Below are 57,671 nucleotides of genomic sequence, written 5' to 3'. Positions count from 1 at the left end.
GGCGAAGACCTCGGTGAGGGTGCCGTTCTCGGCGTCGCGGCGCCACTGCTCGGTGGAGATCCGGCCCTCCTCCGCGGTGTAACCGAGGTCGCCGGCCAGTTTGAGCAGCGTGTCGCGGGTGACGCCGGCCAGCAGGGAGCCGTTGAGTTCGGGGGTGACGATCCGGTCCCCGTACACGAAGTACAGGTTCATCCCGCCCATCTCCTCGACCCAGCGGTGCTCCACCGCGTCCAGCCAGACCACCTGGGCGCAGCCCTTCTCCGCCGCCTCGGCCTGCGCCAGCAGGGAGGCCGCGTAGTTGCCGCCGGTCTTCGCGAAGCCCATGCCGCCCGGGACCGCGCGGACGTAGTTCTCCGAGAGCCAGACGGAGACCGGCTCCACGCCGCCGGGGAAGTAGGCGCCGGCGGGCGAGGCGATGACCAGGAAGAGGTACTCGTTGGCCGGCCGGACACCGAGGCCGACCTCGGCCGCGATCATGAACGGGCGCAGATAGAGGGATTCCTCCCCGCCGTGCGCCGGCACCCACGCCTTGTCCTGCTGGATGAGCGCGTCGCACGCGGCGAGGAACGTCTCGACCGGCAGCTCGGGCATGGCGAGGCGGCGGGCGGAGCTCTGGAAGCGGGCGGCGTTGGCCTCGGGCCGGAAGGTGGCGACGGTGCCGTCGGGGCGGCGGTATGCCTTGAGCCCCTCGAAGATCTCCTGCGCGTAGTGCAGGGTCATATTGGCCGGGTCGAGCGAGAGCGGGCCGTACGGGACGAGCTGCGCGTCATGCCAGCCGCGCCCCTCCGTCCACCTGATCGTCACCATGTGGTCGGTGAAGTACCGGCCGAACCCGGGGGCGGCCAGGATCGCCTCGCGCTCCGCGTCGGACAGCGGGCTGGAGGAGGGCTTGAGTTCGATCGTGGTTGGCGTGGTCATGAATACTCGTCCTTCACCGGTTGTGTGTGACGGACCGTGCTCACACCGCTACGCCTACGAGGACGTCCGAGCATTCCTGTGTGCCGCGGCCCACCTCGATTATCACTCGGGAGGGCTGGACGGGAACGTGTGGGTGAGTGCGGTCCGAAGTTGATGGTGTCACCCGGCGGCCGCACCGCACAGCGCAGCCGCCGGGTTCCTGGGGGACCCGGCGGCTGCGTGAGGGAGTCGGCGGGTCAGCTCGCTACTCGTACGACGAGCGCGTCACCGATCTGGTCGGTCGTACGCGCGGCGGCCGCCGCGTCGTCGCGCCCGGCGAGGTCGGCGGCGACGGCCTCCTCGATCCGGACGGCCTCGGCGTCGAAGCCGAGGTGCCGCAGCAGCAGGGCGACGGAGAGGATGGTGGCCGTGGGGTCGGCCTTCCCCTGGCCCGCGATGTCCGGGGCCGATCCGTGGACCGGCTCGAACATGGACGGGAAGGTGCGGTCCGGATTGATGTTCGCGGACGCGGCCAGGCCGATGCCGCCGGTCACGGCGGCGGCCAGGTCGGTGAGGATGTCACCGAAGAGGTTGTCGGTGACGATCACGTCGAAGCGGTCGGGCTGGGTGACGAAGAAGATCGTCGCCGCGTCGACGTGCAGATAGTCGGTGGTGACCTCGGGGTACTCCTGGCCCACGCGGTCGAAGATGCTCTTCCACATGTGGCCCGCGTAGACGAGGACGTTGTTCTTGTGGACCAGCGTCAGCTTCTTGCGGGGACGGGAGTCGGCCCGCTCGTACGCGTCGCGCACGACGCGCTCCACACCGTACGCCGTATTGAGGCTGACCTCGGTGGCCACCTCGGCGGGCGTGCCGGTGCGCAGGGAGCCGCCGTTGCCCGTGTAGGGGCCCTCGGTGCCCTCGCGCACGACGACGAAGTCGATCTCGGGCCGGCCCGCCAGCGGGGTCGCCGTGTGGGGGAACAGCTTCGACGGACGCAGGTTCACGTAGTGGTCGAAGGCGAAGCGCAGCTTCAGCAGCAGTCCGCGCTCCAGGACGCCGGACGGTACGGACGGATCGCCGATCGCGCCGAGCAGGATGGCGTCGTGGCCCTTGAGCGCGTCGAGGTCCGCGTCCGGGAGGGTCTCTCCGGTGCGGTGCCAGCGACTGGCGCCGAGGTCGAACTCCGTCGTCTCCAGCTTCACGTCCTGGGGAAGGACGGCGCTGAGGACCTTGAGGCCCTGGGCCACGACCTCCCGGCCGATACCGTCACCGGGGATCACTGCGAGACTGAGGCTGCGAGACATGACGGCAGCCTAACGCCCGTCCCACCCCATGACACGGTACGTCCATTCTGTGGACACATTGCGATTCGGTCGCCCACTGGACGCCGGGGCTCCACGCCGAAGCCATCCGGCGGTGCGACGGTCGGGTCATGGAATCTCCCACTCCTCGGGTCGGCATCCCCGGCCCTCTCGCCTCCCGTATGACCATGCCGGAGCAGCACGAGTATCTGCGGAGCCGGATCGGCCGCCGCGGCCTGCTGCGCGCCGGGACACTCGCCGCCGGGACGGTGGCGGGCGCCGGGCTGCTCGGCTCCAGCGGCGCGACCGCGCAGCAGCCGGCGGCGGGGCGGGCCGCGACCGCCTCGCCCGCCTTCCTGCCGTCGTCGGCCGCCACCCGGGTGGACGGCTCCCTCGTCGCCCCCTTCGGCCGCCATCTCGCCTTCGGCTCCGACCCCAGGACCCGGATGACGGTCTCCTGGCAGGTGCCGCTCCCGGTGCGGAACCCGTATCTGCGGATCGGGACGGAGCCCTGGGACCTGAGCCACCGGACCGGGGCCGAGGTACGGCCGCTGCACACACCGTCGCTGACGGCGAAGCTGCCCGCCGTCGACCAGTACTATCTGCACGCCTCGCTGGAGCGGCTGCGCCCCGGCACGACGTACTACTACGGCGTCGGGCACGACGGCTTCGACCCGGCGGACGCGCGCCGCATCGGGACGGTGGGCAGCTTCCGCACGGCCCCGGCGCACGCCGAGCCGTTCGTCTTCACCGCCTTCGGCGACCAGGGGGTCTCCTACGACGCCCTCGCCAACGACCAGCTGATCCTGGGTCAGAACCCGGCCTTCCATCTGCACGCGGGGGACCTCTGCTACGCGGACGCCAACGGCCAGGGGCTGCCGACCGACGTGTACGACGCGCGGGTGTGGGACCAGTTCCTGGCGCAGACGGAGTCGGTCGCCGCGCGGGTGCCGTGGATGGTGACCACCGGCAACCACGACATGGAGGCGTGGTACTCCCCGCACGGCTACGGCGGTCAGAACGCGCGCTGGACGCTGCCGGAGAGCGGGCCCGACCCGGAGAAGTCGCCGGGCGTGTACTCGTTCCGGTACGGCAATGTGGGCGTGGTGGCGCTGGACGCCAACGACGTGTCGCACGAGATCCGCGCCAACACCGGCTACACGGACGGCGCCCAGACCCGCTGGCTGGACAGCCGGCTGGCCGAGCTGCGCGCGGACGGGGACATCGACTTCCTCGTGGTCTTCTTCCACCACTGCGCCTTCTCCACGACGAACGCGCACGCCTCCGACGGGGGCGTGCGGGACGCGTGGGTGCCGCTGTTCGACAAGCACGGCGTCGATCTCGTCGTCAACGGCCACAACCACGTGTACGAGCGGACGGACGCGCTGCGCGGCGGCGCCGTCGGGCGCCGGGTGCCGATCGGCGCGTCCGTCAGCTCGGTGCGGGACGGCATCGTGTACGTGACGGCGGGCGGCGCGGGCAAGGCGCTGTACGACTTCCCGGTGAAGGACAGCTACGAGGGCCACGTCGCCGACCTGGAGAGCGTGCACACCTACCACTGGGCGGCGGGCGGCGCGAAGGCCACCGAGACCGTGGAGTGGTCCCGGGTGCGCTACACCGGCTTCTCGTTCCTCGCCGTCGAGGTGACGACGGGGCACCGCCCCGAACTGCGGGTCTCCGCGCTGGCCGAGTCCGGCCGGCGCGTCGACCACTTCACGGTCACCCGCACCCGCTGACGGCGGTCGCCCACCGGGCGCGCACGAGCGGCCGGCCGGCCCTCAGTGGCCGGTCGAGCCGCCGTTGTCCCTGCGGTCGAGGGCACGCTGGAGGGCGGCGGCGGCGTTCCTGCGGTCGGATTCACTGGTGCGCGCGGTGTGACGGACGCGGCGGCGGACAGTCGTCTCGGCCATGATGGATCGACTCCTTGAGGCAGTGGGGACACGCGGCGGGGCCGCGTGATGCAGCTGCGAGGTGCCGGGGCGGGGGCGCGTGCGCGACAGGGGTTGCCTGTGTGGCGCCGGCCCGGAGCGCCCTTCGCCGGATGGGCGGGACGTTCGGCTCATTCCACGCTAAGCGAGGGACGGCTCTCTGTCTGCCTGGTTACTCGGACTTCCTACTATCTGAGACGGCGCGCCCCTCCGGCGGGCCGCGCCGTCGTTTCCGCCGGGCGGGCCGGGGCATCCGGGCTGGGGAGGCCAAACCATGGACGTAACGACGAAGACACGTGACGGGCGCCGCAAGGCGCGGCGCGCGGCGAACAGCTCGGCGATGGACGCGGCGGCCCGCTGGGGCTTCGTCTCGCGGGGCGTGATCTACCTGCTGATCGGGGCGCTGGCGCTGCGGGTCGCGTTCGGCAGTGGTCAGCAGGCCGACAAGGGGGGCGCGCTCGCCGAACTCGCCGAGCAGCCGATGGGATCCGTCCTGCTGTGGGCGGTGGGCGTGGGACTGGCCGGGATGGCGCTGTGGCGGCTCTCCGAGGCCGCGTTCGGCGCGGCGGGCCCGGACGGCTCCAAGGCGGGCAAGCGGCTGCTGTCGGCGGGCCGCGCCGTCTTCTACGGATTCTCCGCGTACTCGGTGCTGGCGTTCGCGGTGGGCGAGGAGGGCAGCGGCAAGGGGTCCAGCGACCAGGAGTCGCGCGATGTCACGGCGAAGGCGCTGGAGCTGCCGGGCGGCCAGTGGATCGTCGGGGCCGCCGGGGTGGGGGTGGCGCTCGCGGGGCTGTGGATCGGGGCCCGCGCGGTCATGCGGAAGTACCACAAGCATCTGAAGCTGGGTCAGATGTCGCGGACCGAGCGGCGGTTCGTCGATGTTGCGGGTGTGGGCGGCGGGTCCGCGCGGGGCGTTCTGTTCGCGGCGGCCGGGGTGTTCGTGGTGCTGGCGGCCGTCGCGTACGAGCCGGACCGGGCGAAGGGCTTCGACAACACCCTGCGCTCGTTCACCGACACCCCGGCGGGTCCCTGGCTGCTGGCCGTGGTCGCGATCGGGCTGGCGCTGTTCGGGGTCTTCTCGTGCGCGATGGCCCGCTGGCGCGACGTCTGAGCGGTGCCCGTGCCCCGGCGGCGGGACCCGGGCATGGGACCGCCCCCGTACCGGAAGGGGGGCAACCGGTACGGGGGCGGGATCGGGGGGACGGAGCCGTCAGCCCATGTGCGGGTAGCGGTAGTCCGTCGGCGGGACCAGCGTCTCCTTGATGGCGCGGGTCAGCGTCCAGCGCATCAGGTTCTGCGGGGCGCCCGCCTTGTCGTTGGTGCCGGACGCGCGACCGCCGCCGAAGGGCTGCTGGCCGACGACAGCGCCGGTCGACTTGTCGTTGATGTAGAAGTTGCCGGCCGCGTAGCGCAGCTTCTCCATCGCGTGGGCGGCGGCGGCGCGGTCGCCCGCGATGACCGAGCCGGTCAGGGCGTACGCCGAGACGGACTCCATCTGGTCGAGCACGCTCTCGTACGCGGCGTCGTCGTAGACGTGCACCGCGAGGATCGGGCCGAAGTACTCGGTGGTGAAGACCTCGTTCTCGGGGTCCGTGCAGACGATGACGGTCGGGCGTACGAAGTAGCCGACGGAGTCGTCGTACGTGCCGCCCGCCACGATCGTGCAGGTGGGGTCGGCGGCGGCACGGTCGATCGCGGCCTTGTTCTTGGCGAAGGCGCGCTCGTCGATGACGGCGCCGATGAAGTTCGACAGATCGGTGACGTCGCCCATGGCGATCCCGTCGACCTCGGCCGCGAACTCCTCCTGGAAGCCGTCGTTCCAGATCGACGCGGGAATGTAGGCGCGCGAGGAGGCCGAGCATTTCTGGCCCTGGTACTCGAAGGAGCCCCTGGTCAGCGCGGTCTTCAGGATGGCGCGGTCGGCGCTCGGGTGGGCGACGACGAAGTCCTTGCCGCCCGTCTCGCCGACGATCCGCGGGTAGGAGCGGTACTTCTCGATGTTGTTGCCGACCGTCTTCCACAGGTGCTGGAAGGTCTTGGTCGAGCCGGTGAAGTGGATGCCCGCCAGCTCGGGGTGGTGCAGGGCCACCTCGGAGACGGCGATGCCGTCGCCGGTCACCAGGTTGATGACGCCCTTGGGCAGCCCGGCCTCCTCCAGCACGCGCATCAGCAGGACGGCGGCGAGGGTCTGCGTCGGGGACGGCTTCCACACCACGACGTTGCCCATGAGGGCGGGCGCGGTGGGCAGATTGCCCGCGATGGCCGTGAAGTTGAAGGGCGTGATCGCGTAGACAAAGCCTTCGAGCGGCCGGTGGTCGAGCCGGTTCCAGACGCCGGGCGAGTTGGCCGGCGGCTGCTCGGCGAGCAGGTCACGGGCGTACTTGACGTTGAAGCGCCAGAAGTCGACCAGCTCGCACGGGGTGTCGATCTCGGCCTGCTGGACGGTCTTCGACTGGCCGAGCATGGTCGCGGCGGCCAGCGTCTCGCGCCACGGCCCGGAGAGCAGCTCGGCGGCGCGCAGGATGATCGCGGCGCGGTCGTCGAAGGCCATCGCGCGCCACCCGGGGGCGGCGGCGAGCGCGGCGTCGATCGCGTCCTGCGCGTCCTTCTCGGTGGCACCGGCGAAGGTGCCCAGCACGGCCCGGTGGTTGTGGGGCTGTACGACGTCGACGCGCGCACCGCCGCCCATCCGCTTCTCGCCGCCGATGGTCATCGGCAGGTCGACGGGGTTCTCGGCCAGCTCCTTCAGCCTGGCCTCCAGACGGGCCAGCTCGGCGGAGCCGGGAGCGTACCCGTGCACCGGCTCGTTGACCGGGACGGGAACCTGGGTCACAGCGTCCATGGTGGCGAATCTCCTCAATCTGCTGGATCTGTACGTCGGTCGTGCTCGGTCGCGTGAGGGGCCGGTCAGCCGCGGGTGACCAGCGAGCGCAGGAAGAACGCGAGGTTGGCGGGGCGCTCGGCCAGGCGGCGCATGAAATAGCCGTACCAGTCGGTGCCGTAGGCGATGTAGACACGCATCCGGTGTCCCTCGGCGGCGAGCCGGAGCTGCTCGGCCTCGCGGATGCCGTACAGCATCTGGAACTCGTACTCGTCGAGTTTACGTCCGGCACGCCGGGCGATGTCCTGGGCTATCGCGACGATACGCGGGTCGTGGGTGCCGACCATCGGGTGGCCGCCGCCCTCCATCAGGATCCGCAGCGAGCGGATGTACGCCTTGTCGACCTCGCTCTTGTCCTGGTACGCGACGGAGGCGGGCTCCTTGTAGGCGCCCTTGACCAGGCGGACGCGCGAGCCGGCGGCGGCGAGGGCCCGGCAGTCCTCCTCGGTGCGGAAGAGGTACGACTGCACGACCGCGCCGGTCTGCGGGAAGCGGGTGCGCAGCTCGGCGTGGATGGCGAGCATCGAGTCGATGGTGGTGTGGTCCTCGGCGTCGAGGGTGACCGTGGTGCCGATCGCGGCGGCGGCCTCGACGACGGCGGTGACGTTCTCCAGCGCGAGGTCGTGCCCGCCGGGCAGCGCCTGGCCGAAGGAGGACAGCTTCACCGACATCTCGGCGCGCTCCCCCAGCTCCAGCGGCGCGAGGGCCTCGATCAGGCGGAGGTAGGCGTCCCGGGCGGTCAGCGCCTCGGCCCGGTCGGTGATGTCCTCGCCGAGCACGTCGAGAGTGATCTCCAGGCCGTTGTCGGCCATGGACCGGACGACGGGGATCGTCTCATCGACGGACTCGCCGGCGATGAAACGGTTCACGACGGGCTTGGTGACCGGGGCGGCCGAGACGGCACGCCGCATGGCGTCGCTGCGCGACGCGGCAAGGATCACGGGACCCAGCACGGGCCACCTCCACGATGGAATTGAACGGGGAACCACTGCGAAACCTAGAGATCGCTCCGATCCTCTGCCATCGACAGCTGTCACGCATCCGTGCCACCGCCTTCAGACATATGTCTGAAGGCGGTGGGAGAATGTCCGGGTGAGCGATGGTTATCAGGAACTGGTCGACGAGATCTCGGCGCTGCTCGGCGTCCCGGCGACGCTGGAGAACCGCGACTTCGGGCTGATCGCCTTCGGCGCGCACGACAGCGAGGACGACACGGCGATGGACCCGGTCAGGACGCGTTCGATCCTGACCCGGAAGTCGACGCCCGCGGTCCGCGCGTGGTTCGAGGCGTTCGGCATCACGCGGGCCACGGAACCGGTCCGTATCCCGGCCGCCCCGGACGCGGGGGTCTTCCGGGGCCGGATCTGTCTGCCGGTGCGCCACCGGGGCCATGTCCTCGGCTACGTGTGGCTGCTGGACGACTCGGACCCCGGACCGGCCGCCTCCCGGCTGGCGGCGGCCATGGAGGTGACCGGCCGGATCGGCGACCTGCTCGCCGACGAGCTGCGGACGGGCGTGGACCTGGCCCGCGAGCTGGGGGCGGTCCTCACCACCGGGCCCGGCTGGCGGCGGGAGATGGCGCTGACCACGCTGCGCACCGCCCTCGGCCCGAGCGCGGACGGCCTGCACGTGGTGGTGTGCGTGGCGCCCTGGCCGGGCGGGGAGCCGGCGGCGCGGGCGGTGCCGGGGACGGCGGCGCTGTGCACCCTGCCGTACGGCCCCGGCCACGGGACCGGTGCCGACGAGGGGAACGGCGGCGGGGGCGCGCACGGCTTCACCGACGGCTCCGCTCGCGCCGGCGTCGGTGACACCGGGGCCGGGGGGCACACCGGCGCGCGGGCGCTGGCCCTGCTCGTACGGCTGCGCTCCCCCGACGCCCTCGCCCCCGTGCTCGCGGCCGTGGACCGGCTGCGCGCGAGCGCGGGCCCCGGCGCCGCCGCGGGCGCGGGCACCCCGCGCCGGGGCCCCGCCGAGCTGCCGGAAGCCTGGGACGAGGCGGTCGCGGCGGCCCGCGCGTGCGAGGCCCAGCCCCGCTTCGGCCCGGTGGCCCGGTGGTCCGCCATCGGCGCGTACCGCCTGCTCACCGCGCTGCCCACCGGCCCCGACCCCGCGGTCCTCCCCCTGCTGGCCCCGGCCCACGGCGAACTGGCGCACACCGCCGAGGCGTTCCTCGACCACGCAGGTCAGGCGGGCCGCACCGCCTCGGCGCTGGGCATCCACCGGCAGACGCTCTACTACCGGCTCTCCCGGATCGAGCAGCTCACCGGGCTCGACCTGGACGACGGCGAGGACCGGCTGCTGCTCCACATGGCGCTGAAGGCCGCCGCGATCCGCCCCGGCCGACGACGACCGGGCGCCGCCGAGCGCCGTCCGCGCACCGGCTGAGTACGGGCTGAGTACGGGCTGGGCGTCGGCTGACGCGTCGGAGCGCGGACACCGCTCCGTCCGGGAACGCCGCGAGGGGCCCGGCGTCGTCGCCGGGCCCCTCGCTCACGTACCGACGGACGGCGTCAGTCGGTCAGGTTCACCGAGCGGGCGGAGGCCGCGCCGATCTCCTCGGAGATCTCGGCGAGCACCGCGGGCGGCACGGTGTCGTCCACGGTGAGCACGACCAGCGCCTCGCCGCCCTCCTCCGCGCGGGACACCTGCATGCCCGCGATGTTCAGCCCGGCCTCGCCGAGAATCCGGCCGACCGTGCCGACGACACCGGGGCGGTCCTCGTACCGCAGCACGACCATGTGGTCGGCCAGCGCCAGCTCCACGTCGTACTCACCGATCGCGACGATCTTCAGCAGGTGCTTGGGACCGGCCAGGGTGCCGGAGACCGAGACCTCCTCGCCGCCGGCGAGGGTGCCGCGCACGGTGACGACGTTGCGGTGGTTAGGGGACTCGCTGGAGGTGGTGAGCCGGACCTCGACACCACGCTCCTGCGCGAACAGCGGGGCGTTGACGTACGACACGGTCTCGGCGACGACATCCTCGAACACGCCCTTGAGCGCGGAGAGTTCGAGCACCTTCACATCGTGCTGGGTGATCTCGCCGTACACCTCGACGTCGAGCCGGGCCGCGACCTCGCCCGCGAGGGCGGTGAAGATCCGGCCGAGCTTCTCGGCGAGCGGCAGTCCGGGGCGTACGTCCTCGGCGATGACCCCGCCCTGGACGTTGACCGCGTCCGGTACGAGCTCACCGGCGAGCGCGAGCCGCACGGACCTGGCGACGGCGATGCCCGCCTTCTCCTGTGCCTCGTCGGTGGAGGCGCCGAGGTGCGGGGTGCAGACGACCTGGTCGAACTGGAACAGCGGGGAGTCCGTGCAGGGCTCCTTCGTGTACACGTCGAGCCCGGCACCGGCGACGCGGCCCTCCTTGAGGGCGGAGGCGAGCGCCTCCTCGTCGACGATCCCGCCGCGCGCGGCGTTGACGATCCGCACGGACGGCTTGACCTTGTGGAGCGCCTCGTCGCCGATCAGGCCCAGCGTCTCGGGGGTCTTGGGCAGGTGCACCGTGATGAAGTCCGAGACTTCGAGCAGCTCGTCCAGCGAGAGCAGCTTGACGCCCATCTGGGCGGCGCGGGCCGGCTGCACATAGGGGTCGTACGCCACGATCTTCATGCCGAAGGCGGACATGCGCTGCGCGACCAGCACGCCGATGCGGCCGAGGCCGACGACGCCGAGGGTCTTCTCGCTCAGCTCGACGCCCGTGTACTTGGAGCGCTTCCACTCGCCGTTCTTGAGGGCGGTGTTCGCCTGCGGGATGTGGCGCGCGGTGGCGACGAGCAGACCGCAGGCCAGCTCGGCGGCGGTGACGATGTTGGAGGTCGGCGCGTTGACGACCATCACGCCCGCCTTGGTGGCGGCGGAGACGTCGACGTTGTCCAGACCGACCCCGGCGCGGGCGACGACCCGCAGCTTCGAGGCCGCGGCGACGGCCTCCGCGTCGACCTTGGTCGCGGAGCGGACGAGGATCGCGTCCACATCGGCGATGGCGGGCAGCAGTTGCGCACGGTCGGCGCCGTCACAGTGCCGGATCTCGAAATCCGGACCGAGCGCGTCGACGGTGGCGGGCGAAAGCTCTTCAGCGATGAGTACGACAGGTTTCGAGCTCACGTGAGTCCTCACAAGTCCCATTGCGGACGGCCGTCCCGACGGCCGCATGCGGTGGAGGGGTCCTAGGGCGGAGCGCGCCCTAACCGCGTGAAAGACGCACGACGCTGTGGGCCTGACGCGTATGTGTTGAGCAGTGTAATGCCGTCACCGGAGGGTTATTCCGCCCGTGCGGCAGGATCACTCGTACGTGCGGCCCGGCGTCGGCGCCCGGTGGCGGCGGCCCCGGACCGTGAGGCCCGGGGCCGCCGCCGACTTGCCCGTCCGGGTGACTACGCGTCGTCGTTGTCGACCCAGCTCATGAGCTTGCGCAGCTCGGCGCCGGTGGTCGCCAGCAGGCTGTCGCTGTCGGCCTTCTTGTACTCGTTGTACTTCTTCAGACCGCCGTGGTACTCGTCCATCCAGTTCTTGGCGAACGTACCGTCCTGGATCTCGGCCAGGATCTTCTTCATCTCGACCTTGGTCTGGTCGGTGATGACGCGCGGGCCGCTGACGTAGTCGCCCCACTCGGCGGTCTCGGAGACCGACCAGCGCATCTTCTCCAGGCCGCCCTCGTACATGAGGTCCACGATCAGCTTCAGCTCGTGGAGGCACTCGAAGTACGCGATCTCCGGCTGGTAACCGGCCTCGGTGAGCGTCTCGAAGCCCGCCTTCACCAGCGCGGCGGTGCCGCCGCAGAGCACGGCCTGCTCGCCGAAGAGGTCGGTCTCGGTCTCTTCCTTGAAGGTCGTCTTGATGACGCCGGCGCGGGTGCCGCCGATGCCCTTGGCGTACGAGAGGGCCAGCGCGAACGCCTTGCCCGAGAAGTCCTGTTCGACGGCCGCGATGCACGGAACGCCGCGGCCCTCCTCGTACTGGCGGCGGACCAGGTGGCCGGGGCCCTTGGGGGCGACCATCGCGACGTCGACGTTGGCCGGCGGCTTGATGAACCCGTACCGGATGTTCAGGCCGTGGCCGAAGAACAGCGCGTCGCCGTCCTTCAGGTTGTCCTTGATGGACTCCTCGTAGACCTGGCCCTGGATCGGGTCCGGCACCAGGATCATGATGACGTCGGCCTCGGCGGCGGCCTCGGCCGGCGTCACCACGCGCAGGCCCTGCTCCTCGGCCTTGGCCTTGGACTTCGAGCCCTCGTGCAGGCCGACCCGGACATCGACACCCGAGTCACGGAGCGACAGCGCGTGGGCGTGGCCCTGGCTGCCGTATCCGATGACCGCGACCTTGCGGTTCTGGATGATGGACAGGTCGGCATCGTCGTCGTAGAACAGCTCGGCCACTGGGTCTTCTCCTTGGTGTGCACGTTGAACAGCTGCTTCCCACCGTACGGCGGGGCGGCTGCGGGTGGTTTCCCGGTCCGGCATTCGAGCCGGACCGGGGCTGGGACCGGCGCTCGTCAGGCGCTGCGGTCGAGGGCCCGCAGGCTGCGGTCGGTGATGGACCGCGCGCCGCGCCCTATGGCGATCGTCCCGGACTGCACGAGCTCCTTGATGCCGAACTGCTCCAGCATCTTGAGCATCGCGTCGAGTTTGTCGCTCGATCCGGTGGCCTCGATCGTGACGGCCTCGGGTGAGACGTCGACGGTCTTGGCGCGGAACAGCTGGACGATCTCGACGATCTGGGAGCGGGTCTCGTTGTCGGCCCTGACCTTCACCAGGACCAGCTCGCGCTGGATCGCAGCGCCGGGCTCCAGTTCGACGATCTTGAGGACGTTCACCAGCTTGTTGAGCTGCTTCGTCACCTGCTCCAGGGGGAGTTCCTCGACATTGACCACGATGGTGATGCGGGAGATGTCGGGGTGTTCGGTGACACCGACCGCGAGTGAGTCGATGTTGAACCCGCGGCGGGAGAACAGCGCGGCGATCCGGGCGAGGATACCGGGGGTGTTCTCCACCAGAACGGAGAGTGTGTGCCTGGTCATGGTCGGTCTCTTCTCTCGGGCTCTCGTTCCGCGGGTCAGTCGTCGGTGCTGTCGCCGAAGTCGGGACGGACGTCCCGGGCGGCCATGACCTCGTCGTTCGAGGTGCCCGCGGCGACCATCGGCCACACCTGGGCGTCCTCGTGGACGATGAAGTCGACCACGACGGGGCGGTCGTTGACGGCGTTGGCCTTGGCGATCACCGCGTCCAGTTCGTCCGGGGACTCGCAGCGCATCGCCACGCATCCCATGGCCTCGGCCAGCTTCACGAAGTCCGGGACGCGGGTGCCGCCGCTGGGGCCGCCCTCGGTCTCCAGGCCCGCGTGCAGCACGGTGTTGGAGTAGCGCTGGTTGTAGAAGAGGGTCTGCCACTGGCGGACCATCCCCAGCGCGCCGTTGTTGATGATCGCGACCTTGATCGGGATGTTGTTCAGGGCGCAGGTGGTGAGTTCCTGGTTGGTCATCTGGAAGCAGCCGTCGCCGTCGATCGCCCAGACGGTACGGTCCGGCCGCCCGGCCTTGGCGCCCATGGCGGCGGGGACCGCGTAGCCCATCGTCCCGGCGCCGCCGGAGTTCAGCCAGGTGGCGGGCTTCTCGTAGTCGATGAAGTGGGCGGCCCACATCTGGTGCTGCCCGACGCCGGCGGCGAAGACGGTGCCCTCGGGGGCGAGCTGTCCGATGCGCTGGATGACCTGCTGCGGGGCGAGTGTGCCGTTGTCGGGCTGGTCGTAGCCGAGGGGGTAGGTCTCGCGCCAGCGGTTGAGGTCCTTCCACCAGGCCGCGTACCCCGACTTGGCGGCCGCTCCGACCTGGCCCTCGGTGTGTTCGGCCTGGACCGCCTGGACGAGGTCGGCCAGGACCTCGCGGGCGTCGCCGACGATCGGCACGTCCGCGATCCGGTTCTTGCCGATCTCGGCCGGGTCGATGTCGGCGTGGACGATCTTGGCGTGCGGGGCGAAGCTGTCCAGCTTGCCGGTGACGCGGTCGTCGAAGCGGGCGCCGAGGGCGACGATCAGGTCGGCCTTCTGGAGCGCGGTGACGGCGGTGACCGACCCGTGCATGCCCGGCATGCCCACGTGCAGCGGGTGGGTGTCGGGGAACGCGCCCAGCGCCATCAGGGTGGTGGTGACGGGGGCTCCGGTCAGCTCGGCGAGGACCTTCAGCTCGGCGGTGGCGCCGGCCTTGAGGACTCCCCCGCCGACGTACAGCACCGGGCGCGTGGCCTGGGAGATCAGCTTGGCGGCCTCGCGGATCTGCTTGGCGTGCGGCTTGGTCACCGGGCGGTAGCCGGGCAGGTCCTGGACCGGCGGCCAGCTGAAGGTGGTCCGCGCCTGGAGGGCGTCCTTGGCGATGTCGACCAGCACGGGTCCCGGGCGTCCGGTGGAGGCGATGTGGAACGCCTCCGCGATGGTCCTCGGGATGTCCTCGGCCTTGGTGACCAGGAAGTTGTGCTTCGTGATCGGCATGGTGATGCCGCAGATGTCCGCCTCCTGGAAGGCGTCCGTACCGATCGCCCCGCTCGCCACCTGACCGGTGATCGCGACCATCGGCACGGAGTCCATGTGGGCGTCGGCGATCGGCGTGACCAGGTTGGTGGCGCCGGGGCCCGAGGTGGCCATGCAGACGCCCACCTTGCCGGTGGCCTGCGCGTACCCCTCGGCCGCGTGGCCGGCGCCCTGCTCGTGGCGGACCAGGATGTGGCGGACCCGGGTGGAGTCCATCATCGGGTCGTACGCGGGGAGGATGGCGCCGCCGGGGATGCCGAATACCGTGTCGGCGCCGACTTCCTCAAGAGAGCGGATGAGCGACTGCGCGCCCGTGACGTGCTCGACGGAGGCGGAGGACGGTCCGCCGTTACGGGCCCGCGGCTGCGGATGGTGGGCCCCGGTGGCCTGGTCGGTCATCGGCATTCTCTTCTCGAAGCTGAGGGTTTTTGCGAGGGTTTGGGGTGTGCCGGTGCAACAAAAAACCCCTCGTGCCGTGAGGCAGGCGAGGGGAGCGCGTCGGTGCGGTCTGCAGAGCGGGTACGGGGCTCTGCTTCAGCCGACGCGCTTTCCAAGTACGAGGATTCGGGTGCGCATGGCACTGACCCTCCCTCCGCCGCGCCCCGGCTGTCAAGTGGGTGGGACGGGCGTCTCATTATTTGAGCGGATCGCGGGGCGCGGAATCCGGTCGGGGACCGACTGCCGGGAGCGCCGGACGGGGAGCGCGCTGCCGGAGAGGACCGGCTGCGCGGCGGCGCCCGGGACCGGGTACGAGCCCGTGACCAGGGCGCGGCGCAGCCGGTGCTCGTCCAGCGGTCCGGCGAAGGCCATGCCCTGGCCGTGGGTGCATCCCATGGCCCGCAGCGCGATCACCTGTTCGGGGACGTCCACGCCTTCGGCGACGGACTGCATACCGAGGTCGCAGGCGATCCGGAGCAGCCCCGCGGTGATCTTGTGCAGCCGGGCGGACTCCACGACGCCCTCGACCAGTCCGCGGTCCAGCTTCAGTACGTCGACGGGGAGCCTGCGCAGCGCGCTTATCGCCGCGTACCCGCTGCCGAAGCCGTCGAGCGCGATCCGCACGCCGAGGCGGCGCAGCGCGACCAGACGGCGCTCCAGCTCGTCCAGGGAGGCGCGCGGCTCGCTGTCGGACAGCTCGATCATCAGGGCGCCCGAGGGCAGCCCGTGCCGGGTCAGCAGCGCCTCGATGGAGCCCAGCGGCATGGACTTGTCGAGCAGCATGCGGGCCGGCAGCCGGACGGCCACGGGGACGGTGTGGCCGATCCCGGCGCGCTCGGCGGCCTGCTCGACGGCCTGTTCGAGGAGCCAGCGGCCCAGCTCCGCGGTGCGGTCGCTGTCGTCGGCGACGCGCAGGAACTCCGCGGGGGTGTACAGGATGCCCTGGGCGGAGCGCCATCGGGCCTGGGCGGCGACGGCGGAGACCCGGCCGGAGGTGAGGTGGACCACCGGCTGGTGGAGCAGGGCGAATTCGCCCTCGTGCAGGGCGGTGCGCAGCCGGGCGGCCAGCTCGGTCCTGCGGACCACGTCCGCCTGCATCTGGGGGGCGTACAGCTCGACGCGGTTCTTGCCCGACGCCTTGGCCCGGTACATGGCGAGGTCGGCGTTGCGCATGAGGCCGGTGGGGGTGGTGCCCGGCTCGGCGAAGGCGACGCCGATCGAGGCGGCGACCCGGACGTCGTTGCCGTCGATGCGGTACGGCTGGGAGAGCCGGAGCCGGAGCCGGTCGGCGATCTCGTGGACCTGGTACTCCCGGGTCGTCCGGTCGGTGGAGCCGTCGCCGAGGACGATGGCGGCGAACTCGTCGCCGCCGAGCCTGGCGGCGGTGTCCCCGGCCCGTACGGACTCCTGGAGGCGGTGGGCGGCCTGAACGAGCAGCTCGTCACCGGTCTGGTGGCCCAGCCGGTCGTTGACGCCCTTGAAGCCGTCGAGGTCGATGAAGAGCACCGCGGTGCCCGCGTCGGTCGCGCGGCGTCCGGCGAGGGCCTGCCGGACCCGCTCGGTGAACAGGGCGCGGTTGGGGAGGTCGGTGAGCGGGTCGTGCTCGGCGTTGTGCTGCAACTGCGCCTGGAGGCGGACGCGCTCGGTGACGTCCCGGCTGTTGAAGATCAGCCCGCCCTGGTGGCGGTTGACGGTGGACTCGACGTTGAGCCAGCCGCCGCTGCCGGAGCTGAAGCGGCACTCGATCCTGGTGGTGGGCTCCTCCGCGGGGGGCGTGGCGAGAAAGCGCCGGACCTCGTGGATCACCCGGCCCAGGTCGTCCGGATGGATGATCGAGGCCAGCTCGGCGCCGACGAGGTCCTCGGCCTCCCGCCCGTACACCCCCGCGGCCGCGGGGCTGACGTAGCGCAGGGTGCCGGAGGCCGCGGCGATCATGATCACATCGCTGGAGCCCTGCACCAGGGAGCGGAAGTGGTTCTCCTTCTGGGCCAGTTCGTGGGTGAGCGCGATGTTGTCGACGAGCATGATGCCCTGCCGTATGACCAGAGCGAGCACGACCGTGCAGCCGGTGAGGACCACGACCCGGTCCACCCGGCGGCCCTCGATGACGTTGTAGAGAATCCCCAGCGTGCAGACGGCGGCGGCCAGATACGGCGTGAGCGCGGCCAGCGAGCTGGCGATCGGCGTGGAGTGGCGGCCCTGCCGGTGCGGTGCCGGGACGGTGTCCGTCATGCGGCGCACCCCCCAGGGCGCGTAGGCGAGGAGCAGCGAGCCGGCGAACCAGCCGGCGTCCAGCAGCTGCCCGGAGCGGTAGGTGTCACGCAGCAGCGGGGAGGTGAACAGGGCATCACAGAGCACCGTCAGAGCAAGGGCGGCGATCGCGGTGTTGACCGCGGAGCGGCTGCCCGCGGCGCGCCGGAAGTGGAGCGCGAGGACCATGCTGACGAGCACGATGTCGAGCAGGGGATAGGCGAGCGAGAGCGCGGCCTGGAGCACGCTCTCGCCCTGGAAGGACGCCGTGCGCGCGAGCGCCAGGCTCCAGGACAGGGTGAGCAGGGAGCCGCCGATGAGCCAGGAGTCCAGCGCGAGACAGACCCAGCCGGCCCGGCTCACCGGGCGTTTGGCGAGGACGAGCAGTCCGACGATGGCGGGCGGCGCGAAGCAGAGGAAGCAGAGGTCCGCGAGGGAGGGGCTCGGCACGGGCTCGTCGAGCACGACCTCGTACCACCCCCAGACCGCGTTTCCGGCGGAGGCCATCGCGGACGAGAACGAGAACAGCAGCCAGGCGGGCCGGAACCGGCTGGCGTGGCCGCGTGCGTAGAAGAAGCAGGAGACGGCGGCGATCAGGGCGGCGACGCTCAGCCCGAAATCACCCATGATCAGGGCCAGCCGCTCCGAACCCCAGCCCAGCGCCGCTCCGGCGGCGTATCCCGCGCAGATCAGGGCGAGGAGGAGCTGGGCGATCAGCCCGCTGCTCCCGCCGACCGCCGGGCGCGCGCCGACGATCATGCCCTCGGCGCTCACCGGAGCGCCCCGCGAGGCTCCGGCGCTGCCCCCGGCCGCGGCAGGACCGCCGCCGGTGCGGGTGATGTCGGTGCTGGTGCCGGCGCTGCCGGTGCGGGTCCCGGAGGTGGCGCCGAGACCCTCGGCGCGCACGGTGTGCGCGCCGGGATGCCCGGAGGCCGTCGCCGCCGGCGTCCTTGACGCGTCGGATCGTTCGTCCGTCGACCGTACATCGCCCGTCGCCCCCCTCGGTTCCTGATCGCTCCGCCGCGCCGACCCGGGCGCGGCACAGCCCCCAGATCGGGACGATACACCAGACTCGTCACTCAGGGACATAGTTCTTCTACTCTCCGTGACGACCTGGGACGTTGTCGCTTCGGGGGTGCCTCGGGGCGGCCTCGGGGCGGCCTCGGCGGGCGCGCGGAGCGGTGCGAGGGCGCCCGCCGCGCGATGTCACGCGCCCGTGGTGAGTACGACGTTCAGCGGCTCCTCCCCGGCCGCGAACCGGGTCAGCTGCGCGACGAGCAGACGCTTGGCACGCGGCAGGAAGGCGGAGGTGGGTCCGCCGACATGGGGACTGATGAGAACACCCGGAGCATGCCAGAGCGGATGGCCGGAGGGCAGGGGTTCGGGGTCGGTGACATCGAGGGCGGCCCGGATCCTGCCGCTCTCCAGCTCCGCGAGGAGCGCCCCGGTGTCGACGACCGCGCCGCGCGCGACGTTCACGAGCAGCGCGCCGTCCTTCATCCCGGCCAGGAAGGCGGTCCCCGCCAGGCCCCTGGTCCCCTCGTCGAGCGGCGTCGAGAGAATCACCACGTCCGCCTCGGGCAGCAGCGCGGGCAGTTCGGTGAACGCGTGGACCGCGCCGCGCTCCGCGGTACGGGCGGAGCGCGCCACCCGTATCACCCGCGCGCACTCGAAGGGCGCGAGCCGGTCCTCGACGGCCGCGCCGATCGAGCCGTACCCGACGATCATCACGGACTTGTCCGCGAGCGCCTCGTGGAAGCCGGAGCGCCACCGCTGCCGGTCCTGGTCCCTGACGAAGCCGGGCACCCCGCGCAGGGAGGCGAGGGTCAGGGTGAGGGCCAGCTCGGCCGTACTGGCCTCGTGGACGCCCTTGGCGTTGCACAGCCGCACGCCCGGCGCCAGCACGTCCAGGCCCGGCGTCACGTTGTCCACCCCCGCCGAGAGGGTCTGCACCAGGCGCAGGGACGTCATTTCGGCCAGCGGCCGGGTGGAGACCTCCGGGCCGCGCATGTACGGGACGACGTACAGGGCGCACCGCGCCGGGTCGGCGGGGAAGGAGTCCCCGCCGTCCCAGAAGCGGTAGTCAAGGCCCTCGGGAAGCCCTTCGATCTCGTCTGCCGGATACGGGAGCCATACGTCTGAAGTCATGGTCAGGAGGCTATGCGAAGCCCGGCGGGACGATGCGGTGGTGATCTGGTGCACGATAGGGAGTGGATCAGTGAGCGCCCGCCGCGGAGCGGCCGACGCGGCTCGGGATCCACGGCGGTGGAGGGAAGCGGCGCGGGGCGTCGTCGGCCGACGGCGACGCCGGAGGCGGAGCCGCGCGGAGGGGCGTCGGGAGCCCGCTCGCTGTCGTGCGCCGGGTCGTTGGCCCGAGGACGGCACAGGACCGCCGGGGCGGTCTTACGGAGGGGTACGGCAGTTGGAGCGCAGGACAATCGGTGCGGCGGCGCTCGAAGTGGGGGCGGTCGGACTCGGCTGCATGCCCATGCACTGGGCGTACACCGGCTCGCAGCAGCGCGGCGACCGGTCGCTCCGTACGGTGCACGCGGCGCTCGACGCCGGTACGAGCCTGCTCGACACGGCCGACATGTACGGCCCCTTCACCAATGAGCTGCTGCTGGGGCGGGTGGTCGGGAAGCGGCGGGCCGATGTCTTCGTCTCGACCAAGTGCGGACTGCTCGTCGGTGACCAGCACGTCGTCGCCAACGGCCGGCCCTCCTATGTGCGGCGCGCGTGCGACGCCTCGCTGCGCCGCTTGCAGACCGATGTGATCGATCTCTACCAACTGCACCGCGCCGACCCCGAGATACCCGTCGAGGAGACCTGGGGCGCGATGGCGGAGCTGGTGAGCGCCGGGAAGGTGCGGGCACTCGGCCTGTGCGCCGTGGGGCCGCGTGCCTCCCGCCGCCGGTCGGGGGCGCGTCCGCACGAGTCGACGATCCGCCGGCTGGAGCGGATTCAGCAGGTGTTTCCGGTGAGCGCGGTGGAGGCGGAGCTGTCGGTCTGGTCGCCGGAGGCGCTGGAGCGGCTGCTGCCGTGGTGCGAGGCGCGCGGTATCGGCTTCCTCGCGGCGATGCCGCTGGGCAGCGGATTCCTGACCGGCACGCTCACCCCGGGGCAGGGTTTCGAGCCGGACGACCTGCGGGCGCGCCATCCCCGGTTCACGGCCGAGATCATGGCCGCGAACCAGCCGCTGGTGGTCGGGTTGCGGCGGATAGCGGAACGTCACGGCGCCACACCGGCGCAGGTGGCCCTGGCGTGGGTACTGACCAGGGGGCGCCATGTGGTGCCGCTGCCGGGTACGAAGCGGGAGGAGTGGGCGGTGGAGAACGCGGGGGCGGCGCGGCTGGAGCTGACCGCGCGGGATCTGGCCGAGATCGCCGCGCTGCCGCCGGTGCGGGAGTCGTGGGCCTACTGAGGAGCGGTCGCGTCGGGGCGGCCGGATCGGGGCGGCGGTGCTAAGAAACAGGGGGACGGGAGGGGCGGGGGAAACGGTCGGGCAGGTCCGTCGTGGCTCTCGGCGGCCGTCCGCCGCGCGTACGCCTTCCGTCCGGCGTCAGTCAGTCGTCCCGTTCATCTCGTGTCGTTGTCCGTCTCGTCGAAAGGGACCCGAACCGTGCAGCGTTCAGCAGTGACGGCCGTATGTGCCGCTGCGGCTCTCCTCGTGGCCACCGGATGCTCGTCCGACCGCGCCCCGGATCTCGGCCGGAGCCCGGCGTCGAGCCCGGCCGCCGCACCGTCCGAGGACGGGACGCCGAGTCCGTCGGCCGCGCCGGCGAAGGGGTCGGCGAAGGTGGTGTCCACCCTGACCCGGGGACTGCGGACGCCCTGGGGGCTGGCCGCCCTGCCCGACGGCGATCTGCTGGTCTCCTCGCGCGACGACGGGACGATCACCCGCGTCGGCGTGCGGGAGGGCAAGCGCGGCGAGAAGACGACGATCGGCTCGGTGCCCGGCGTCGCGCCCGCCGGTGAGGGGGGCCTGCTGGGGATCGCGCTCTCCCCCTCGTACGCCTCGGACCACCTGGTGTACGCGTACTTCACCACCGCTTCGGACAATCGCATCGCCCGCATGCTGTACGACGAGAAGAAGCCGGCCGGGCAGCAGTTGGGCGCCCCGGACACCGTGCTGCGCGGCATTCCGAAGGGGACCATCCACAACGGCGGCCGGATCGCCTTCGGCCCGGACAAGATGCTGTACGCGGGTACGGGCGAGGCGGGTGAGGCGGCGCTCGCCCAGGACGAGAAGTCGCTCGGCGGCAAGATCCTGCGGATGACCCCGGACGGACAGCCGGTGCACGGAAATCCGCAGGGCGACTCGGTGGTGTACTCCACCGGCCATCGCGATGTGCAGGGGCTGGCCTGGGACGCCCAGGGGCGGCTGTGGGCCTCGGAATTCGGTCAGGACAAGTGGGACGAGCTGAATCTGATCGAACCGGGGAAGAATTACGGCTGGCCGGACGTGGAGGGAAAGGGCGGCACCGCCGAGGGCTATGTGGACCCGGTGGAGGAGTGGCCGCCGGGTGAGGCGTCGCCGAGCGGGCTCGCGTTCGCGGAGGGTTCCCTGTGGATGGCGGCGCTGCGCGGCGAGCGGCTCTGGCGCGTTCCGCTGGCGGGCCGGGAATCCGCCGCGCCCCCGCAGGCGTTCCTGAAGGGGCGGTACGGCCGCCTGCGTACGGTGCTCGCGACGGGCGGCGACACGGTGTGGCTGACCACCAGCGACACGGACGGCCGGGGCACACCGCGGCCGGGGGACGACAGGATCCTCCAGCTGAAAGTGGGGTAGCGGCACGGTGAAGCGTGACCGGGAGAGGGGGAAGCGCCGTGTTCAACATGTTCGAGGAGATCTTCGCGCCGGGCCGGAAACACACCCGTGACGAACAGAAGCGGCTGGAGTTGAGCCGGGTCGACGTCGATCCCAACGACCCGGGCCGGGGCCCGATAGACCTGACCTCCGGGAAGGTCACGATATGAGTCCCGGAGGAGCCCGGCCACGAGGATTCCGACCCGGTGGATTCCGAGGCGGCCCATTCCGAAGCCGTGGATTCCGGGGCGGTCGATCCCGAAGCGGTCGATTGCGGCGGCCGGGAATCCCCGGCGACGGAATCCGGCGCCGGAAACGGACCGGAGAACGGACCGGAAGGCCCCGCTGCATCCGGCGGCGAGGCCGGGGGAAAGACGTCTCGGGGCTGAAAGAGCCGCAGCCGGTGAGCGAGGGCCGCGGCCTCCGTACGCCCGAGCCCCCCGGCTCGGCCAGGATGTCGGAGACGATGCCGCGGTGGCCGGCCCCGCCTCGCCGCCGGGCCTCGGACACGGCTCCGGCTCAAGGGGCCGGGGCGGGTCCCGGGGCCGGTGGCCGGTGGGCGCGCGGCCCGGTCAGGACGCCGTGGTCGGCAGGGCGGCGAAGAGGTCGAAGTACATGCCGAGAGACATCAGCAGGCCGAGGAGGCCGAGGACGGCGCCGGCCAGGGCGAAGGGGCGCACCCAGGCGGTACGGGGCTGCGGCAGCGCGAGCACGATCGCGCCGATGATCAGCGCCACCAGCGCGACGGCGCCGTTGACCAGGGCGGTGGCATGCCAGGCGTCGCCGTAGATCGCGGAGATCTGCTGCTCGGTGGAGGCGGTCTGCCCGGTGTTGAGCTGCCCGACGAGGCCCTGGCGCTCGCCGAGAATCCGGCTGCTCCAGGTGCCGGTGAGGGCGACGATGCCGAGGCAGACCGCGAGGACGGCCGCCGAGGCGGCGCCGAGTCCGGAGGAGCCGCCGGTGGCCGGGGCCGCCGCGTCGTCCACGGCCTCGTCGTCGCCGTCGTCGTCGTGGTCGTGGTCGCTGTCGTTGTCCGCGCCGCTCGTGGGGTCAGCTTCGGCGGCCGGGGTGGCGTCCTCGGCCGGGTTCTCGGCCGTCCCGTCGGCCGTCTCCTTGGTCAGGTCCTTGGCGGCGGGTTCGCGTCGTTCGCGTCGGCCGTTGTCCGCTCGGGGGTCTCGGTCTCGGGTGTGGGGTTCATACGTCGCACGCTAGGGGCCGCGTCTGAGAGCTTTCTGAGAACCACGGAACCCATCAGGACCCGCCCCTTGACAACGCGCCCCTCATCGGACCAGCGGGCTCTCCTCCTGCTCGCGCGCGCCGGGAATCCCGGCGGGCCCGCGCCGGGCGGGCGCCTCGATGCTGATCCGGGGCAGCCAGCGGTCCACGCGGCGCGGCAGCCACCAGTTGGCGCCGCCGAGCAGATGCATCAGGGCCGGGACCAGCAGCGTACGGAGGACGAAGGCGTCCAGCGCCACGGCCGCCGCCAGCCCGATGCCGAACATCGCGATGACCCGGTCGCCGCTGAGGACGAAGGCCAGGAAGACCGAGATCATGATGACCGCCGCCGAGTTGATCACCCGGCCGGTCTCGGCGAGTCCGACCCGTACGGCCCGCCGGTTGTCGCCGGTCTCCAGCCACACCTCGTACATCCGGCCGACCAGGAAGACCTGGTAGTCCATGGAGAGCCCGAAGAGGACCGAGACCATGATCACCGGCAGGAAGGGCTCGATGGGGCCCGCGCTGCCCAGTCCCAGCAGTTCGCTCCCCCATCCCCACTGGAAGACCGCGACCACGATCCCGAAGGACGAGGCGACGGCGGCCACGTTCATCAGCGCGGCCTTCAGCGGGATGCCCACGGACCGGAAGGCGAGCAGCAGAAGCAGACAGCCGAGGGCGATGACCACTCCCACGAAGAGCGGGAGCTTGCCCACGATGATCGCGGCGAAGTCGTCGTAGCTCGCGGTGACCCCGCCGACGTACACCTTCAGTGTGGTGCCGCTCGCGTTGCCGGGCAGCACCTCCGTACGGAGGCGGTCGACCAGTTCGCTGGTGCTCCGTGCCTGGGGCGCCGAGTCCGGTACGACGGTGAGCAGCGCCCGGTCGCCGCTGCCGTTGAACAGGATCGGGCCGACCGAGGCGACGCCCTCGGTCCGCCGCAGGGTGTCGGGCAGCTGGTCCATGGCGAGCCGGTCACCGGCGCCGTCCAGCCGGGCGACCAGGGTGAGCGGGCCGTTGACGCCGGGGCCGAAGCCGTCGGCGAGCAGGTCGTACGCCTGCCGGGTGGTGGCCGTGGACGGGTTGTTGCCCTGGTCGGACGTGCCGAGCCGGAGCGAGAACATGGGGAGGGCCAGGGCGATCATCACCACGGCGGCGAGGGCGCCGAGCAGGCGTGGGCGGCGTTCCACGAAGAGCGACCAGCGCGCCGCGAAGCCGGTCGGCTGTTCGGTGACGGGTCCGTGCGCGGCGAGCCGTGCCCGCTCGCGGCGGCTGAGCGCGCGCGTGCCGATGAAGGACAGCAGGGCGGGCAGCAGGGTCACGGAGGCGGTGACGGTGAGGACGACCGTGAGGGAGGCGGCGATCGCGACGCCGTTGAGGAAATCCAGCCGCAGGATCAGCATGCCCAGGAGGGCGATGCAGACGGTGGCGCCGGCGAAGACGACGGCCCTGCCGGTGGTCGCGACGGCGTCGGCGGCGGCCTCCGGGACGCTCAGGCCGCGGGAGAGGCCCGTGCGGTGCCGGGTCACGAGGAACAGCGCGTAGTCGATGCCGACGCCGAGCCCGATCAGCAGACCGAGCATCGGCGCGAAGTCGGCGACCGTCATCGCCTGGCCGAGCAGCACGATGCCCGCGTACGCCGTCCCGACCGAGACGAGAGCCGTCGCGATCGGCAGCAGGCTGGCAGCGAGCGAGCCGAAGGCGAGGAACAGGACGACGGCGGCGACGGCCACGCCCACGAACTCGGCGGTGTGCGTGGTGGTGGATTCGGTGAGCGCGACGGCGCTGCCGCCGAGTTCGACCCGGAGCCCCTCCGCCCCGGCGCCCTTGGCGGTGTCGACCAGGGCGCGGGCCGCCGCCTCGGGGACGGAGTCGGCCGGGCGGTCGAATGTCACCCGGGCGTAGGCCGTCTGCCCGTCGGCGCTGATCTGTTCCCCGCCCTCGGCGGAGTACGGGCTGACGACGGACGCGATGCCCGGCAGTTTCGCCACCCTGCCGAGCATCTCACCGGTCCGCAGCTCGACCTCGGTCGCGCGCACCGACCCGTACGGCCGGCTCCCCGGCGTGTCACCCGCGCCGGTGTGCCAGACGATGGTGTCGCCGTCCCCGCCCAGACCGGGGAACCCGCTGTCGAGGAGCCGGGTGGCCTCACCTGACTCGGTGCCGGGGACCTCGTAGTCGTCGGAGTAAGCGGAGCCCGTCACCAGGGCGGCCGTCGAGACGCCGCCGAGCGCGAACAGCCAGATGAGCACGGTGAGGAGCCGGTGGTGGACGCACCAGCGCGCGAGGGCTGCCAACGGACCGCTCCCTGGAGTCGTGGGTCTTCGTCGGGAACAGCCCGTCGGGAGGAGCCCGCGAAGAACGCGTGACCTACGGAGAGCTACTGTCGCAGCATATAGTGATCGTTTGTCCGCTTCGTGGGGTTACTCACAGTGGCGCTCGGGGGCGGCGGAGGGGCCGTCAACCGGATACGCTCACCCGCCCGTTCTCGATGTGTCCCATGAGCCGGCGGCGGAACGGAACGGACGCGCCGGCGGCCCCGTCCGCCGTGACCTCGATGTCGTACCAGCCGTGCGCGTCGGCGGCCGAGTGCACGACGGCACGGCGGCGGCCCGGCTTCACCGTGATCCGCCGGGTCCAGCCGTCCAGATCGGCGTCGTCCACATAGCCGAGGGGACGCACGGTGAAGGTGAGGGGCCGCTCGCCCCGGTTGCGCAGGGTGAGGTGCAGATCGCGGTCGTGGTGGTCGATCGACGAGGAGACCTCGGCGCCGTGACCGGCCACCGGCCCGGCGAACTCGCGGCGGAAGCCGTTCGGTCCGGTGACGGTGAACCGGTAGGCGTCGCGCCGCACTCCGTCCCGGCCGGTAAGGGGCACCGTCCATTGCGCGGTGCCCCTTACATCGCGGTGCTGCGGAATGGCGAACTCCGCGGCGTACGGGTAGAGCGCGAAGTGGGCGCTCGCGCGTCCCGTATTGCTGAGCACGACCTCGAAGGAACGGCCGCCGGCGCCTATCCGGCCGTACGCGTCGGTCTGGTACGGCAGCGGTCTGGCCGGCCGTACGCCGGGCTCCTGTACCGGCATCCGCTGTTCGGCCGGGGGGACGGGCGCCCAGCGGCCGGTGAACGGCGGCACCGCGGCCGGCTGTTCCACCGCGGGCTGGGAGCGGCCTCCACTGAAGTCGAACGCCGAGGTCAGGTCGCCGGTGACGGTGCGGCGCCACGGGGTGATGTTCGGCTCGGCCACCCCCGTCCACTTCTCCAGGAAGCGGATGACCGAGGTGTGGTCGAAGACCTGCGAACAGACATGGCCGCCCACGGTCCAGGGCGAGACGACGAGCAGCGGGACCCGCATGCCGAGTCCGGTCGGCCGCCCCTCCCAGCGCTCGTCGGGGTCGTCCAGGGGCGGGACGGGCGGCGGCACATGGTCGAAGAAGCCGTCGTTCTCGTCGTAGTTGACCAGTACGACGGTGTGCCGCCACACCTCGGGATGCGCGCCGAGCGCGTCGAGCACCTGGTAGACGAGCCCGGCGCTGGCGACCGGGGACGAGGAGCCGGGGTGCTCCGAGTCGGCCGCCGACGGCACCAGGTAGGACACCTCGGGCAGCGTTCCCGCCGCCACGTCGGCCCGGAACCGCTCGGCCAGAGTGCCGCTCTCGACGCGTCGCAGCCCGCGCTCGAACAGCGAGCGCTCACGGGCGTTCAGCGTGGCGACTCCCTCCTCCAGCGCGGCCAGCAGCCGTCGGCGCCGCTCCGGGTCCTGGGTGCCGCGCACGGCGGCGTAGAACGCCTCCATATAGGTGAATCCGGCGGCCCCGGGCTGGTTCGGCAGCTCACGCGCCCTGGCGAGCGCCTTGCGGGCAATGTCCTTGAAGACGGTGAAGAACTCGATGTTGTTGTCGGTGAAGTTCTCCCACTCGGTGTACGTCCGCCAGCTCCGGCCCGCCTTCTCCAGCCGCTCGGCGTAGGTCGGCCAGGGGTAGCCCGGGTGGGTGCCCTCCTCGTACGCGTCGTTGCCGACGGCCCGCCGGCCGTCGGCCTCGAAGCCGGTCCAGCCGCTCCACAGGTGGTTGCGGTTGGGGCTCGTCGAGGAGTGGACGGACGAGTGGTACGCGTCGCAGACCGTGAACGTGTCGGCCAGTTCGTAGTGCAGCGGGAGGTCACGCCGGTCGTAGTACGCCATGGTGGCGGCCGTCTTGGCGGAGATCCAGCCGTCCATCCACCCGTTGTGCCAGGCGGCGGCCCCGCCGTTCCACGAGTGGTCGAGCGCCCCGATGTACTGGAGATCCTTGCGCTGCGCCTCGGCGGCGTCCCGGACCGGGAACGGCAGCACCGGGGCGGACGGCCCCGGCTGCGCGAAGACCGGCTTGCCCGAGGGCAGTTCGACGGCGTTGCGGTCGCCGAAGCCCCGCACACCGCGCAGTGTGCCGAAGTAGTGGTCGAACGAACGGTTCTCCTGCATCAGGATCACCACATGCCTGATCGCGCCCATCCCGCCGGGCGGGGGCCCGGCGGCGAGCGCCGTCCGCAGGGACGGCGGCAGCACCGACCCCATCGCCGCCGCTCCCAGGGCGCCAGAGCCGAGGGTGAGCATTCTTCTGCGCGAAATCTCCGGTGACATGCCTCGGGACGGTAGTGACCGCGGGTGGCAACGGGAAGACCCCGGGGCGTCGGCCGGGTGAACGCCCCCGGAGGGAACCACCCCCCACCGGGCGCACACTCCCCGCTCACGGCGGGCGACGGACCGCGCCCGCCGCCGAGGGCTACTCGCCGTACGGCCACACCAGCAGCACCGGGCAGGCCGCGTGGTCCACCACGAAGCGGGTGGCCCGGCCCAGGCTGTGCGGCCCGGGGCGGCCCGGTTCGCCGTCGCGGGCGCAGATGAGCAGACCGGCGCCGGCGGCCGCCCGTACCACCTCGTGCTCCACCCGGCCGTGGTGTTCGAGGAGTTCGCAGGGCCGTCCCAGCCGGTGCGCCGCGGCCTCCAGCAGGTCGGCGGCGGCCGGGCCGGCGAGGGCTTCGAGACGCGCGCCCGGATCGCGGTCCGGGTGGTGGCCCCGGCCGAGGAGTCCGGCGTAGGCCCGGTGCGCGGCGGCGACCACCTCCTCGTCGCCGACATGGAGGAGCACCACGTCGTCGTGCGGGGCACGGGCGCGGGCCGCGTCCACACAGGCCGGCCAGGTGGATTCGGTGATCCACACGACCACGGTCGTGCGCGCGTCCCCGTCCGGGGCGGCCCCGGGCGGGGAGGGCGCGGCGGCGGGCGCGGATTCGGGCGCCCGGCCGGGTGTCCGGTCGCCCGGCGGCGGTACGGTCACGGCGTCAGCCTCCGGTCGTCATCCGATCAGTCGCAGCGTGCCCCACAGGGCCACCGTAGACATCACCAGCGTGGCGGGCACGGTCAGCAGACCGAGCCGGGTGAACGCGCCGAGTTCGGCCTCGCTGTCGTGCTCGTGCAGGATGCGCCGCCACAGCAGGGTGGCCAGCGAACCGACATAGGTCAGATTCGGACCGAGGTTGACGCCGATCAGCGCCGCCAGCACCGGCCCGGGGCCGGCGGGCGCGACCACCGGCAGCAGCGCCAGGATCGCCGGGAGGTTGTTGATCGCGTTCGACAGGACGGCGGCGATCCCGGCGATCGCCAGCAGGGAGAGCAGCGAGGAGCTGTCCGGCAGCAGCCATCCGATCCCGCTGTCCAGACCGTTGTCCACGACCGCCTTGACGACGACGCCGAGTGCCAGGACGAACAGGCAGAACAGCGGGGAGGCCGCGCGGACCAGCCCTGTGACGGTCGTACGGCGCTGCCGCAGCGCACGCGCGGCCAGGACGGCGGCCCCGGCGACGGCCGCCCACAGCGGCTCGATCCCCGCGAACGAGGTCAGCGCGAACCCCGCCAGGGTCAGCCCGAGCACGACCAGCGTGAACACCGGCAGCGGCCGGCGCTCGTCCGTCCTCGGCTCATGCGCCCCGGCGGCCAGATCGGCGGCGAAGAAGCGGCGGAAGACGACGTACTCGACGACGATCGCCACCAGCCACGGCAGTGCCATCAGCAGGGCGAACCGGGTGAAGGAGAGCCCGCTCGCGGTGAACGCCAGCAGATTGGTGAGGTTGGAGACGGGCAGCAGCAGGGACGCGGAGTTGGCGAGGTGCGTACAGGCGTAGACGTGCGGCCGGGGCCGTGCGCCGACCCGGGCGGCCGTCGCGAAGACCACCGGGGTGAGCAGCACGACCGTGGCGTCCAGGCTCAGTACGGCGGTGATGACGGCGGCGACAGCGAACACCCCGCCGAGCAGCCGGCGCGGTCGGCCGCCGCAGACCCGGGCCACCAGATCCCCGGCGGCGGCGAACAGCCCCTCCTCGGCGCAGAGCTGCGCCAGCACCAGGACGGCCGCGAGGAAGACGACGACCGGCAGCAGGGTGCGGGTCTGCGCCCAGGCGTCCGCGGTCGGGACCGCGCCCAGGACGATGACCAGCAGTGCGGCGGGTACGGCGGCGACCGCCTCGGGCATGCCGCGTGGCCGGACGACCGCGAAGGCCAGCACGCCGAGCAGCAGCCCGACGGAGACGATCTCGGCGGCGATGGTATTCACCCGACAGAAATATCAGCCTCCGCCGAGGCGGGACGGCAGGGGGGGGGGGGGGCCCCCCCGGGGGGGGCCCCCCCCCCCCCCCCCCCCCCCCCCCCCCCCCCCCCCCCCCCCCTCCGCCGTGCACGAGCGGGTGGGCGGGGGAGGAGTCGGGGCAGAGCCCGCCGGGGGCTACTTGAGCGGCGCGGCGAACAGCGGGACGACCTTCTCCAGGGCGTACGCCACCGAGAGCACCGAGTCCGTCGCGAACGCAGAGCTGAGCGTCTCGTCGTCGAACACCACCGAGTGACCCGCCTTGACGGAGGGGACGGCCTTGTACAGCGGGTCGTCCGAGATCTTCTTCGCGTCGATGCCGATGGGCGCCATGACGGTGAGATCGGCGTTCAGCAGATCCAGGTTCTCGCGGGAGATGGTGATCGAGAACGAGTCGCCCGACTTGGCCTCGACGGCCGGGTTGTTCCTGAACCCGAGACGCTCGACGAAGTCGACGCGGCCCGTGCCGTGCACATAGGCGCCCCACGCGCTGGCGGTACGCGAACCGACGGTGATCGTCTTGTCCTTGAACTCGGGGTGCGCGGCGGCCGATTCCGCGAACTTCTTCTCCGTGTCGGAGATGAGTTCCTTGCCCTTGTCGGGAATGCCGAGCGCGGCCGAGATCATCTGGGTCTGCTTGTTCCACGAGATCTTGTACTGGTCGCCGCCCTTCGGGACGCCGATCGTGGGAGCGATCTTGCTGAGGGTGTCGTAACGCTCCTGAGCGCCGCTGGACTTGGTGTCCAGGATCAGATCGGGCTTGAGCGCCGCTATCTTCTCGAATTCCGGCTCCAGGGTGCCGATCATCTGCGGGCTCTCCTTGTAGAGCCCCTTGGCCCACGGCCCGACACCGTCGCCGCCGAACGCCAGCCAGTCACTGGCCCCGACCGGCTGCACACCGAGCGCCAGCGTGGCCTCGGCGTCGCCCCAGCCCAGCGCGACCACGCGCTTGGGCTGCTCGGGGACGGTGATGTCACCGAACTTGGTCGCGACCTTCACCGGGAAGGCGCCGCTCGCGGCGGACGTGGCGTCCGACGAGGTGTCGTCCGCGTCCGATGAGGACGAGCCGCAGGCGGCGAGGAGGCCGACGACCAGGGCGCTGACCACGGCCCACGCGGCGGGCGCGGCCCGCCGGGAAGGGCGTCTTGGAGGAGTGGAGAGGGTCTGCTGTGATGACATGAACTTAGGGTAACCTAACCTGCATTATTCGGCGGTCGCGGGGTACGGCTCCGCTAGTGCCGGTGTCCGGGTGATGTGATGACGCCCCATCGGCACGATCATCGGAGTCCCGGACGCCGGGTCCTCGGCCACCGAGCAGCGCATCCCGAACACCTCGGTCACGAGGGACGCGGTCACGATCTCCGCCGGAGCCCCCTCCGCCACGATGCGCCCGTCCTTCATCGCGATCAGATGATCCGCGTACCGGCAGGCCAGATTGAGGTCGTGCAGCACCACCGCGATGGTGGAGCCGAACTCGCGGTTGAGATCCGTCAGCAGATCCAGCACATCGAGCTGGTGGCTGATGTCGAGGAAGGTCGTCGGCTCGTCCAGCAGCAGGATGTCCGTACGCTGCGAGAGCGCCATCGCGATCCACACCCGCTGCCGCTGGCCGCCGGAGAGCTCGTCCACGGGCCGCGCGGCCAGTTCCAGTACGTCGGTGGCCAGCAGCGCCCGCGCCACCGCCTCGTCGTCCTCGGCGGTCCAGCGCCGGAACCAGCCCTGGTGCGGATAGCGGCCCCGGCCCACCAGATCGCTCACCGTGATCCCGTCGGGCGCCACCGGGCTCTGCGGCAGGATGCCGAGCACCGCGGCGACCTCCTTGGTCGGCATCGCGTGCACACTCCTGCCGTCCAGGAGCACGCTCCCCGAGGAGGGGGCGAGCAGCCGGGCCATGGACCGCAGCAGCGTGGACTTCCCGCACGCGTTCGGACCCACGATCATGGTGATCCCGCCCGGCGGGATGTCGAGGCTCAGCCCCCTGACGACCTCACGCCCGTCGTAGCCGAGCCGGACATCACGCGCCTGGAGAGTGTGCTCCGCACTCATGTGCAGATCCTTCCGTTTCCGTCGTTCATCCGCCTTTGCCCACCCGGTTCGCGCCGGCCAGCAGCCACAGCAGATAGGGGGCGCCGATCACACTCGTCACGACACCCACCGGGAACTGCGTGGAGCCCAGCAGATGCTGCGCCGCGAAGTCCGCGAGCAGCACGATCAGCGCACCGGTCAGCGCGGCGGGCAGCAGGGCGGCACCCTGACGCGGCACCAGCCGCCGGGCGATCGGCGCGGCCACGAAGGCCACGAAGGTCACCGGGCCCGCCGCGCCGGTCGCCACACCCGCCAGCGCCACAGCGCAGGCGATCAGCACCAGCCGCCCGCGCTCCACCCGGCTGCCGAGCCCCATCGCGGTGTCGTCGCCCAGTTGCAGCGCCCGCAGCGACCGAGCCGCCGCGAACGTGGCCGGCACGAGCAGCACCAGCGAGCCCAGCAGCGGCCAGAACTGCTCCCGGGAACGGCCGTTGAGGCTGCCCGTCAGCCACGCCAGCGCGTTCTGCGCGACGGCCACGTCCGAACTGGTCAGCAGATGCGAGATGACACTGGACAGGGCCGCGTTGATACCGATGCCGACCAGCACCAGCCGGTATCCGGCGATCCCCTCGCGCCAGGCCAGCGCGTAGATCGCCGCGGCGGACAGCAGGGCTCCGACGACGGCCGAGGCGGACAGCGCGTAACCGGACGCCCCGAAGGTCACCCCGGCGAGCACCGCCGCGGCGCTGGCGCCCGCGCTGATGCCGATCACATCCGGACTGGCCAGCGGATTGCGCAGCAGCGTCTGGAACACCGCGCCCGACAGACCGAACGCAGCACCGACCAGCAGGCCGATCAGCGCCCGGGGCAGCCGCAGTTCGAGGACGACGAACTGCGTCCCCGCGTCCCCGCCGCCCGCGAGCGTGGCGATCACGTCCCCGACCGGGATCATCAGATCGCCGTAGGCCAGCGCCAGACACAGCGCGGCGAACACGGCGGCGGACAGCGCGAGGGAGACCGCCGTGGCCCGGGCCCGGCCGGCCCGTCGTACCCGTACGACATCCCGCACGGCGCCGGCCAGCCGCTCGTCCCGAGGAGCGTCCGCGCCCGCCGGGCGCTCCGCCGTTCCTTCCCTCACAACTCCACCTGCTTGCGACGACGGACCAGGACGAGGAACGGCACGGCGCCGATGACCGCCGTCACGATCCCGACCTGCACCTCGCCCGGCTGAAGGACGACCCGGCCCACGATGTCGGAGACCAGGATCAGGACCGGCGCGAGCAGCACGCTGTACGGCAGGATCCAGCGGTAGTCGGGACCGGTGACCAGCCGCGCCGCGTGCGCCACGATCAGCCCGACGAAGCCGATCGGCCCGGCGATCGCCGTGGCCGCGCCGCACAGCAGCACCACCGAGGCGGCCGCCCCGAGCCGGGCCGCCCCGACCCGCTGACCCAGCGCCCGCGCGATGTCGTCACCCATCGACAGGGCGTTGAGACGGGGCCCCAGCCCCAGCGCGAACACCACACCCACGACGATGAACGGCAGCGCCTGCCAGAGCAGGTCGGGGTCCCGGCCCGACAGCGAACCGACCTTCCAGTAACGGAACCGGTCGAAGAGCATGCGGTCCCTGAGCAGCAGCGCGGTCGTCAACGACCCGAGGATGGCACTCGTCGCGGCACCGGCCAGCGCGAGCTTCACCGGCGTCGCGCCCTCCCGGCCCAGCGATCCGATGCTGTAGACCAGCACGGCCGCGAGGAGCGCGCCGAGGAAACCGAACCAGATGTACTGACCCGGCTCCGTCAGACCCAGCACCCCGATACCGAACACCACGGCCACCGAGGCACCCGCGTTGACGCCGAGGATGCCGGGATCGGCCAGCGGGTTGCGCGCGACGCCCTGCATGACCGAACCGGCCAGCCCCAGCGCGGCGCCCGTCATCAGACCGGCGACCGTGCGCGGAATCCGTTCCTCCCGCACGATCAGCTGACCCTTGACGGACAGATCGGGATCGAACAGGCCGTGCAGTACATCGCCCGCTGTGACGTCCCCGGAACCGAACAGAAGACTCGCCCAGGCCACCGCCACCAGCGCCAGCAGGGCCGTCACCAGCCCCAGGGCGAGCAGCGGGCGGCCGCGCACCGGACGCCCGGCCTCGCGCGGCGGGGCGTCCACCGATGATCGTGTCGTCACGCCGGACGGGCCTTCGTGTGGAGTGTGCCACCACGGTGCATCTGAAGTGCCCTCACTGTGCATCCCCGCGTACGGTGGACCGCCCGCGGAACCCCTGATTCAGGTCATAAAGTAAGGTGAGCCTAACATTCACGGAACACCGTAGTGCCACCCCCATCCGGGAGAGACGCCGTGCCCAGCCCCGCGACCACAGACACCGCCGCCGCGGAGCGTACGGGCCACCGCGCGCTCGGGTCCGCCGCCGAGCTGCGGGAACTGCTCGGCGAACCGCATCCGATCGTCATCGACAAGGTCCGCACCCGGCTGGTCCCCGAGGATCTGGAGCTGCTCTCCCGCTCCTCGTTCTGTCTGCTGTCCACCTCCGACAGCCGGGGCAACTGCGACGCCTCACCGCGCGGCGACGTCCCCGGATTCGTCCAGGCCCTCGACGACCGGACTCTCGCCGTCCCGGACCGCCCGGGCAACCGCCGGGCCGACAGCTTCCACAACATCCTGGACAACCCGCACGTCGGCCTCCTCCATCTCGTCCCCGGCGGCAAGGAGATCCTGCGGGTCAACGGCAGGGCCCGGATCCTCACCGACGCGCCGTTCTTCGACACGATGACGCTCAAAGGCCAACGCCCCCGGCTGGCCCTGGTCATCGAGATCGACGAGATATTCCGGCACTGCCCCGCCTCGCTCACCCGGTCCGGCATCTGGCGGCCGGAGACCTGGCCGGAGCCGGGGGCCTAGGAACTCCGGCGCCGCCCTCTCCGTCCCGTACATCACCGCCATCATTGCCATCGCGGAGAGCGTCCGTCCCGAGGGCGGCGGCGGTGACCACGGGGCCGACGGCGTCGGGTTCGACCGACCGGGGTTCGGCACCCCGCTGTACGCCAGGTGACCCGCGGTGGGGGAGAGTCGCCACGCCCCCCGGCGGATTCCACGGGTCAGCACGTTCCCGGACGGGCGTAGAGCGTGATCTGAGCCCGCGTCACCCGACGGGTGCCGCACGGTTCGAAAGCCGCCCGGAGGGTCGAGCGTTTGACGCTCTCCCGGTCCGCCGAATCCAGTGGCTCACCGGCGATGTCATGCACCACGACGATCCTGCGGGCGGCCAGCATCCGGGCCCGGACGACGCCCGGCGTCAGCTCCGTACCGTGCAGGGTGCCCGAGGCGACGGGGGAGCGGTCCAGGGCGAGATCGGCGAGACCGCGGAACTCCTCCGGCCCCGCCAGTGTCCACACCCGCCGCCGCGCGGGTGTGAAGATCAGCCCGTCGCCCGGCTCCGCGCTCTCACGCACCGCGCGGGCGATGGCGGTGGCGTCGTTCTGCCGGCTCTGCGGAGTGCGCAGATACGTGCCCACCGGGACCAGCGCCAGCACCGCGAGCAGCCCGGCCCCCGCCGTCACCGCGTACCCGGCCTGACGGGCGCGGCGGTCACCGTGCCGGGTCCGCCGCCACACCCCGTCGAGCGCGACGCCGAGGAGCAGGGCCAGCGCCGCGGTGTACGAGAGGACATAGCGCTCGACGTACAGCGCCCGCAGCGGGGTCAGCGCCATCAGCAGCGAGGTCGGCAGGATCAGCAGCGGCAGCGCGACTGCCCCCGGCCGCGACACCGGTGGCACGAGCGCGGCCCGGGGCGGTGTGCGCGCACACACGAGCCCGATGAGCACCACCGCCGCGAAGCCGAGAGTGTGCCGGACGCCGGGCGCGCCGATCCAGTTGACCTGCGACGACTGTGTGCTGCTGAGGACCGCGAGCGGCAGTGTGCCCGCGACCACCACCGCCGCCGCCGCACCCCACCCACGGACCACCGGGCGCGTCGGCCCCGACCTGAAGACCGTCACCCCGTGGGCGAGCAGTGTCAGCAGCGCGAACTCGTGCAGCAGACAGGCGGTCAGTATGACGGCGGCGTACGCGGCCCACCGCCGCCCGCGCGGCCTGCCCACCGCCGCCGTCAGCAGCCAGGTCGTCCAGACGACGAGCGCGCACACCAGCGCGTACGAGCGGCCTTCCTGCGCGTACCGCTGTACGGCGGGGATCAGCGGGAAGACCAGCCCGGCCAGCAGCCCGGCACGCGTCCCGGCGAGCGTCCGCCCCAGCAGCGCCACCCCGGCGGCCCCCGCCGCCACCGCGAGCACCGACGGCAGCCGCAGCGCCACCAGACCGCCGTCCCACACCCCGAACACCCCGTGCAGGAACAGGTAGTACAGCCCGTGCACCGCGTCGACATGGCCCAGCGTGCGCCAGATCTCCGGCAGCGTCCGGTGAGCCACCTCGTAGCTGACGGCCTCGTCGCCCCACAGGGTGCCCTCGCGCCGGATGCCCCACAGTCCGAGCACGAGCGCCAGGGCGGCGGGCACCACGACGGCCAGGGCGGGGGCGAAGGCGTGCGCCCGGACGGCGGGTGAGGGCGGGGGCAGCGGCCCCGACACCAGCGTCGGGAGCGGTGCCGGGGGCGGTAAGGGGTGCGGTGCGCGGGGAATGGCGGGGCTCCGTTCACGAAATGCCGTTGCTCCCCGCACTATTGCGGATCGCGGGGCTGTGTCCGGGCACGACGCGACGCCCCGGCGCTCCCACGGGTCCCGCTCGCGGGTCACCCGGCCGGTGCGTGGCCGTATCCGTGGCCCCGTGCGCTCGTCCGACAGGGGCGGCCCGCCCGCCTGCCCGGTGTCGTCGGCGGTAAGCGCTCCCCTGTGCCGGCCGGCCTCAACTGCACGCGAGCGCACAGTGGTTCCACCCCCACGCCGCGTGGTGCGGGCGGCCCGTTTCCGTGGCCGAGGAATTGTCCCGCGGCCGGACGCGGGCGCGGCGGGCCGTACGATCGACGGGCTGTCCCACCGCACATTCATCAGGAGGCACGCGTCCGTGACGCAGCCCGCTACCGCCACCGTTCTCATGACCCTGGACGAGCAGCTCGCCCGATCGGCCCCCGGGCAGCAGGGCGCCCTGTGGAGACTCGCCGAACGGGGACGCGGCATGGACGCCAACGTCGTCAGGCTGCCGCCCGGCGGTGCGGTGGCCGAGCACAGCGACGACGTGCTCGACGTCCTCCTCGTCGTCCTCGACGGCGACGGATACCTCGGCACGCCGGGCGGCCGCCAGCGCCTCACCCCGCACTCGGTCGTCTGGCTGCCCAGAACCTCGTACCGCTCCCTGGGCGCCGGCGACAGCGGCCTGGTCTTCCTGACCGCCCACCCGCGCCGCCCGGGCCTGTCCGTCTCCCGGGCGCGCTCCTCGGAGGGCGGCGGGCCACGGCGCCGGCGGGACCGGGCGTGCGCCGACTGCGGACGGCTCGCGCCGGAGAGCGACGCGAGGTTCTGCGGCGGGTGCGGCCACCGGCTGCCGGAAGGGGAGTGAGCCGCTCAGGACCGCCGGTGCCGCAGGTTCTACGGGGCGTCCGGCACCCCGTCCAGTACGTCGATCGCGCCGCCGAGCCGGACCCGCGCCTGCCCGGTGGCGAGCGTGAACCGCCCCCGGGAGAAGTCCCGGGTGAGCGGGTTGACGCGGAACCTCTCCGCCGCCTTCGCCGCCCGGCGCACCGCCTTGGCCGCCCCCGTCAGCCGCTCGGCCGCCTCGCCCGGCTCCTCGCCCTCGGCCGTCAGCTCCGCCGCGCACCGTTCGATCGCGTCCGCGTGCGCGCCGAGGTCACCGGCCCGTTCGACGGCCTCGGGGCCGTCGACGACGCCGAGGGCGTCCTGGATCTCCCGCAGCCTGTCCCGCAAGTCGGTGCTCATCCGGCCAGCTTAGGCCGTGTCCGCGAGGTCCATCCCACCCGCGCTCCTAGGCCGAGTCGCGGACCACCAGTTCCGTCGGGAGCGTCACGGTGGAGGTCTCCTCCCCGCCGATCTGCGCGAGCAGCACGCGTACCATCTCCGCGCTGATCCGGTCCCACGGCTGACGGATCGTGGTGAGCGCCGGCCGGGTGTCCAGCGCCGCCGGCGAGTCGTCGAAGCCGCCCACCGCGACATCGTCGGGCACCCGGCGGCCCGCGTCCTGGAGCGCCGTGAGGACGCCCTGCGCCATCAGGTCGGACGCGACGAACACCGCGTCGAGGTCCGGGGCGCGGCGCAGCAGCAGCGCGGCGCAGGATTCGCCGCTCGCCCGGCTGTAGTCCCCGGAGGCGATGAGCCGCTCGTCCGCCGCCAGGCCGGACTCGGCGAGGATCTCGCGGTAGCCCGCCAGCCGTTCCGTGCCCCCGGGGGTGTCCAGCGGACCGGTCACCGTCGCGATCCGGCGGCGCCCGGTCCGTACCAGATGACGCACCATCTCCCGTGCGCCGTCCCGGTCGTCCGCCGAGACGTAACTGACCTTCGGACCCTGGCCGAGCGGCTTGCCGCAGGCCACCAACGGCACTCTCGCCGCGCGCAGTTGCTCGGCGACCGGATCGCCGGAGTGGCTGGAGACCAGCAGCACCCCGTCGACGTGGCCCGAGGTGATGTACCGGGCGATCCGGCGCCGTTCGTCCTTCGTGCCCGCGATCATCAGCAGCAGCGGGATGTCGTGGGCGGCCAGTGCCTGCGTGCAGCCGCGCAGCAGGACATTGAAGTTGGGGTCCTCGAAGAACCTCTCCTGCGGCTCGGTGAGCACGAACGCCACCGAGTCGGACCGGCCCGTGATGAGGCTGCGGGCGTGCCGGTTGACCACGTAACCGGTTCTGCGGATCGCCGCGTTGACGGCCTCCTGCGCCGCCGGACTCACATAGTGGCCGCCGTTGAGTACCCGTGAGACGGTGCCGCGGGAGACCCCGGCCTCCCGTGCCACATCGTGAATCGTCGGCGGCTTGCGCCGGCCGTTGCTGCCCGTGCGGCTCATACCTGTCGTTCTCTCATGATCGTGGCTGTCGCGTCACGCGTCAGGACTTTACGGCCCCGGACAGCAGATCCAGACTCCAGAAGCGCTGGATGACCAGGAACAGCGCGATCAGGGGGACCACCGCCAGCAGCGCGCCGGTGATCACCAGCGTGTAGAGGGCGGGGGTGTTGGAGCCTTGCTGGAGCAGTGTGTACAGCCCGAGGGTGACCGGGAACTTCTGGTCGTCGCCGAGCATGATGTAGGGCAGCAGGAAGTTGTTCCACACGGCGACGAACTGGAACAGGAACACCGTCACCAGCCCCGGCAGCATCATCGGCAGCGCCACCGACCGGAAGATCCGCCACTCGCCGCCGCCGTCCATCCGGCCCGCCTCGACCACGTCGGGCGGCACGGACGCCGTGGCGTAGATCCGGGCGAGATAGACGCCGTACGGAGAGAGGATCAGGGGCAGCAGTACGGACAGATAGCTGTCGGCCATGTCGGCCTTCGCCATCAGCAGATACTGCGGTACGGCGAGGATCACCGGTGGCATCAGCACCCCGGCGAGCAGCACGTTGAAGATCGTCTCGCGGCCCCGGAAGCGGTAGACCGCCAGCGCGTAGCCGCTGAGCGCGGAGACCGCCGTGGACAGCAGCGCGCCGAACCCCGCGTAGAACAGGGAGTTGACCATCCACCGCCAGTACACCCCGTCGCGGTACGCGGACAGGTCGGCGAGGTTGCCGGTGAGACCGGTTCCGGGCAGGAAGGTGAAGGTGGAGAACAGCTCCCGGCCGGACTTGGTGGCGGCCACCGCGATCCAGGCCACCGGCAGCAGGCAGTAAGCGGCGCCGGCCAGCAGCGCCGCGGTGGGCACCCAGGCGATCCGGCGCCCGTCCCGGGCGGCGCCGCGCGGCGGTCCCTGCGCCGTGCCGGGGGTGGTGCCGGCCGCGGGCGCGGAACGGCGGGTGGTGACAGCGGTCACGGGGTCTCTCCCTGGTTCGAACGGGAGCCGACGGTCTTGAGGAAGCCGAAGGACAGCGCGAGGGTCACGACGGCGATGACCACGGAGGTGGCCGCCGCCGCGTGGATGTCGTTCTTGACGAAAGCGTCCTGATACACCTTCATCAGCGGCGACCAGGTCGTGGACAGCGAGTTGGTCAGCGGCTTGAGAGTGGTGGGCTCGCTGAACACCTGGAGCGTCGCGATGATCGAGAAGAAGAAGGTCAGCACGAGCGAGGGCGCCACGATCGGGATCTTGATCCGCAGCGCCGTCTGGAGCTGCGAGGCGCCGTCCAGCCTGGCCGCCTCGTGGATCTCCGCGGGGATCGAGCGCAGCGACGTATAGATCACGATCATGTTGAAGCCGGTGCCGCCCCACAGCGCGATATTGGCCAGCGCCACGAACAGCGGCCCGCCGTCGAGCAGATCGGGCTGGGGGAGCCCGGCCCTGCCGAGCAGGTAGGAGAACGGGCTGACGTCCGGCAGGTACAGGAAGCCCCACATCAGCGCCGCGATCACCCCGGGCACCGCGTACGGCAGGAAGATCGCGAGCCGTGAGAAGCCGCTCAGCCGGGTGCGCTCCGCGTCCAGCATCAGCGCCAGGACGAGCGCGAGCCCGAGCATGCAGGGCACCACGATCGCCCCGTACCCCAGCACCCGCCCCGCGCTGGCGAGCAGCTCGGAATCGGACAGCGCGTCCCGGTAGTTGGCGAACCCGGCCCAGACCTCGCTGCGCGCGCCCTTGCCCAGCCCCAGCCCCTTGACCTCGACCTTGCGCAGGCTCAGATAGAGCGCGTAGCCGATGGGCAGGGCGAAGAACAGCGCGAACAGTGTGACGGCGGGCAGCAGGAAGGCGTACGGGGCGCCGCGCACCCGGCGCCCGGCGCGACCGCGCGCGGGGCGGGGCCGGGCGGCGCCGTGGCTCTCGGGAGCGACCGGCGCGCGGCGCGCCGGGCTCGTCTCGGTGGCCCTCACCCGGTGACCTCGAAACCCTGCTTCTTCAGGTCGGCGACCGTGGCCCGCTGCATGGCGGTCAGCGCGGCGGTGAAGTCCGACCTGTCCTTGGCGGCGCGGGCGAAGGAGTCACGGAACGTGGTGTACGCGACGTTCACGTTCGGTCCCCACGCGGAGGGCGCCGTGGTCTTCGCGATCCCGGCGGCGGTGGTGTAGAAGTCCGGCTGGTTCGAGAAGTACGCGGGCGCGGTGCTCAGCGCGCCGCCCGTCTGCGCGGAGGTGGCGGCCGGGTAGATCCCGCCCTCCTTCACCAGCGCGGCCAGCGCCTCGCTGTCCGTGTTCAGCCAGGCGGCGAACCGCGCTGCGGCCTTCCTGTGGGCCGAGTCGTTGGTGACGGCGGTGGAGGAGCCGCCCCAACTGCCCGTCCGCTGCTCGCCCTTGTTCCACTGCGGGAGCGGCGCCATGGCCCACTTGCCCTTGGTCTGGGGGGCGGCGGTGGTCAGGGTGCCGGGGGCCCAGACGGCGCTGACCCAGGCGATCTGCTTGCCGGTGTTGAGCGCCTTGTTCCAGGACGGCGTGTACATGGGCTGGTTGTCGATGGAGCCGTCCTTGACCAGACCGCCCCAGAACTCCGCGACCCGCTTCGTGGCCGCGTCGTCGATGCCGACCTTCCAGGAGTCGCCCTCGGTCGTCCACCACTGGGCGCCGGCCTGCTGCGCGAGTCCGGCGAAGAGCCCGGAGTCGTTGCTGGAGAACGTGGTGAGTGCCTTGGAGGGGTCCGCCTTCTTCAGGGCGCGCGCGGTCGCGGCGAACTCGTCCCAGGTGGTGGGCACGGTGAGCCCGTACTTCTCGAAGAGGTCCTGGCGGTAGTAGAACATCATCGGGCCGGAGTCCTGCGGGACGGCGTACACCGCGTCCGTACCGAGTGTGGTCTGCTGCCAGAGGCCCGGCGCGAACTCGCCCTCGGCGTCCTTGACCTCACCGGATATGTCCGCCAGGACGTCGTTGCTGACCAGGGTGGGAAGCGCCTGGTACTCGGCCTGCACCAGATCCGGCGCCTTCTTGGCCTTGGCCGCCGTGATGATCTTGGTGACCAGGTCGTCGCCGGACGCCTGCTTCTTCACCGTGACCTTGATCTGTTCCTTCTTGCCCTCGGTGGCGTTCCAGAGGTCCGCCACCTTGTCCATCCCCGGCGCCCAGGCCCAGTAGGTGAGGGAGACGGGCCCGCCGGCCTCCGGGTCGTCGTCATCCGAGCCGCAGGCCGCGAGGCCGGTCGCGCCGAGTGCGATGGTGAGGGCCGTGGCCACGAGGCGTCGTCGCGTCGTGAATTGCATGGTGTTACTCCCCTGACGAAGGTCTCCGCCATGGATGCGGCAGACCGGCCATGCTCTGTGAGCGTTCACAGTAGAGAAACTTTCCGGACACTTGTCAATGGTTGTTCCTGTGCGCTTATGTTGGATCTGTAGGCGCCGCCCCTGTGTGTGCACGTTCCCACACCGGGTGCCGGTCACCGTCGGATCGCCGCTCAACCGCCGCACGCAGCACAGGAGGCACATCCATGCCGGACACCACCCCCCAGGGTCTCGACGGACTCGCGTTCGGCGGGGACTACAACCCCGAGCAGTGGCCCGAGTCCGTCTGGCAGGAGGACGTCCGCCTCATGCGCGAGGCCGGCGTCAACCTGGTCAGCGTCGGCATCTTCTCCTGGGCCATGCTGGAACCCGAGCCGGGCCGGTACGAGTTCGGCTGGCTCGACCGGGTCCTCGACCTGCTGCACGAGCACGGCATCCGCGTCGACCTGGGCACCCCCACGGTCGCCCCGCCCGCCTGGTTCTACCGCGCCCACCCGGAGGCGCTCCCCGTCAGCCGGGAGGGCACGCGCTACGCCTTCGGCTCGCGCGGCGCGATCTGCCACAGCTCACCGGCCTACCGCGAGGCCGCCGCCACCATCACCGAGCTCCTCGCCCGCCGCTACGCGGACCATCCGGCGCTCGCCATGTGGCACGTCCACAACGAGTACGGCGTCCCCGTCAGCGCCTGCTACTGCGAGAACTGCGCCGCCCACTTCCGCCGCTGGCTGGCCACCGCACACAGAAGCGTCGACGCGCTCAACGCGGCCTGGGGAACAGCTTTCTGGGGACAGCGCTACGCCTCCTTCGAGGAGATCGAACCACCCCGCGCCACCCCCACCGTCTGCAACCCCGCCCAGCTCCTCGACTACGCGCGCTTCGCCGACGCCACCATGCGGGAGAACTTCGTCGGCGAACGCGACCTGCTGCACCGCCACGCGCCCGGCATCCCCGTCACCACCAACTTCATGACCGCCCTCAGCCAGTGCGACTCGGTCGACTACTGGGCCTGGGGCCGCGAGGTCGACCTCGTCACCAACGACCACTACCTGATCACCGACGGCCGGCGCACCCACGTCAACCTCGCCATGGCCGCCGACCTCACCCGCTCCGTCGCGGGCGGCGCCCCCTGGCTGCTGCTCGAACACTCCACCAGCGGCGTCAACTGGCAGCCACGCAACCCCGCCAAGGCGCCGGGCCAGATGGCCAGGAACAGCCTCGGCCATGTGGCGCGCGGCTCCGAGGGCGCGCTGTTCTTCCAGTGGCGCCAGTCCCGGCGCGGCGCCGAGAAGTTCCACTCGGCGATGCTCCCGCACGCCGGCACGGAGAGCCGCGTCTGGCGCGAGGTCGTCGGACTCGGCGCCGCGCTGGACAGCCTGGCCACCGTGCGCGGCACGCGGACGGTCGCCGACGCCGCCATGGTCTGGGACTGGCAGTCCTGGTGGGCGCAGCGGCTGGAATGGCGGCCCAGCGAGGACCACGACGCGCGTGAACGGGCCGACACCTTCTACGAGGCGCTCTACGACCGGCACCTGACCGTCGACTTCGCCCACCCCGAGGCCGACCTGTCGGCCTACCCCCTCGTCGTGGTACCCGCCCTCTACCTCGCGACCGAGGCCGCGGGCGAGAACCTGCGCCGGTACGTCGAGAACGGCGGCACCCTCGTCGTCTCGTACTTCTCCGGCATCGTCGACGAGCACGACGCCGTGCACCCCGGCGCCCACCCGGGCCCGCTGCGGGACGTACTCGGTCTGACCGTCGAGGAGTTCTCACCGCTCGGCGCGGGCGAGCGGGTCCGCCTCACCGGGCCCGAAGGGGCCGAGCTGACCGGCGACGTGTGGACCGAGTTCGTCGTCCCGCGAGGCGCCGAGACCGTCTGGACGTACGCCGACGGGCTCACCGCCGAGCGGCCCGCCGTCACCCGGCACCAGCTCGGCGAGGGCACCGCCTGGTACCTCTCCACCCGGCTGGACGCCGGCGCGCTCGACACCGTCCTCGCCGCCGCTTCCGAGGACGCCCGCCTCGCCCCGCGCGCCGAACTGCCGCGCGACGTCGAGGTGGTACGCCGGTCGGGGGAGAGCGGCGAGTACCTCTTCGCCGTCAACCACACCGCCACGGACGCCAAGGTGCCGCTGCCCGCCCACGGAACCGAACTCCTCACCGGTGAACGGGCCGCCGGCCGGCTCGGCGTGCCGGCCGGGGCGGTACGCGTCGTACGGTTCGACGCCTGAGAGCCGCCTTCGAAGCCGGGGAGCCGCACCGGCCGCCGACCCCGTGCGCGACACAACGCACCACATCCCCACAGCCGCACCACCGTTCGGCACCGCGCACCGCCCTCCTCTCCTCTCCCCTCCCCACCCCACCCACCCGCATCCGGCCACCCACCCGCATCCGGTCGAAGGGACATCGACGATGCATCGCGCACCACGCTCCTGGCACACCCCCCTCAGAGCCGCCGCGACCTCCGTACTGGGCGCACTCCTGCTCACCGCGCTCCCCGCGCAACAGGCACAGGCCGCCACCACCCTCACCAACCCCGGCTTCGAGGCCGACGCCACGGGCACGGCCACCCCGGCCGGCTGGGGCACCTACTCGGCGGCCGGTCAGAACGCCGCCTCCTTCAGCGAGAGCGGCGGATACAGCGGCAACCGCCGCCTCAGCCACTGGTCCGCCTCGGCGTACAAGGTCGAGACGTACCAGGCCCTCACCGGGCTCACCGACGGCATGTACACACTCACCGCCCGGGTCCGCTCCAGCGGCGGCCAGAACTCCGCCTACATCGCGCTGCGCAACTGCGGAAGCGCCGAGCAGCGCACGGACCTCCCGGTCACCCCCGACGGCCGGTGGATCCGGATCGTCACCTCGATCCGGGTGAGCGGCGGCAGCTGCACCGTCAGCCTCAACTCCGACGCGCACGCGGGGGAGTGGGCCAACTTCGACGACCTCGCCTTCGCCCCCGGCTCGACGGGCCTCGGCGTCAAGGGCGGGGACCTCTCGACGCTCCCCAAGAACGAGGCGTTCGGAGCGACGTACCGGAGCGCCACGGGCGCGAGCGGCAACGCCCTGGGCATCCTGCGCGGCGCGGGCATGAACCACGTCCGGATCAAGGTCTGGGTCGACCCCGCCGACGGCTACAACAACAAGACACGCGTCCTCGCGCTGGCCAAGAGGGCCAAGGCCGAGGGCATGAAGATCCTCGTCGACTTCCACTACTCGGACCGCTGGGCCGACCCCGCCCATCAGACCAAGCCGGCGGCCTGGGCCTCGCATACGTACAGCCGGCTGCGCACCGACGTGTACGACCACACCTACGACGTCCTGAACGCCCTCAAGACGCAGGGCACCACCGCCGACATGGTGCAGATCGGCAACGAGATCAACGGCGGCATGCTCTGGCCGGAGGGATCCACCGACAACTGGACCCAGCTCGCGGGGCTGCTCACCTCGGGCGCCCAGGCGGCCAAGGCCGTCTCCTCGTCCACCCGGGTCGCCCTCCATCTGGCCGAGGGCGGCGACAACGCGGGCACCCGCTGGTGGTTCGACCAGGCGGTGGCGCGCCAGGTGCCGTTCGACGTGATCGCGCTCTCCTACTACAGCTACTGGCACGGCCCGCTCTCCGGCCTCCAGGCCAATCTGGACGACGCGGCGGCGCGCTACGGGAAGCCCGTCCTGGTGGCCGAGACCGCGTACGCGCACACCCTGGCCAACGGTGACTTCCTGGAGAACAACATCGCCACCTCCGCCCAGCTGGCGGCGGGTTACCCGGCCACACCGGCCGGGCAGGCCGCCAATCTGCGCGACGTGATGAACGTCGTCGAGGCGGTCCCCGGCGGACGCGGACTGGGAGTCGTCTACTGGGAGCCCGCCTGGACGGCGGTGAAGGGAAGCGGCTGGGACCCGCAGGACCCGGCCTCGGGCAACGCCTGGGAGAACCAGGCCCTGTTCGGCTACGACACCGAACTGCTCCCGGCCGCGGGGTGGTTCGGGCACAGGTAGCGCTCGGCGGGGGACCGGCGCAAGACCGGTCCCCGCCCTCCCCGGGGTGCCCGCCGGCCGGGCCCCGCCGTCCCGCTCCTCCCCGGAGGAGCGGGACTGTCCGGTGTTCGCCCCTCGTGGTCCGTACCAGCCACCGGTGACAACGGTCTTTGCCGAACACACTGTTACGCTCACGCTCCCCGCGGCGGTGGGACGACCGGTGCGGGTGAGAACAGACGAAGGAGCGGCTCCGTGGACACAGTCGTCGACGACACCACCGCTGCCGAATTCCAGGCGTTCTTCGAACAGCATTACGCTGAACTCTCGCGACTGGCCTGCCTGTTGACAGGCGATGCCAGCACCGCCGACGATCTCGCCTCGGACGCCCTGCTCGCGATGTGGCGACGCTGGGACCGGGTCAGGGCAGCCGACCACCCGGTCGCCTACGCGCGCGGAGTGGTGGCCAATCTCGCCCGCTCCCAGATCCGCAGCGCGGTGCGGGAGCGCCGCCGGGTCTCCCTCTTCTGGTCACAACGCGGCGAGCGGTTCGACGGACCGGACGTGCCGGCGGTGCTGGACGTCCAAGCGGCGTTACGGCGGCTGCCGTTCCGCAAGCGGGCCTGCGTGGTGCTGCGGCACGCACTCGACCTCTCGGAGCGCGACACGGCGCTCGCGCTGGGCATATCGGTGGGCACGGTCAAGAGCCAGACCTCGCGGGGCATGACGGAGCTGGAACGGCTGCTGGGGCCGGGCGCGACGGAGGCGGCGGGACAGGCGTACGCCACGCTCGCCCCGGGCCGTACCGCTCCCTCCGGCCACGCGGTCGCCTCCGGCCGTACGGTGCCGTCGGCCGCCGCGGTGCCGTCCCGACGTACGGTGGCCTCCGACCGTACGGAGGGGACGGGCTGATGGACGACCTGCGCAGAGAGCTGCGCCAGACGGCGCACACGCACACTCCGGACCGGGAGCGGATGCTCGCCCGGATCGAGCGGGGCATGTCCGTCCCGGAGACCGCGTCCGCGCGGCCGCCCGCGCAGCGCCCCGCGCCGTGGCTGCGGGTGGCCGCCGTGACGGCGGTCGCGGTCGGCACGCTGGGCGCCGGGACGTTCGCCGTCGTCTCCGCCACCAGGGACGACCGGCCGCTCACCGTCGCCACCACCCCGGAACCGTCGCGTCCGCCGTCCGCGCCCGCCCCGCGCCCCTCCTCGCCGGCCGCGCCGGCGAGTCCCCCGGCGAGCCCGTCCGCACCCGCGCGCGGTGGCTCCGGCCGACCGGACGCCCCCTCGGGGGCGAGCGGCTCCGCGGCCCCGCCCCCGGCGGCGACGAGCCGTGCCACCGCCCCGGTGGCACGGGACGGCTATCTCCGGTCCGAGGGCTCGGTCGACCCGAACAGCAACGTCTACTGGGCGCAGAGCAACATCACCATCAGCACACGGCGGCCGCTGACCACGCTGACCGTGGAGCTGAGCGTCGCGCAGACCGGCGGGGTGAAGGACACCGGCTCCTGGCGGTCGCTGCCCGAGAAGGACTTCACCGTGTCCGTGACCACCGGCCCCGACGGCGCGCTCCTCTACCGCTGGACACTCAAGGACGGCGTCACCGTGCCGGCCGGGGAACACGTCTTCGCCGGACAGTACGATCACGCCGAGGGCGACCGGGACGCCGGTGCCGACCGCTACGCGGCGAAGGCCAACGGTTCGGACGTGACCGCCGAGGTCGAGGGCGGCTTCGCCGCGCCGTCCTGACGGAGCCGGGCGGGCGGCGCGTCGGCCGCCGCCTCCGCCGACCGGCCGTGTCACGTACCGCGCGCCGCCCGGGGGCCGTTCGGCGCGGGCGCCCCGGCGGGTGGCGCTGACACGGGCCGGGCTGGTAGCTTCGCCGCCATGTCCAGCCCCGAGGCCAGCAGAGCCTAGCCACCGGACGACCGGTGGCCGACCTCCCGTCGCGTTGACGCCGCGCCCCACGGGGCCGTGGCCGAACTTCCGCACGGCCGCCACCGGATCGCCCCAGGGGTGGGCCCCTCACCGCGCGAACGCCGTCCACCGCTTTCGGCCGAGGCGCGCTTCAGGTCCGTGACACCACCGGACCTTCCGCCGCGTCGCCGCTTCGAGCCGCGTACCCCGTACGCGTCGAGCGGGCGCGGCACCCTCTCCCACCCCATCCGCTGCAGCTCAGTCGATCCATTTTCAGCCGACATTGGGGCTTCCTCGTGCCATTCGCTGTATACGTGCTCGGTCTGGCGGTCTTCGCCCAGGGCACCTCGGAGTTCATGCTGTCCGGGCTGCTGTCGGGCATCGCCGCCGATCTGCACGTCTCCATTCCGGCCGCCGGGCTGCTGACCTCGGCGTTCGCGATCGGGATGGTGCTCGGCGCGCCCCTGATGGCGTCGCTCAGCCGCGGCTGGCCGCGCCGGCGCGCGCTGCTGGTCTTCCTCGTCCTCTTCATCGCCGTCCATGTCGTCGGCGCCCTCACCCCCGGTTACGCGGTGCTGCTCGCCACCCGGATCGTGGCCGCGCTGGCGAACGCCGGGTTCTGGGCCGTGGCCCTCGCGACCGCGGTCGCCCTGGTCCCCCCGGAGGCGCGGGCCCGCGCCACCTCGGTCGTGGTCGGCGGGGTCACCGTCGCCTGTGTGGTGGGCGTTCCGGCCGGCGCGTCGCTGGGGGAGCGGTGGGGGTGGCGGGCCGCCTTCTGGGCCGTGGCCCTCGTCTCCGTACCGGCCGTCCTCGCCATCGTCAGGACGGTTCCCGCCGAGCGGCCCGAACCGTCCGGTACGGGGGTGCGCGGGGAGCTGCGGACGCTGGCCGGGCCCCGGCTGCTGCTCACGCTGCTGCTGAGCGCGCTCGTCCAGGGCGCCACGTTCTGCGCGTTCTCCTACCTTGAGCCGCTGGCCACCCGGGTCACCGGGCTCGGCTCCGCGTGGGTGCCCGTCCTCCTCGCGCTGTTCGGGGTGGGGTCCTTCGTGGGGGTCACGGTCGCGGGCCGGATCACCGAGGCCCGCGCCGACATGTTCGTCGGCGCCGGGCTGGTGTCGCTCGCCGCCGGCTGGGCCGCGCTCGCGCTGTCCGCGGCCGACCCGGTGGCGGCGGTCGTGCTCGTGTTCGTCCAGGGGATGCTCGCGTTCGGCACCGGAACCGCCCTGATCTCACGGGTCTTCCACCGAGCCCCCGGCGCCCCGACGCTGGCCGGGGCGTTCGCCACGGCCGCGTTCAACGTGGGCGCCGCGCTCGGGCCCTGGCTCGGCGGGCTCGCGATCACTCGGGGCCACGGCTTCCGGGCGCCGCTCTGGGTCAGCGCCCTGCTGATGGCCCTCGCGCTCCTCGCGGCCGGGGCGCTCACGCTCGCCGACCGGGCGGCGCACCGCGCGGCCGCCCACGGCGCGGCGGTACGGAGCGACGACGGGACCGGTGACGGACAGGAGGAGATCCCGGTGAAGGGCTGACGGCCCACCGGCCGGCCCGCCCCGCTCCTCCCGGCGGGGTGTGCGGGCGCCGACGGCACCCGAACACCCCGCCGGGAGGGAAACCCCCCGTGGTCACCCGGTACCGGTCAACCGCAACACCCGTACGCCGTACGGATCGAGGACCACCTCGCCGGCCGGCCCGCCGTCCAGCCCGGTCAGCCGCGCCCCGGCCGTGACGGACGGCTCGACCCGTACCTCCTCCCGGCCCTGGCTCACCAGCCAGACGAACCGGTGTCCGGCCTCGTGCTCCAGCAGGTCGACCGCGACCCGGGGGTCCCGCACCGTCACCGGCCGGCGCACACCCGCGTGCGCCGCCAGCGCGTCGTACAGCGGGACCGTGTCGTCCGGGTTGGCCCGCGGCGTGACGGAGGCCATGTGCTCCAGTGGATAGACGCACAGCACCACACTGCCCGCGCCCACCTCGCGCAGCAGCAGCGCGGGCCGCCCCCGGCCGTCCGTGGCCAGGACCTCCGCGCCGTCCGCCGCCACCGGCAGGAAGGCCCGGCCGCTGTCGGTACCCGTCGCGCGGAAGCGCAGTGTGTCGCCCGCGCCGAGCGTGCCGAAAGCGCGCCCGAAGGTGAGCGTCACCTCGTCGTCCTCGATCGGGTTCACCAACCCGTACTCCAACTGGTGCCGTACCCCGAAGAATTGATCCAGATGCGCGTACCACGGCCCGCGCTGTTCGTCATGGGATCCGGGGGAGTACGACACGTAGACCGTCGCGCCGCTCCGGGCCAGCTCCTCCAGCCGGTACCAGCTGGAGGACAGCAACTGCTTGGTGGAGGGCAGCAGATAGAGCCGGTGGCCGCCCGCGATGCCGTCGCTCTCCCGCACCACCTCGGCGGGCGCGTCCGCCAGCCGGGCCGTGATCCACGCCTGCCGGCCGACGCGCTCCACATGGCCCCGGTCCTCGGCCCGGGTGAAGGGGTAGAGCGTGTCCAGATACGAGGAGATCACCAGCGCGGTATCGGTGTCCGGCCGGAAACAGCGGTCGAAGTCCACCCGTTCCAGCGTCTCGGCGAACGAACGCACCTCACGCAGCTGGGGTTTGGGGGCGCCGGTGGCGTCGGTCAGCCCGAAGTGCATCTCGAAGGCGTGGTGCGAGTACGGCGGCTGCTCGCGCAGCGCGTCGTAGTCGGTGTTGTTCCAGGCGATCCAGCCGGTGGCCCCGGCCAGCAGGCTGTTGTGCAGCGCCTGGCGGTAGTAGCGGGCGGCGTGCGGACCCGAGGCGAAGTCCGAGGTGAGCCCGAACTCCTCCAGCACCACCGGCCGGCCGAAGCTCCCGGTCAGCTCGCACACCCACGCCGCCGCGTAGTGCTGGCGGACCGGATCGTCCTCCATGCGGTAGACATGCGGCCCCAGCCAGTCGCTGAGCGCCGCGCAGTCCCGCAGCCGGAAGCCGTTGTCGTGACCGGAGTTCTCCAGCCCCCAGGCGCCGTCGCCCAGCGAGACCGGCTGCCGCGCGCCCGACGCCCGTACCGCGTCCACCACGATCTGCGCCCAGGAGGAGACCTCCTCCCGGGTCGCTCCCTGCCTGCCGTAGATCGGCATCTCGTTGGAGACCAGCCAGCCGGCGACCGCCGGATGGTCCTTGAAACGGCCGGCCATCTCCCGGGCGAACCACGCCTGCCGGGCCACCAGCCACACATCGGTGTACAGATCGCGGCCGCCGCGCCACGCCGGGTCCCAGTTCTCCCCCGACATGTGGCCGACCAGGAAGGTCGGCACCGTGGTCATGCCGAGGGCCTGATGCCGGTCCAGGAAATCGGCGAAGCGGGCGCACAGCTCGTCGTCGATCCGGTCGGGCTCGGGCATGAAGTCCGGCCAGTAGTAGAACGACCGGGTCATGGTGAGCCCGTGGTCGCGCAGCACCCGCAGCTCCCCGTCGACCACCTCGCCGTCGTACGAACGCCACATGAGAGGGCCTCCGGTACGCGACCAGAAATTGGCGCCGATCCAGGTGACGGGGTGATCGCCGACGGACATCCGGGCAGCGGGACGCGGCATCTGTGAAATCTCCCTCGGTACGGTGACACGGGGCGGAACGGCGAGGCCGAAAAGGGCAGGAGTGCGAGGCCCGGTGCGGACGGGCGTACCGTGCGCCGAACAGTCAAACGCTGTACCGGTTTAGCGTCAAGCCCGAGAACACGACGGTAAACCGGTTTAGGGATCTCCCGGACGGGTGAGCGGGCGGGAGCGTGCCGCGAGGGCGGCGCGGCTGCGGGGAGGGCGCGGCTGCGGGGAGGGCGCGGCCCTACGCGGGCGGCGCCGCGACGCTCCCGCGTACCGTCAGGCGTGGCGCCGGGTCCTCCAGATCCCCCACGGCCCGTCCGCCCGCCGCCTCCCGGAGCCGCCGCGCCGCGTGCGCCCCATGGGCCGCGATGTCCCTGCTGAGCGCGGTCAGCGGCGGATCGACCAGCTCGCACAGGGCCGAGTCGTCCCACGCCACGACGGAGACGTCGGCGGGCACCCGCAGCCCCATGGAGTGGGCGGTGGTCAGGCCGGAGACGGCCATCACGTCGTTGTCGTACACGATCGCGGTGGGCCGGTCCGCCGCGCCCAGCAGCTCCCGGGTGACGGCCGCTCCCCGCTCCCCGCTGTAGTCCGCCTCCACGGTCCTTCCGGTCAAGCCCAGTTCCGCCACCGCGGCGTCGAAGGCCGCGGTACGGATCGCCGTATGGCGCAGCCGGGACGGCCCGCCGACCCTGGCCAGCCGCCGGTGCCCCAGCGCGGCGAGGTGCCGGACCACGGTGCTGACGGCCGCCGCGTCGTCGCTCCACACGGCGGGCAGCCGCCCCGTGCCCACGGGCGCCCCGATCACCACCGCCGGCATCCCCAGCTCCTCCAGCACCGGCACCCGGGCGTCCTCGGCCTGGAGGTCCACCAGGAAGACACCGTCCACCCGGCGCCTGGCCCACCAGGACCGGTACACGGCGATCTCCGCCGCCTGGTCCTCGGCCATGGTGAAGACCAGGGGGGTGGCGTCGGTGATCAGCTCGGACTGGATGCCGGAGATCAGCTGCATGAAGAAGGGCTCCAGGCCGAGGGTGTGCGCGGGACGGTCGATGACCAGCCCGAACGCCCCCGCCGTGCCCCCGGACAGCGCCCGGGCCGCGCTGTTGGGCTGCCACCCCAACTCCTCGGCGATGGCCAGGATCCGCCGCCGGGTCGGCTCCGAGACCCCCGGGCGGTTGTTGAGCGCGAAGGAGACGGCGCCCTTGGTGACTCCGGCCCGGCGTGCTATGTCGCTCATGGTGGGGCGTTTCACGGTGGCGTGCCTCGCATTTCTCCACGGGTGCGGATACCCCCGGCCGCCGGGACCTCCGGCGTATTCGACGCGTATTCGACAAGTGTTCGCCGGGGAGCGGAGAAATACAATGCACCGGCATTGACACTCGCTTTCCCGCGCCCTTAATTTCACGGCGTCGGAAGGTGCGCGGACCACCGCCGGCCGTTCCCTGTCGCCGTACCACCGAGCAAAGGGCCGTCATGACGTCACACAGATTACGGAAGACCGGTTCGGTCGTGCTCCCGGTCGCGGCCGCGCTGCTGGTCGCGGGCTGCACCGGGAGCGGAGCCAGCTCCAAGGGCGCGGACGCGAAGGCCGCCACCGACCCGGCGAAGGTGTCCGGGGCGATCACCGTCCTGACCCACCGCACCGACTGGGTGCAGGACGGCACGATGAAGAAGTACGCCGACGCGTTCCGGAAGACCTACCCCAAGGTGACCGTCAGGTTCGAGGGCATCACCGACTACGAGGGGGAGGTCAAGATCCGGATGAACACGAAGAACTACGGCGACGTCCTCATGATCCCCGGCGCCGTCAGGAGGAGCGACTACCCCCGGTTCTTCGCCTCCCTGGGCACCCGGGCCGAGCGCGCGGGGAAGTTCCGGTTCACGGCCTTCACCACGGTGGACGGCAAGGTGTACGGACAGAGCCCGATCGGGGTGGCCCCCGGGTTCCTCTACAACAAGAAGGTGTGGAAGGACGCGGGGATCACCGACTGGCCCACCACCCCGGCCGAGTTCCTCACCGACCTCAAGGCGATCAAGGCGAGGACCGACGCGGTCCCGTACTACACCAACTTCAAGGACATGTGGCCGCTCACCCAGTGGACCACCGCCATGGGCTCGGTCGGCTGCGCGGTCCAGGCCAACAACGACCTCGCGGACCACGACCCGTGGGCGAGCGGCTCCGAACTGCGCACCATCGACACCCTGCTGTACGACATGGTCCACGGGAAGCTCGTCGAGAAGGACCCGTCCACCACCAACTGGGAAGGCTCCAAGCCCCAGTTGGCCAAGGGGAGGATCGCCACCATGTGGCTCGGCTCCTGGGCCGTCGCGCAGTTCCGGGACGCCGCCGAAAAAGCCGGGACCGACCCCGACGACATCGGCATCATGCCCTTCCCGGCCCAGGTGGACGGCCGGTTCTGCGCCGTCGCCTCGCCCGACTACGCACAGGCCGTGAACGTCAACTCCGCCCACAAGGAGGCCGCCCGCGCCTGGATCGACTGGTTCACCGAGAAGTCCGGGTACGCGGCGGACAACCTGGCGCTCTCGCCGCTGAAGGACGCCCCGCTGCCGGACGTCCTCGAGCCGTACACCGAGAAGAACGTGAGGTTCATCGAGCTGGACCAGGCCAGGGCCGCGCTCGTCGACGACATCGACAACGCCGCCGAGATCGGACTGAAGAAGCCGGACTACCGCCAGGACCTGGTCGATCTCGCCCGCGGCGCGAAGAAGGGCGGCCTGGACGGGTTCCTCGCCGATCTCTCCGAGCGCTGGGCCGAGGCGGCGCGGACCGCGGGCTCCTGATGCGCCGGACCACGGACAGGGCCGTCCCCGGCAGGGCGCTCCGGAGTCCCGCCGGGGACGGCGCCGCCCCCTCCCCGGGGCAGGCGCACGGTGCCGGGCCGACCGCCACGCCGCGCCCCCGCCGGGACACCCGGTGGCGGGAGGCCACGCCCTGGTTCTTCCTGCTGATCCCGCTGGCGCTGCTGATGGTCTTCACCTACGCGCCGGTCGTCAACATGATCGCGTACAGCTTCACGGACTGGGACGGTGTCAGCCCCGACCTGAAGGTCACCGGCGTCCACAACTACGCCGACATCTTCACCCGTCCCGAGCTGTTCCAGGTGTTCTTCGTCAGCGGCTACTACCTCGCCGCGTCGGTGGTGCAGATCGCCGTCGCGCTCTACTTCGCGACCGTGCTGAGCTTCCACATCCGCTTCCGCGACTTCTTCAAGGGTGTGCTGTTCTTCCCGTACCTGATCAACGGGGTCGCGATCGGCTTTGTCTTCCTCTACTTCTTCCAGGACGGCGGCACCCTCGACTCGGTCCTGCGGCTGTTCGGCGCCGGGACCGAACGGGCCTGGCTCGGGACACCGGCCTCGGCGAACATCTCGCTGGCCGGGGTGTCGGTCTGGCGCTACACGGGGCTCAACTTCGTGCTGTTCCTCGGTGCGATCCAGTCCGTCCCGGGCGAGCTGTACGAGGCGTCCGCACTGGACGGCGCCAACCGCTGGCAGCAGTTCCGGCACATCATCGCGCCGGGCATCCGGCCGATCCTCGGCCTCAGTGTGATCCTGTCGGTCTCCGGCTCCCTGGCCGTCTTCGAGATCCCCTACATCATGACCGGCGGCGCCACCGGCACCGAGACCTTCGTGATCCAGACCGTGAAGCTCGCCTTCCAGTTCAACAAGACGGGACTGGCCTCGGCCGCCGCCGTCGTACTGCTGGTGATCATTCTCCTGGTGACCTGGGTGCAGCGGCGCCTCGTCCCGGACGACAAGGCGGATCTCGTATGAGGACACGCGCACACCTCGCCGCCACACTGAAGTACCTCTCCCTGGTGGTGGCCTCCGTCGTGGTGCTGCTGCCGCTCGGAGTCATCTTCCTGACCTCGCTGAAGACCGACGAGGAGATGGCCGACGGCAGCGGCGCGCTCACCCCGCCCCGCGACCCGCTGAACTTCGCCAACTACGTGACGGCCTTCTCCGACGGCCGGATGGTCGGCGCCTTCGGGAACACCGCGTTCATCCTGCTGTTCGCCATCACCGGCACCGTGGTCATCGGCTCGATGACGGCGTACGCGATCGACCGGTTCCGCTTCCGGCTGCGCAAGCTCGTGATCGCGCTGTTCCTGGTCGCCACCCTGGTGCCCGGGGTGACCACGCAGGTCGCGACCTTCCAGATCGTCGACAGCCTCGGACTCTTCGACTCCCTCTGGGCGCCGATCGTCCTCTACATGGGCACCGACATCGTCTCGATCTACATCTTCCTCCAGTTCATCCGGTCCATCCCGGTCTCCCTGGACGAGTCCGCGCGACTGGACGGCGCCAACGCCTTCACCGTCTACCGGAAGATCATCCTTCCGCTGCTCAAACCGGCCATCGCCACCGTCGTCATCATCAAGGGCATCACCGTCTACAACGACTTCTACATCCCGTTCCTCTACATGCCGTCCGAGGAACGGGGCACCATCTCGACCTCGCTGTTCCGCTTCAAGGGCCCCTTCGGGGCGCACTGGGAGACCATCTCGGCGGGGGCCGTCCTGGTCATCCTGCCCACGCTGATCGCCTTCCTCTTCCTCCAGCGCTACATCTACAACGGCTTCACCCGGGGAGCCACACGCTGAGCCGCCCGCCCCGGAACGGGTGTCCGGTGTGATACGCGGGCGGGCCCGGTGCAAAGCTGGTTCCGTAGCAACGCGGTTCGGGCGACGGAGGTCCAGATATGAGGCTCACCATTCTCGGCGGCGGCGGGTTCCGGGTCCCGCTGGTGTACGGGGCACTGCTCGGCGACCACGCCGAGGGCCGGATCACCCACGTCACCCTGCACGACCTCGACCCCGCCCGGCTGACGGCCGTCGCCCGGGTCCTCGCCGACCAGGCCGCAGCCGCCCCCGACGCGCCGTCCGTCACCGTCACCACCGACCTCGACGAGGCACTGCGCGGCGCCGACTTCGTCTTCTCCGCCCTTCGCGTCGGCGGCCTGGAGGGCCGCGCGGCCGACGAGCGCGTCGCCCTGGAGCTGGGCGTCCTGGGGCAGGAGACGGTCGGCGCCGGGGGCATCGCGTACGGGCTGCGCACGGTGCCCGTGGCCGTCGACATCGCGCGGCGGATCGCCCGGCTCGCCCCCGACGCCTGGGTCATCAACTTCACCAACCCGGCCGGTCTGGTCACCGAGGCCATGTCCCGCCACCTCGGCGACCGCGTCATCGGCATCTGCGACTCGCCGGTGGGACTCGGACGGCGCGTGGCACGCGTCCTCGGCGCCGATCCGGACGAGGCGGGCATCGACTACGTGGGCCTCAACCACCTCGGCTGGCTGCGCGGGCTGCGCGTCGCCGGCCGCGACGAACTCCCGCGCCTGCTCGCCGACACCGAGGCCCTCGGCTCCTTCGAGGAGGGCCGCCTCTTCGGACCCGACTGGCTCCGGTCCCTCGGCGCGATCCCCAACGAGTACCTGCACTACTACTACTTCAACCGCGAGACGGTCCGCGCCTACCAGGAGGCCGAGCGGACCCGGGGCGCCTTCCTCCGCGACCAACAGGCCGTCTTCTACGAGGAGATGGCCCGGCCCGACGCACCCGCCCTGCTCACCTGGGACCGTACCCGCGCCGAACGCGAGGCGACGTACATGACGGCGAACCGCGAGTCCGCCGGTCTGGCGGAGCGCGACGAGAGCGACCTGGAGTCCGGCGGCTACGAACAGGTCGCCCTCGCCCTGATGCGCGCCATCGCCCGCGACGAGCGCACCACCCTCATCCTCAACGTCCGCAACCGCACCACCCTGCGGGTCCTGGACGAGGAAGCGGTCATCGAGGTGCCCTGCCTGGTGGACGCGAACGGCGCCCACCCGCTGGCGGCCGACCCGCTGCCCGACCACGCGACCGGGCTGGTCTGCGCCGTCAAGGCCGTCGAACGCGAGATCCTCGCCGCCGCCGAGAGCGGATCGCGCGCCACCGCCGTCAAGGCGTTCGCGCTGCACCCGCTCGTGGACTCGGTGAACATCGCCCGCCGGCTCGTCGACGGCTATACGGACGAGCACCCCGCTCTGGCCTATCTGAACCGCGCGTAGGATCC

At 72.0% G+C, this 57,671-nt stretch carries 45 protein-coding genes (1 of these 45 only partly in view); 17 read left to right on the top strand and 28 right to left on the bottom strand.

From position 1 onward, the window contains the following. A protein-coding gene (locus tag ACFY6S_RS27985) for a branched-chain amino acid aminotransferase (RefSeq protein ID WP_388814658.1) crosses the window boundary here: on the bottom strand, nucleotides 1-918 show its 5' portion. The gene continues 174 nt to the left of window position 1, outside the view; 918 of the gene's 1,092 nt are visible here — the first part of the coding sequence; it begins with the start codon at nucleotides 916-918; its stop codon lies off the left edge, out of view. 236 nt (nucleotides 919-1,154) lie between these two features. After that, nucleotides 1,155-2,204 carry a 3-isopropylmalate dehydrogenase gene (locus ACFY6S_RS27980; RefSeq protein ID WP_388814660.1) on the bottom strand — a complete coding sequence of 350 codons (1,050 nt, stop codon included), beginning with the start codon at nucleotides 2,202-2,204 and terminating at the stop codon, nucleotides 1,155-1,157. 128 nt (nucleotides 2,205-2,332) lie between these two features. On the opposite strand from ACFY6S_RS27980, the gene ACFY6S_RS27975 reads away from it, so the two are divergent. After that, the gene (locus tag ACFY6S_RS27975; protein WP_388814661.1) at nucleotides 2,333-3,937 is read left to right on the top strand and encodes a purple acid phosphatase family protein; all 1,605 of its coding nucleotides are present in this window, start codon (nucleotides 2,333-2,335) and stop codon (nucleotides 3,935-3,937) included. 42 nt (nucleotides 3,938-3,979) lie between these two features. On the opposite strand, the gene ACFY6S_RS27970 is transcribed toward ACFY6S_RS27975, so the two are convergent. Next, on the bottom strand, nucleotides 3,980-4,111 hold the full coding sequence (locus ACFY6S_RS27970) for a hypothetical protein (protein ID WP_388814663.1): 132 nt from the start codon (nucleotides 4,109-4,111) through the stop codon (nucleotides 3,980-3,982). Nucleotides 4,112-4,403: 292 nt separating this feature from the next. On the opposite strand from ACFY6S_RS27970, the gene ACFY6S_RS27965 reads away from it, so the two are divergent. Beyond that, entirely contained in the window at nucleotides 4,404-5,240 is an 837-nt protein-coding gene (locus ACFY6S_RS27965) for a DUF1206 domain-containing protein (protein ID WP_388814665.1), read from the top strand. A gap of 99 nt (nucleotides 5,241-5,339) precedes the next feature. On the opposite strand, the gene pruA is transcribed toward ACFY6S_RS27965, so the two are convergent. Together pruA and ACFY6S_RS27955 are read right to left on the bottom strand one after the other, a co-directional pair. Next, entirely contained in the window at nucleotides 5,340-6,971 is a 1,632-nt protein-coding gene (pruA, locus tag ACFY6S_RS27960; RefSeq protein ID WP_388814666.1) for an L-glutamate gamma-semialdehyde dehydrogenase, read from the bottom strand. A gap of 65 nt (nucleotides 6,972-7,036) precedes the next feature. Next, nucleotides 7,037-7,963, bottom strand: coding sequence for a proline dehydrogenase family protein (locus ACFY6S_RS27955; protein WP_388814668.1), 927 nt, complete (start codon nucleotides 7,961-7,963; stop codon nucleotides 7,037-7,039). 139 nt (nucleotides 7,964-8,102) lie between these two features. Here ACFY6S_RS27955 and ACFY6S_RS27950 point away from each other — a divergent pair, with 139 nt between their 5' ends. Then, nucleotides 8,103-9,395 carry a PucR family transcriptional regulator gene (locus ACFY6S_RS27950; protein ID WP_388814670.1) on the top strand — a complete coding sequence of 431 codons (1,293 nt, stop codon included), beginning with the start codon at nucleotides 8,103-8,105 and terminating at the stop codon, nucleotides 9,393-9,395. A 125-nt stretch (nucleotides 9,396-9,520) separates the two neighbouring features. On the opposite strand, the gene serA is transcribed toward ACFY6S_RS27950, so the two are convergent. The 6 genes from serA to ACFY6S_RS27920 all read right to left on the bottom strand — a co-directional run bounded on the left by serA (nucleotide 9,521) and on the right by ACFY6S_RS27920 (nucleotide 19,363). Then, on the bottom strand, nucleotides 9,521-11,113 hold the full coding sequence (gene serA / locus ACFY6S_RS27945; RefSeq protein WP_388814672.1) for a phosphoglycerate dehydrogenase: 1,593 nt from the start codon (nucleotides 11,111-11,113) through the stop codon (nucleotides 9,521-9,523). Between the two features lie 269 nt (nucleotides 11,114-11,382). Further along, nucleotides 11,383-12,468 carry a ketol-acid reductoisomerase gene (ilvC, locus tag ACFY6S_RS27940; protein WP_388814674.1) on the bottom strand — a complete coding sequence of 362 codons (1,086 nt, stop codon included), beginning with the start codon at nucleotides 12,466-12,468 and terminating at the stop codon, nucleotides 11,383-11,385. 32 nt (nucleotides 12,469-12,500) lie between these two features. Further along, a complete protein-coding gene (ilvN, locus tag ACFY6S_RS27935) occupies nucleotides 12,501-13,025 on the bottom strand; it encodes an acetolactate synthase small subunit (RefSeq protein ID WP_066945691.1) in 525 nt (174 codons plus the stop codon). A 35-nt stretch (nucleotides 13,026-13,060) separates the two neighbouring features. Further along, nucleotides 13,061-14,926 carry an acetolactate synthase large subunit gene (locus ACFY6S_RS27930; protein WP_388814677.1) on the bottom strand — a complete coding sequence of 622 codons (1,866 nt, stop codon included), beginning with the start codon at nucleotides 14,924-14,926 and terminating at the stop codon, nucleotides 13,061-13,063. A gap of 210 nt (nucleotides 14,927-15,136) precedes the next feature. Continuing rightward, a complete protein-coding gene (locus ACFY6S_RS27925) occupies nucleotides 15,137-17,974 on the bottom strand; it encodes a putative bifunctional diguanylate cyclase/phosphodiesterase (RefSeq protein WP_388817799.1) in 2,838 nt (945 codons plus the stop codon). A gap of 447 nt (nucleotides 17,975-18,421) precedes the next feature. After that, entirely contained in the window at nucleotides 18,422-19,363 is a 942-nt protein-coding gene (locus ACFY6S_RS27920) for a 2-hydroxyacid dehydrogenase (protein WP_388814678.1), read from the bottom strand. A 274-nt stretch (nucleotides 19,364-19,637) separates the two neighbouring features. On the opposite strand from ACFY6S_RS27920, the gene ACFY6S_RS27915 reads away from it, so the two are divergent. From ACFY6S_RS27915 to ACFY6S_RS27905, 3 genes are all read left to right on the top strand, one after another. Further along, complete coding sequence (locus tag ACFY6S_RS27915; protein WP_388814680.1) at nucleotides 19,638-20,636, top strand: aldo/keto reductase; 999 nt, start codon at nucleotides 19,638-19,640, stop codon at nucleotides 20,634-20,636. A 213-nt stretch (nucleotides 20,637-20,849) separates the two neighbouring features. Next, nucleotides 20,850-22,001, top strand: a complete 1,152-nt coding sequence (locus ACFY6S_RS27910; RefSeq protein WP_388814682.1) for a PQQ-dependent sugar dehydrogenase — start codon at nucleotides 20,850-20,852, stop codon at nucleotides 21,999-22,001. A gap of 47 nt (nucleotides 22,002-22,048) precedes the next feature. After that, nucleotides 22,049-22,189 (top strand): DUF6191 domain-containing protein, encoded by a 141-nt coding sequence (locus ACFY6S_RS27905; protein ID WP_388817802.1) that lies wholly within the window; start codon nucleotides 22,049-22,051, stop codon nucleotides 22,187-22,189. A 402-nt stretch (nucleotides 22,190-22,591) separates the two neighbouring features. Here ACFY6S_RS27905 and ACFY6S_RS27900 read toward each other — a convergent pair whose 3' ends face one another. The 9 genes from ACFY6S_RS27900 to ACFY6S_RS27860 all read right to left on the bottom strand — a co-directional run bounded on the left by ACFY6S_RS27900 (nucleotide 22,592) and on the right by ACFY6S_RS27860 (nucleotide 34,068). Further along, nucleotides 22,592-23,005 (bottom strand): hypothetical protein, encoded by a 414-nt coding sequence (locus ACFY6S_RS27900; protein ID WP_388814684.1) that lies wholly within the window; start codon nucleotides 23,003-23,005, stop codon nucleotides 22,592-22,594. Between the two features lie 294 nt (nucleotides 23,006-23,299). Continuing rightward, nucleotides 23,300-25,531: an MMPL family transporter gene (locus tag ACFY6S_RS27895; protein ID WP_388814686.1), complete on the bottom strand. Its 2,232-nt coding sequence runs from the start codon at nucleotides 25,529-25,531 to the stop codon at nucleotides 23,300-23,302. A 163-nt stretch (nucleotides 25,532-25,694) separates the two neighbouring features. After that, nucleotides 25,695-27,854, bottom strand: a complete 2,160-nt coding sequence (locus ACFY6S_RS27890; RefSeq protein WP_388814688.1) for a phosphocholine-specific phospholipase C — start codon at nucleotides 27,852-27,854, stop codon at nucleotides 25,695-25,697. 142 nt (nucleotides 27,855-27,996) lie between these two features. Further along, nucleotides 27,997-28,440 carry a universal stress protein gene (locus ACFY6S_RS27885; RefSeq protein ID WP_388817805.1) on the bottom strand — a complete coding sequence of 148 codons (444 nt, stop codon included), beginning with the start codon at nucleotides 28,438-28,440 and terminating at the stop codon, nucleotides 27,997-27,999. A gap of 129 nt (nucleotides 28,441-28,569) precedes the next feature. After that, nucleotides 28,570-29,823, bottom strand: a complete 1,254-nt coding sequence (locus ACFY6S_RS27880; protein ID WP_388814690.1) for an SLC13 family permease — start codon at nucleotides 29,821-29,823, stop codon at nucleotides 28,570-28,572. A gap of 168 nt (nucleotides 29,824-29,991) precedes the next feature. Beyond that, the gene (locus ACFY6S_RS27875; protein WP_388818430.1) at nucleotides 29,992-31,032 is read right to left on the bottom strand and encodes an iron-siderophore ABC transporter substrate-binding protein; all 1,041 of its coding nucleotides are present in this window, start codon (nucleotides 31,030-31,032) and stop codon (nucleotides 29,992-29,994) included. Nucleotides 31,033-31,056: 24 nt separating this feature from the next. Next, nucleotides 31,057-31,899 carry an ABC transporter ATP-binding protein gene (locus ACFY6S_RS27870; protein ID WP_388818427.1) on the bottom strand — a complete coding sequence of 281 codons (843 nt, stop codon included), beginning with the start codon at nucleotides 31,897-31,899 and terminating at the stop codon, nucleotides 31,057-31,059. Between the two features lie 25 nt (nucleotides 31,900-31,924). Next, on the bottom strand, nucleotides 31,925-33,016 hold the full coding sequence (locus ACFY6S_RS27865) for a FecCD family ABC transporter permease (protein WP_388818425.1): 1,092 nt from the start codon (nucleotides 33,014-33,016) through the stop codon (nucleotides 31,925-31,927). After that, a complete protein-coding gene (locus ACFY6S_RS27860; protein ID WP_388818422.1) occupies nucleotides 33,013-34,068 on the bottom strand; it encodes a FecCD family ABC transporter permease in 1,056 nt (351 codons plus the stop codon). The genes ACFY6S_RS27865 and ACFY6S_RS27860 overlap by 4 nt, the downstream gene beginning before the upstream one ends. A 171-nt stretch (nucleotides 34,069-34,239) precedes the next feature. Here ACFY6S_RS27860 and ACFY6S_RS27855 point away from each other — a divergent pair, with 171 nt between their 5' ends. Further along, nucleotides 34,240-34,800, top strand: coding sequence for an MSMEG_1061 family FMN-dependent PPOX-type flavoprotein (locus ACFY6S_RS27855; protein WP_388818419.1), 561 nt, complete (start codon nucleotides 34,240-34,242; stop codon nucleotides 34,798-34,800). 197 nt (nucleotides 34,801-34,997) lie between these two features. On the opposite strand, the gene ACFY6S_RS27850 is transcribed toward ACFY6S_RS27855, so the two are convergent. After that, the gene (locus ACFY6S_RS27850; RefSeq protein ID WP_388818416.1) at nucleotides 34,998-36,485 is read right to left on the bottom strand and encodes a hypothetical protein; all 1,488 of its coding nucleotides are present in this window, start codon (nucleotides 36,483-36,485) and stop codon (nucleotides 34,998-35,000) included. A gap of 463 nt (nucleotides 36,486-36,948) precedes the next feature. Here ACFY6S_RS27850 and ACFY6S_RS27845 point away from each other — a divergent pair, with 463 nt between their 5' ends. Further along, nucleotides 36,949-37,410, top strand: coding sequence for a hypothetical protein (locus tag ACFY6S_RS27845; protein WP_388819767.1), 462 nt, complete (start codon nucleotides 36,949-36,951; stop codon nucleotides 37,408-37,410). A gap of 29 nt (nucleotides 37,411-37,439) precedes the next feature. Here ACFY6S_RS27845 and ACFY6S_RS27840 read toward each other — a convergent pair whose 3' ends face one another. The 5 genes from ACFY6S_RS27840 to ACFY6S_RS27820 all read right to left on the bottom strand — a co-directional run bounded on the left by ACFY6S_RS27840 (nucleotide 37,440) and on the right by ACFY6S_RS27820 (nucleotide 42,131). Beyond that, entirely contained in the window at nucleotides 37,440-37,787 is a 348-nt protein-coding gene (locus tag ACFY6S_RS27840; protein WP_388818413.1) for a hypothetical protein, read from the bottom strand. A gap of 46 nt (nucleotides 37,788-37,833) precedes the next feature. Continuing rightward, nucleotides 37,834-38,865: a LacI family DNA-binding transcriptional regulator gene (locus ACFY6S_RS27835; RefSeq protein WP_388818411.1), complete on the bottom strand. Its 1,032-nt coding sequence runs from the start codon at nucleotides 38,863-38,865 to the stop codon at nucleotides 37,834-37,836. A gap of 40 nt (nucleotides 38,866-38,905) precedes the next feature. Continuing rightward, nucleotides 38,906-39,826 carry a carbohydrate ABC transporter permease gene (locus ACFY6S_RS27830; RefSeq protein WP_388818409.1) on the bottom strand — a complete coding sequence of 307 codons (921 nt, stop codon included), beginning with the start codon at nucleotides 39,824-39,826 and terminating at the stop codon, nucleotides 38,906-38,908. Further along, a complete protein-coding gene (locus ACFY6S_RS27825; RefSeq protein ID WP_388819765.1) occupies nucleotides 39,823-40,716 on the bottom strand; it encodes a carbohydrate ABC transporter permease in 894 nt (297 codons plus the stop codon). Before ACFY6S_RS27825 ends, ACFY6S_RS27830 begins: the two co-directional genes overlap by 4 nt. A gap of 98 nt (nucleotides 40,717-40,814) precedes the next feature. Further along, on the bottom strand, nucleotides 40,815-42,131 hold the full coding sequence (locus ACFY6S_RS27820) for an ABC transporter substrate-binding protein (RefSeq protein ID WP_388818406.1): 1,317 nt from the start codon (nucleotides 42,129-42,131) through the stop codon (nucleotides 40,815-40,817). Between the two features lie 224 nt (nucleotides 42,132-42,355). Here ACFY6S_RS27820 and ACFY6S_RS27815 point away from each other — a divergent pair, with 224 nt between their 5' ends. The 5 genes from ACFY6S_RS27815 to ACFY6S_RS27795 all read left to right on the top strand — a co-directional run bounded on the left by ACFY6S_RS27815 (nucleotide 42,356) and on the right by ACFY6S_RS27795 (nucleotide 49,560). Continuing rightward, nucleotides 42,356-44,377 carry a beta-galactosidase gene (locus tag ACFY6S_RS27815; RefSeq protein WP_388818403.1) on the top strand — a complete coding sequence of 674 codons (2,022 nt, stop codon included), beginning with the start codon at nucleotides 42,356-42,358 and terminating at the stop codon, nucleotides 44,375-44,377. A gap of 181 nt (nucleotides 44,378-44,558) precedes the next feature. Next, nucleotides 44,559-46,142 (top strand): arabinogalactan endo-beta-1,4-galactanase, encoded by a 1,584-nt coding sequence (locus ACFY6S_RS27810; protein ID WP_388818401.1) that lies wholly within the window; start codon nucleotides 44,559-44,561, stop codon nucleotides 46,140-46,142. A gap of 231 nt (nucleotides 46,143-46,373) precedes the next feature. Next, on the top strand, nucleotides 46,374-47,030 hold the full coding sequence (locus tag ACFY6S_RS27805; RefSeq protein ID WP_388818398.1) for a SigE family RNA polymerase sigma factor: 657 nt from the start codon (nucleotides 46,374-46,376) through the stop codon (nucleotides 47,028-47,030). Further along, nucleotides 47,030-47,866 (top strand): hypothetical protein, encoded by an 837-nt coding sequence (locus ACFY6S_RS27800; RefSeq protein WP_388818395.1) that lies wholly within the window; start codon nucleotides 47,030-47,032, stop codon nucleotides 47,864-47,866. The genes ACFY6S_RS27805 and ACFY6S_RS27800 overlap by 1 nt, the downstream gene beginning before the upstream one ends. Nucleotides 47,867-48,330: 464 nt before the next feature. Further along, nucleotides 48,331-49,560, top strand: coding sequence for a Cmx/CmrA family chloramphenicol efflux MFS transporter (locus tag ACFY6S_RS27795; protein ID WP_388818392.1), 1,230 nt, complete (start codon nucleotides 48,331-48,333; stop codon nucleotides 49,558-49,560). A 93-nt stretch (nucleotides 49,561-49,653) separates the two neighbouring features. On the opposite strand, the gene ACFY6S_RS27790 is transcribed toward ACFY6S_RS27795, so the two are convergent. Both ACFY6S_RS27790 and ACFY6S_RS27785 read right to left on the bottom strand, forming a co-directional pair. Then, nucleotides 49,654-51,588: a cellulase family glycosylhydrolase gene (locus ACFY6S_RS27790; protein ID WP_388818389.1), complete on the bottom strand. Its 1,935-nt coding sequence runs from the start codon at nucleotides 51,586-51,588 to the stop codon at nucleotides 49,654-49,656. A gap of 247 nt (nucleotides 51,589-51,835) precedes the next feature. Continuing rightward, complete coding sequence (locus ACFY6S_RS27785; RefSeq protein ID WP_388818385.1) at nucleotides 51,836-52,834, bottom strand: LacI family DNA-binding transcriptional regulator; 999 nt, start codon at nucleotides 52,832-52,834, stop codon at nucleotides 51,836-51,838. A gap of 236 nt (nucleotides 52,835-53,070) precedes the next feature. Here ACFY6S_RS27785 and ACFY6S_RS27780 point away from each other — a divergent pair, with 236 nt between their 5' ends. The 4 genes from ACFY6S_RS27780 to ACFY6S_RS27765 all read left to right on the top strand — a co-directional run bounded on the left by ACFY6S_RS27780 (nucleotide 53,071) and on the right by ACFY6S_RS27765 (nucleotide 57,666). Beyond that, a complete protein-coding gene (locus ACFY6S_RS27780; protein WP_388818382.1) occupies nucleotides 53,071-54,399 on the top strand; it encodes an extracellular solute-binding protein in 1,329 nt (442 codons plus the stop codon). Beyond that, nucleotides 54,399-55,391 (top strand): carbohydrate ABC transporter permease, encoded by a 993-nt coding sequence (locus tag ACFY6S_RS27775; RefSeq protein WP_388818379.1) that lies wholly within the window; start codon nucleotides 54,399-54,401, stop codon nucleotides 55,389-55,391. The genes ACFY6S_RS27780 and ACFY6S_RS27775 overlap by 1 nt, the downstream gene beginning before the upstream one ends. After that, nucleotides 55,388-56,221, top strand: coding sequence for a carbohydrate ABC transporter permease (locus ACFY6S_RS27770; RefSeq protein WP_388818375.1), 834 nt, complete (start codon nucleotides 55,388-55,390; stop codon nucleotides 56,219-56,221). Before ACFY6S_RS27775 ends, ACFY6S_RS27770 begins: the two co-directional genes overlap by 4 nt. 98 nt (nucleotides 56,222-56,319) lie before the next feature. Beyond that, complete coding sequence (locus tag ACFY6S_RS27765; RefSeq protein WP_388818372.1) at nucleotides 56,320-57,666, top strand: 6-phospho-beta-glucosidase; 1,347 nt, start codon at nucleotides 56,320-56,322, stop codon at nucleotides 57,664-57,666. Nucleotides 57,667-57,671: the final 5 nt, after the last annotated feature.

Source organism: Streptomyces sp. NPDC012835, from assembly GCF_042900885.1.
Classification (GTDB): domain Bacteria; phylum Actinomycetota; class Actinomycetes; order Streptomycetales; family Streptomycetaceae; genus Streptomyces.
Note: the sequence above shows the minus strand (reverse complement) of the source record. Positions and strands in the feature narration are given on the sequence as shown.

Coding starts and splice junctions, on each gene's coding strand:
- ACFY6S_RS27810 (WP_388818401.1), top strand. CDS start 44,559: ATGCATCGCGCACCACGCTCCTGGCACACCCCCCTCAGAGCCGCCGCG.
- ACFY6S_RS27785 (WP_388818385.1), bottom strand. CDS start 52,834: ATGAGCGACATAGCACGCCGGGCCGGAGTCACCAAGGGCGCCGTCTCC.
- ACFY6S_RS27775 (WP_388818379.1), top strand. CDS start 54,399: ATGCGCCGGACCACGGACAGGGCCGTCCCCGGCAGGGCGCTCCGGAGT.
- ACFY6S_RS27905 (WP_388817802.1), top strand. CDS start 22,049: ATGTTCGAGGAGATCTTCGCGCCGGGCCGGAAACACACCCGTGACGAA.
- ACFY6S_RS27800 (WP_388818395.1), top strand. CDS start 47,030: ATGGACGACCTGCGCAGAGAGCTGCGCCAGACGGCGCACACGCACACT.
- ACFY6S_RS27820 (WP_388818406.1), bottom strand. CDS start 42,131: ATGCAATTCACGACGCGACGACGCCTCGTGGCCACGGCCCTCACCATC.
- ACFY6S_RS27845 (WP_388819767.1), top strand. CDS start 36,949: ATGACCCTGGACGAGCAGCTCGCCCGATCGGCCCCCGGGCAGCAGGGC.
- ACFY6S_RS27790 (WP_388818389.1), bottom strand. CDS start 51,588: ATGCCGCGTCCCGCTGCCCGGATGTCCGTCGGCGATCACCCCGTCACC.
- ACFY6S_RS27975 (WP_388814661.1), top strand. CDS start 2,333: ATGGAATCTCCCACTCCTCGGGTCGGCATCCCCGGCCCTCTCGCCTCC.
- ilvC (WP_388814674.1), bottom strand. CDS start 12,468: ATGCCGGACCGGGAAACCACCCGCAGCCGCCCCGCCGTACGGTGGGAA.
- ACFY6S_RS27835 (WP_388818411.1), bottom strand. CDS start 38,865: ATGAGCCGCACGGGCAGCAACGGCCGGCGCAAGCCGCCGACGATTCAC.
- ACFY6S_RS27770 (WP_388818375.1), top strand. CDS start 55,388: ATGAGGACACGCGCACACCTCGCCGCCACACTGAAGTACCTCTCCCTG.
- ACFY6S_RS27875 (WP_388818430.1), bottom strand. CDS start 31,032: ATGTCATCACAGCAGACCCTCTCCACTCCTCCAAGACGCCCTTCCCGG.
- ACFY6S_RS27925 (WP_388817799.1), bottom strand. CDS start 17,974: ATGATCGTCGGCGCGCGCCCGGCGGTCGGCGGGAGCAGCGGGCTGATC.
- ACFY6S_RS27930 (WP_388814677.1), bottom strand. CDS start 14,926: ATGACCGACCAGGCCACCGGGGCCCACCATCCGCAGCCGCGGGCCCGT.
- ACFY6S_RS27970 (WP_388814663.1), bottom strand. CDS start 4,111: ATGGCCGAGACGACTGTCCGCCGCCGCGTCCGTCACACCGCGCGCACC.
- ACFY6S_RS27890 (WP_388814688.1), bottom strand. CDS start 27,854: ATGTCACCGGAGATTTCGCGCAGAAGAATGCTCACCCTCGGCTCTGGC.
- ACFY6S_RS27920 (WP_388814678.1), bottom strand. CDS start 19,363: ATGACTTCAGACGTATGGCTCCCGTATCCGGCAGACGAGATCGAAGGG.
- ACFY6S_RS27965 (WP_388814665.1), top strand. CDS start 4,404: ATGGACGTAACGACGAAGACACGTGACGGGCGCCGCAAGGCGCGGCGC.
- ACFY6S_RS27980 (WP_388814660.1), bottom strand. CDS start 2,204: ATGTCTCGCAGCCTCAGTCTCGCAGTGATCCCCGGTGACGGTATCGGC.
- ACFY6S_RS27765 (WP_388818372.1), top strand. CDS start 56,320: ATGAGGCTCACCATTCTCGGCGGCGGCGGGTTCCGGGTCCCGCTGGTG.
- ACFY6S_RS27780 (WP_388818382.1), top strand. CDS start 53,071: ATGACGTCACACAGATTACGGAAGACCGGTTCGGTCGTGCTCCCGGTC.
- pruA (WP_388814666.1), bottom strand. CDS start 6,971: ATGGACGCTGTGACCCAGGTTCCCGTCCCGGTCAACGAGCCGGTGCAC.
- ACFY6S_RS27840 (WP_388818413.1), bottom strand. CDS start 37,787: ATGAGCACCGACTTGCGGGACAGGCTGCGGGAGATCCAGGACGCCCTC.
- ilvN (WP_066945691.1), bottom strand. CDS start 13,025: ATGACCAGGCACACACTCTCCGTTCTGGTGGAGAACACCCCCGGTATC.
- ACFY6S_RS27815 (WP_388818403.1), top strand. CDS start 42,356: ATGCCGGACACCACCCCCCAGGGTCTCGACGGACTCGCGTTCGGCGGG.
- ACFY6S_RS27870 (WP_388818427.1), bottom strand. CDS start 31,899: ATGAGTGCGGAGCACACTCTCCAGGCGCGTGATGTCCGGCTCGGCTAC.